50 protein-coding genes, 7 tRNA genes and 1 pseudogene (1 of these 58 running past the window's edge) are annotated in these 57,671 nt (G+C 45.2%); 46 read left to right on the forward strand and 12 right to left on the reverse strand.

All coding sequences use genetic code 11. The features are described from left to right. Positions 1 to 572: 572 nt before the first annotated feature. The 7 genes from ACVA53_RS16205 to ACVA53_RS16235 all read left to right on the forward strand — a co-directional run bounded on the left by ACVA53_RS16205 (position 573) and on the right by ACVA53_RS16235 (position 11,286). On the forward strand, positions 573 to 1,526 hold the full coding sequence (locus ACVA53_RS16205; protein ID WP_446505660.1) for a GIY-YIG nuclease family protein: 954 nt from the start codon (positions 573 to 575) through the stop codon (positions 1,524 to 1,526). Between the two features lie 473 nt (positions 1,527 to 1,999). Then, positions 2,000 to 2,794 (forward strand): molybdopterin-dependent oxidoreductase FAD-binding subunit, encoded by a 795-nt coding sequence (ygfM, locus tag ACVA53_RS16210; RefSeq protein WP_446505661.1) that lies wholly within the window; start codon positions 2,000 to 2,002, stop codon positions 2,792 to 2,794. Between the two features lie 2 nt (positions 2,795 to 2,796). Then, complete coding sequence (locus ACVA53_RS16215; RefSeq protein ID WP_446505662.1) at positions 2,797 to 5,667, forward strand: molybdopterin-dependent oxidoreductase Mo/Fe-S-binding subunit; 2,871 nt, start codon at positions 2,797 to 2,799, stop codon at positions 5,665 to 5,667. A 246-nt stretch (positions 5,668 to 5,913) separates the two neighbouring features. Further along, positions 5,914 to 7,320: a nucleobase:cation symporter-2 family protein gene (locus tag ACVA53_RS16220; RefSeq protein WP_255041706.1), complete on the forward strand. Its 1,407-nt coding sequence runs from the start codon at positions 5,914 to 5,916 to the stop codon at positions 7,318 to 7,320. Positions 7,321 to 7,408: 88 nt separating this feature from the next. Further along, a complete protein-coding gene (gene guaD, locus ACVA53_RS16225; RefSeq protein ID WP_446505663.1) occupies positions 7,409 to 8,725 on the forward strand; it encodes a guanine deaminase in 1,317 nt (438 codons plus the stop codon). Between the two features lie 196 nt (positions 8,726 to 8,921). Next, complete coding sequence (locus tag ACVA53_RS16230; protein ID WP_255041703.1) at positions 8,922 to 10,304, forward strand: NCS2 family permease; 1,383 nt, start codon at positions 8,922 to 8,924, stop codon at positions 10,302 to 10,304. 313 nt (positions 10,305 to 10,617) lie between these two features. After that, positions 10,618 to 11,286 carry a hypothetical protein gene (locus ACVA53_RS16235; RefSeq protein ID WP_255041701.1) on the forward strand — a complete coding sequence of 223 codons (669 nt, stop codon included), beginning with the start codon at positions 10,618 to 10,620 and terminating at the stop codon, positions 11,284 to 11,286. A 104-nt stretch (positions 11,287 to 11,390) separates the two neighbouring features. Here ACVA53_RS16235 and ACVA53_RS16240 read toward each other — a convergent pair whose 3' ends face one another. Then, positions 11,391 to 11,843 (reverse strand): DUF302 domain-containing protein, encoded by a 453-nt coding sequence (locus ACVA53_RS16240; protein ID WP_255041700.1) that lies wholly within the window; start codon positions 11,841 to 11,843, stop codon positions 11,391 to 11,393. Positions 11,844 to 11,992: 149 nt separating this feature from the next. On the opposite strand from ACVA53_RS16240, the gene ACVA53_RS16245 reads away from it, so the two are divergent. Beyond that, entirely contained in the window at positions 11,993 to 12,334 is a 342-nt protein-coding gene (locus ACVA53_RS16245) for a MerR family transcriptional regulator (RefSeq protein ID WP_255041697.1), read from the forward strand. A gap of 57 nt (positions 12,335 to 12,391) precedes the next feature. Next, positions 12,392 to 12,964: an NAD(P)H-dependent oxidoreductase gene (locus ACVA53_RS16250; RefSeq protein WP_255041696.1), complete on the forward strand. Its 573-nt coding sequence runs from the start codon at positions 12,392 to 12,394 to the stop codon at positions 12,962 to 12,964. A gap of 50 nt (positions 12,965 to 13,014) precedes the next feature. Here the strand turns inward: ACVA53_RS16250 and mobB are convergent, their stop codons facing one another. Beyond that, positions 13,015 to 13,533 carry a molybdopterin-guanine dinucleotide biosynthesis protein B gene (gene mobB / locus ACVA53_RS16255; protein ID WP_255041694.1) on the reverse strand — a complete coding sequence of 173 codons (519 nt, stop codon included), beginning with the start codon at positions 13,531 to 13,533 and terminating at the stop codon, positions 13,015 to 13,017. 333 nt (positions 13,534 to 13,866) lie between these two features. Between mobB and ACVA53_RS16260 the strand changes: the two genes are divergently transcribed. The 5 genes from ACVA53_RS16260 to ACVA53_RS16280 all read left to right on the forward strand — a co-directional run bounded on the left by ACVA53_RS16260 (position 13,867) and on the right by ACVA53_RS16280 (position 18,712). Then, positions 13,867 to 14,352, forward strand: coding sequence for a hypothetical protein (locus tag ACVA53_RS16260; protein ID WP_255041693.1), 486 nt, complete (start codon positions 13,867 to 13,869; stop codon positions 14,350 to 14,352). Positions 14,353 to 14,467: 115 nt separating this feature from the next. Then, positions 14,468 to 15,613, forward strand: a complete 1,146-nt coding sequence (locus ACVA53_RS16265) for an endonuclease/exonuclease/phosphatase family protein (protein WP_446505664.1) — start codon at positions 14,468 to 14,470, stop codon at positions 15,611 to 15,613. Between the two features lie 69 nt (positions 15,614 to 15,682). Continuing rightward, the gene (gene prpC, locus ACVA53_RS16270; RefSeq protein ID WP_255041691.1) at positions 15,683 to 16,816 is read left to right on the forward strand and encodes a bifunctional 2-methylcitrate synthase/citrate synthase; all 1,134 of its coding nucleotides are present in this window, start codon (positions 15,683 to 15,685) and stop codon (positions 16,814 to 16,816) included. Next, positions 16,803 to 17,408, forward strand: a complete 606-nt coding sequence (locus tag ACVA53_RS16275; RefSeq protein ID WP_446505665.1) for an alpha-ketoglutarate-dependent dioxygenase AlkB family protein — start codon at positions 16,803 to 16,805, stop codon at positions 17,406 to 17,408. The genes prpC and ACVA53_RS16275 overlap by 14 nt, the downstream gene beginning before the upstream one ends. A gap of 143 nt (positions 17,409 to 17,551) precedes the next feature. Beyond that, complete coding sequence (locus ACVA53_RS16280; RefSeq protein WP_446505666.1) at positions 17,552 to 18,712, forward strand: DUF3541 domain-containing protein; 1,161 nt, start codon at positions 17,552 to 17,554, stop codon at positions 18,710 to 18,712. A gap of 162 nt (positions 18,713 to 18,874) precedes the next feature. Here the strand turns inward: ACVA53_RS16280 and amrA are convergent, their stop codons facing one another. Further along, positions 18,875 to 19,465: an AmmeMemoRadiSam system protein A gene (gene amrA / locus ACVA53_RS16285; protein WP_255041687.1), complete on the reverse strand. Its 591-nt coding sequence runs from the start codon at positions 19,463 to 19,465 to the stop codon at positions 18,875 to 18,877. Beyond that, positions 19,434 to 20,237: an AmmeMemoRadiSam system protein B gene (gene amrB / locus ACVA53_RS16290; RefSeq protein ID WP_255041686.1), complete on the reverse strand. Its 804-nt coding sequence runs from the start codon at positions 20,235 to 20,237 to the stop codon at positions 19,434 to 19,436. Before amrB ends, amrA begins: the two co-directional genes overlap by 32 nt. 78 nt (positions 20,238 to 20,315) lie before the next feature. Here amrB and amrS point away from each other — a divergent pair, with 78 nt between their 5' ends. The 7 genes from amrS (at position 20,316) to ACVA53_RS16325 (ending at position 27,756) form a co-directional block, all read left to right on the forward strand. Then, a complete protein-coding gene (gene amrS, locus ACVA53_RS16295; RefSeq protein ID WP_255041685.1) occupies positions 20,316 to 21,401 on the forward strand; it encodes an AmmeMemoRadiSam system radical SAM enzyme in 1,086 nt (361 codons plus the stop codon). A gap of 100 nt (positions 21,402 to 21,501) precedes the next feature. After that, positions 21,502 to 21,810: a glutaredoxin domain-containing protein gene (locus tag ACVA53_RS16300; RefSeq protein ID WP_255041683.1), complete on the forward strand. Its 309-nt coding sequence runs from the start codon at positions 21,502 to 21,504 to the stop codon at positions 21,808 to 21,810. 164 nt (positions 21,811 to 21,974) lie between these two features. Next, positions 21,975 to 22,661 (forward strand): TPR domain-containing protein, encoded by a 687-nt coding sequence (locus tag ACVA53_RS16305; RefSeq protein WP_255041682.1) that lies wholly within the window; start codon positions 21,975 to 21,977, stop codon positions 22,659 to 22,661. A 719-nt stretch (positions 22,662 to 23,380) separates the two neighbouring features. Then, positions 23,381 to 24,307, forward strand: coding sequence for an OmpA family protein (locus ACVA53_RS16310; protein WP_446505667.1), 927 nt, complete (start codon positions 23,381 to 23,383; stop codon positions 24,305 to 24,307). A 51-nt stretch (positions 24,308 to 24,358) separates the two neighbouring features. Then, positions 24,359 to 25,261 carry an OmpA family protein gene (locus ACVA53_RS16315; protein WP_446505668.1) on the forward strand — a complete coding sequence of 301 codons (903 nt, stop codon included), beginning with the start codon at positions 24,359 to 24,361 and terminating at the stop codon, positions 25,259 to 25,261. A 19-nt stretch (positions 25,262 to 25,280) separates the two neighbouring features. Next, the gene (locus ACVA53_RS16320; RefSeq protein ID WP_255041678.1) at positions 25,281 to 26,576 is read left to right on the forward strand and encodes a hypothetical protein; all 1,296 of its coding nucleotides are present in this window, start codon (positions 25,281 to 25,283) and stop codon (positions 26,574 to 26,576) included. A 4-nt stretch (positions 26,577 to 26,580) separates the two neighbouring features. Next, the gene (locus ACVA53_RS16325) at positions 26,581 to 27,756 is read left to right on the forward strand and encodes a hypothetical protein (RefSeq protein ID WP_255041677.1); all 1,176 of its coding nucleotides are present in this window, start codon (positions 26,581 to 26,583) and stop codon (positions 27,754 to 27,756) included. A gap of 307 nt (positions 27,757 to 28,063) precedes the next feature. Here the strand turns inward: ACVA53_RS16325 and nrfA are convergent, their stop codons facing one another. Then, a complete protein-coding gene (gene nrfA / locus ACVA53_RS16330) occupies positions 28,064 to 29,503 on the reverse strand; it encodes an ammonia-forming nitrite reductase cytochrome c552 subunit (RefSeq protein ID WP_255045282.1) in 1,440 nt (479 codons plus the stop codon). Between the two features lie 545 nt (positions 29,504 to 30,048). Here nrfA and nrfB point away from each other — a divergent pair. The 14 genes and pseudogenes from nrfB to ACVA53_RS16400 all read left to right on the forward strand — a co-directional run bounded on the left by nrfB (position 30,049) and on the right by ACVA53_RS16400 (position 39,325). Next, positions 30,049 to 30,654 carry a cytochrome c nitrite reductase pentaheme subunit gene (gene nrfB, locus ACVA53_RS16335; RefSeq protein WP_255045280.1) on the forward strand — a complete coding sequence of 202 codons (606 nt, stop codon included), beginning with the start codon at positions 30,049 to 30,051 and terminating at the stop codon, positions 30,652 to 30,654. 10 nt (positions 30,655 to 30,664) lie between these two features. Beyond that, a complete protein-coding gene (gene nrfC, locus ACVA53_RS16340) occupies positions 30,665 to 31,354 on the forward strand; it encodes a cytochrome c nitrite reductase Fe-S protein (RefSeq protein WP_446505669.1) in 690 nt (229 codons plus the stop codon). Further along, positions 31,351 to 32,310 (forward strand): cytochrome c nitrite reductase subunit NrfD, encoded by a 960-nt coding sequence (nrfD, locus tag ACVA53_RS16345; protein ID WP_255045278.1) that lies wholly within the window; start codon positions 31,351 to 31,353, stop codon positions 32,308 to 32,310. Before nrfC ends, nrfD begins: the two co-directional genes overlap by 4 nt. A 65-nt stretch (positions 32,311 to 32,375) precedes the next feature. Next, a complete protein-coding gene (locus tag ACVA53_RS16350; protein ID WP_446505670.1) occupies positions 32,376 to 34,349 on the forward strand; it encodes a heme lyase CcmF/NrfE family subunit in 1,974 nt (657 codons plus the stop codon). Between the two features lie 58 nt (positions 34,350 to 34,407). Beyond that, positions 34,408 to 34,968, forward strand: a complete 561-nt coding sequence (locus ACVA53_RS16355; RefSeq protein ID WP_446505671.1) for a DsbE family thiol:disulfide interchange protein — start codon at positions 34,408 to 34,410, stop codon at positions 34,966 to 34,968. Next, positions 34,961 to 35,428: a cytochrome c-type biogenesis protein gene (locus ACVA53_RS16360; RefSeq protein ID WP_255045274.1), complete on the forward strand. Its 468-nt coding sequence runs from the start codon at positions 34,961 to 34,963 to the stop codon at positions 35,426 to 35,428. Before ACVA53_RS16355 ends, ACVA53_RS16360 begins: the two co-directional genes overlap by 8 nt. A 356-nt stretch (positions 35,429 to 35,784) precedes the next feature. Beyond that, positions 35,785 to 36,405: a hypothetical protein gene (locus ACVA53_RS16365; protein ID WP_446505672.1), complete on the forward strand. Its 621-nt coding sequence runs from the start codon at positions 35,785 to 35,787 to the stop codon at positions 36,403 to 36,405. Positions 36,406 to 36,832: 427 nt separating this feature from the next. Continuing rightward, positions 36,833 to 37,219 (forward strand): annotated as a pseudogene (gene gloA2, locus ACVA53_RS16370) (SMU1112c/YaeR family gloxylase I-like metalloprotein). Between the two features lie 224 nt (positions 37,220 to 37,443). Then, positions 37,444 to 38,337, forward strand: a complete 894-nt coding sequence (locus ACVA53_RS16375; RefSeq protein WP_373689594.1) for a sugar kinase — start codon at positions 37,444 to 37,446, stop codon at positions 38,335 to 38,337. 334 nt (positions 38,338 to 38,671) lie between these two features. Further along, positions 38,672 to 38,745: transfer RNA gene (locus tag ACVA53_RS16380), tRNA-Cys, on the forward strand. 71 nt (positions 38,746 to 38,816) lie between these two features. After that, positions 38,817 to 38,890, forward strand: a tRNA-Cys gene (locus ACVA53_RS16385). A 71-nt stretch (positions 38,891 to 38,961) separates the two neighbouring features. Next, a tRNA-Cys gene (locus ACVA53_RS16390) sits at positions 38,962 to 39,035 on the forward strand. 71 nt (positions 39,036 to 39,106) lie between these two features. Further along, a tRNA-Cys gene (locus ACVA53_RS16395) sits at positions 39,107 to 39,180 on the forward strand. A 71-nt stretch (positions 39,181 to 39,251) separates the two neighbouring features. Beyond that, positions 39,252 to 39,325 (forward strand) — tRNA-Cys (locus ACVA53_RS16400). 43 nt (positions 39,326 to 39,368) lie between these two features. Here the strand turns inward: ACVA53_RS16400 and ACVA53_RS16405 are convergent. The 3 genes from ACVA53_RS16405 to ACVA53_RS16415 all read right to left on the reverse strand — a co-directional run bounded on the left by ACVA53_RS16405 (position 39,369) and on the right by ACVA53_RS16415 (position 42,273). Beyond that, complete coding sequence (locus tag ACVA53_RS16405) at positions 39,369 to 39,608, reverse strand: hypothetical protein (RefSeq protein WP_446505673.1); 240 nt, start codon at positions 39,606 to 39,608, stop codon at positions 39,369 to 39,371. A 202-nt stretch (positions 39,609 to 39,810) separates the two neighbouring features. Next, positions 39,811 to 39,954: a hypothetical protein gene (locus tag ACVA53_RS16410; RefSeq protein ID WP_446505674.1), complete on the reverse strand. Its 144-nt coding sequence runs from the start codon at positions 39,952 to 39,954 to the stop codon at positions 39,811 to 39,813. A 75-nt stretch (positions 39,955 to 40,029) separates the two neighbouring features. Continuing rightward, positions 40,030 to 42,273 (reverse strand): acetyl-CoA hydrolase/transferase C-terminal domain-containing protein, encoded by a 2,244-nt coding sequence (locus ACVA53_RS16415; protein ID WP_446505675.1) that lies wholly within the window; start codon positions 42,271 to 42,273, stop codon positions 40,030 to 40,032. A 346-nt stretch (positions 42,274 to 42,619) separates the two neighbouring features. Here ACVA53_RS16415 and ACVA53_RS16420 point away from each other — a divergent pair, with 346 nt between their 5' ends. Then, positions 42,620 to 42,979, forward strand: coding sequence for a phasin-related domain-containing protein (locus ACVA53_RS16420; RefSeq protein WP_274137221.1), 360 nt, complete (start codon positions 42,620 to 42,622; stop codon positions 42,977 to 42,979). 131 nt (positions 42,980 to 43,110) lie between these two features. Then, positions 43,111 to 44,805, forward strand: a complete 1,695-nt coding sequence (locus ACVA53_RS16425; protein WP_446505676.1) for a wax ester/triacylglycerol synthase family O-acyltransferase — start codon at positions 43,111 to 43,113, stop codon at positions 44,803 to 44,805. A 230-nt stretch (positions 44,806 to 45,035) separates the two neighbouring features. On the opposite strand, the gene ACVA53_RS16430 is transcribed toward ACVA53_RS16425, so the two are convergent. Beyond that, a complete protein-coding gene (locus tag ACVA53_RS16430; protein ID WP_446505677.1) occupies positions 45,036 to 45,302 on the reverse strand; it encodes an acyl-CoA-binding protein in 267 nt (88 codons plus the stop codon). Between the two features lie 369 nt (positions 45,303 to 45,671). Here ACVA53_RS16430 and ACVA53_RS16435 point away from each other — a divergent pair, with 369 nt between their 5' ends. The 8 genes from ACVA53_RS16435 to ACVA53_RS16470 all read left to right on the forward strand — a co-directional run bounded on the left by ACVA53_RS16435 (position 45,672) and on the right by ACVA53_RS16470 (position 53,157). Beyond that, a complete protein-coding gene (locus ACVA53_RS16435; protein ID WP_446505678.1) occupies positions 45,672 to 47,309 on the forward strand; it encodes a GMC family oxidoreductase in 1,638 nt (545 codons plus the stop codon). Between the two features lie 251 nt (positions 47,310 to 47,560). Then, on the forward strand, positions 47,561 to 48,658 hold the full coding sequence (locus ACVA53_RS16440; RefSeq protein ID WP_446505679.1) for a PGAP1-like alpha/beta domain-containing protein: 1,098 nt from the start codon (positions 47,561 to 47,563) through the stop codon (positions 48,656 to 48,658). Between the two features lie 97 nt (positions 48,659 to 48,755). After that, positions 48,756 to 49,517 (forward strand): metalloregulator ArsR/SmtB family transcription factor, encoded by a 762-nt coding sequence (locus ACVA53_RS16445; RefSeq protein WP_255044872.1) that lies wholly within the window; start codon positions 48,756 to 48,758, stop codon positions 49,515 to 49,517. A 111-nt stretch (positions 49,518 to 49,628) separates the two neighbouring features. Beyond that, complete coding sequence (locus tag ACVA53_RS16450) at positions 49,629 to 50,123, forward strand: phosphatase domain-containing putative toxin (RefSeq protein ID WP_255044873.1); 495 nt, start codon at positions 49,629 to 49,631, stop codon at positions 50,121 to 50,123. A 259-nt stretch (positions 50,124 to 50,382) separates the two neighbouring features. Beyond that, positions 50,383 to 51,384: an ArsJ-associated glyceraldehyde-3-phosphate dehydrogenase gene (locus ACVA53_RS16455; RefSeq protein ID WP_255044874.1), complete on the forward strand. Its 1,002-nt coding sequence runs from the start codon at positions 50,383 to 50,385 to the stop codon at positions 51,382 to 51,384. An 84-nt stretch (positions 51,385 to 51,468) separates the two neighbouring features. Then, positions 51,469 to 52,695, forward strand: coding sequence for an organoarsenical effux MFS transporter ArsJ (gene arsJ, locus ACVA53_RS16460; protein WP_255044875.1), 1,227 nt, complete (start codon positions 51,469 to 51,471; stop codon positions 52,693 to 52,695). A 221-nt stretch (positions 52,696 to 52,916) separates the two neighbouring features. Beyond that, positions 52,917 to 52,992: transfer RNA gene (locus ACVA53_RS16465), tRNA-Gly, on the forward strand. 78 nt (positions 52,993 to 53,070) lie between these two features. Then, a tRNA-Leu gene (locus ACVA53_RS16470) sits at positions 53,071 to 53,157 on the forward strand. Positions 53,158 to 54,030: 873 nt separating this feature from the next. Here the strand turns inward: ACVA53_RS16470 and ACVA53_RS16475 are convergent. The 3 genes from ACVA53_RS16475 to ACVA53_RS16485 are packed head-to-tail and all read right to left on the reverse strand — an operon-like array spanning position 54,031 to position 56,905. Beyond that, on the reverse strand, positions 54,031 to 54,762 hold the full coding sequence (locus tag ACVA53_RS16475) for a GntR family transcriptional regulator (protein WP_446505680.1): 732 nt from the start codon (positions 54,760 to 54,762) through the stop codon (positions 54,031 to 54,033). An 8-nt stretch (positions 54,763 to 54,770) separates the two neighbouring features. Continuing rightward, entirely contained in the window at positions 54,771 to 55,487 is a 717-nt protein-coding gene (locus ACVA53_RS16480) for a sugar isomerase domain-containing protein (RefSeq protein ID WP_446505681.1), read from the reverse strand. A 26-nt stretch (positions 55,488 to 55,513) separates the two neighbouring features. Then, positions 55,514 to 56,905 carry a sugar phosphate nucleotidyltransferase gene (locus tag ACVA53_RS16485; RefSeq protein WP_446505682.1) on the reverse strand — a complete coding sequence of 464 codons (1,392 nt, stop codon included), beginning with the start codon at positions 56,903 to 56,905 and terminating at the stop codon, positions 55,514 to 55,516. A 477-nt stretch (positions 56,906 to 57,382) separates the two neighbouring features. Between ACVA53_RS16485 and ACVA53_RS16490 the strand changes: the two genes are divergently transcribed. Further along, positions 57,383 to 57,671, forward strand: the beginning of a protein-coding gene (locus tag ACVA53_RS16490) for a DUF7916 family protein (RefSeq protein ID WP_446505683.1). The gene runs 653 nt beyond the window's last position; only the first 289 of its 942 coding nucleotides appear in the window; the start codon lies at positions 57,383 to 57,385; its stop codon lies beyond the right edge, outside the window.

Here is a 57,671-nt window from a genome sequence, read left to right on the forward strand (position 1 = left end):
CGATACATGGATGTGACTGAAGAACTTAACGAAAACAGGATGTTAAGTCTTCAGCAACAGTTAAAAGGAACATAGCGTTTACTTTAATTTACCCCTTGCTAAATTTATGACTAATTAGAATGCTGAACCTGTCACATACAAGCCTATGACTTCAGAAGACCTTTTGATAAAGAAGATGATGTCATGTTGATTGTTTCAACATGATATACAGCACTTATACTAAAAAACCTTTATATTCAGTTAACTATACAGTGATGCTTTGATAAAGTTTGTGTGATAAACGGAAAATTTTTTATATAACAGTGAGGTGATGTCGGGTGACGTACATTGTCATTATTCTAATCTCTCTGGAGAGAAACCTGTGCAACAGTGCCTTGGCAAACATATGCTTGTTTTGCTAGAACAATAACAAGGACCATACCCATATCACCCCTGAATATATAAAGATTCATAATGCGATTTTAATGAGCTAGGTCTATAAAAAAGCACGAATGCGCCTTGCGAGCGCTCAAGACGATTAAGTATCATACAGGCTTATTTCGACTACTCAGCACTAAACCACTTGGCTTGTAATGAACAAAAGCAAAGCGCAACACCGCGGTAAGCAAGAGCGAACCATATACATTGGAATGGATTCGGAACATCCTGAAGAAGCAAAAATTGGGATCACGAGCCGGGCGGCAAATGTCCGCGAAAGCGACACAACCAACCACCGATATAAGTTTGCCAAGGTTTACACCATTTGCGTTACTCTACGAGAATTGCAAAGAGCCGAGCAAAGTATCTATAGTACCTTAAAGCACAAGTATGGCCGATTGAAGCACGCTTCGTCGGGCAAAGAGTCTGAGTGGTTTAAGTGCACACCAATTGAAGCTGAAATTGAGGTTGAGGAATACCTAGATAAGCTGGAAGAGTCCAAGAAAAGCAAGGGTTCCTCTATATGGTCAATGGAAAGGGCTAAGCGTAGCTCTTCCGGTCAGCCAAAGGCCTTTCCTAAAGCTCATAAAGAGGAATTAATCGCCAAGACAAGCGTACCTCCCACCCCTCTTACTCAACACGCCATCGAGTCTCAAGTGATCAAGGATTGTGTGCAGCGACGGAATAGCAAGCAGCTTAAAGAGTACAACTACGGTGCCCTTTACTTCCGTTGTCCCGATTGTCATAAAGTAACGAAGCAGATTAGCGGCAACCACAATCTCTGCCACTCCTGTGGCTTTGATATTACTTTATCCTTTGGTATCTTTGGCGTTCAGAGTCTATACCAGCAATTCATTGCGCTAGAATCCATGAACTCCAAGCAAGCGGCATTGTTCGACATTCACAACACGATTTACTTCGAAAACGTTAAGCGAACCACGAAGGTCGTAGAAAGGCGGACACAGCCGTTCCACAATACAAAGAGTAAGCCCGAGGCCATTCACAAGCCTCATATTGCTAAGAAAAATGTTGAGAGCAGTTCTTCTGTATTTGGTATGGTTGTTTTTTTGCTTTTGTTGGCATCTTTTGGCTACGGCATCATGAATTAATGCCTTTTCGTAGCGTGCGTTAAAGGGATATTCAATAAGAAAAGGAGCTAATGGCTCCTTTCTCTGTTTGCTTATTGGTAACTTGAGCAGGTTGGACTGTCTGCTCTCAAGACGAGTGATAAACAAGCCTCCCAACCTAACAGTTACACCGCTATCACCCCCACTCATATCATATTGATAGCCTCAGGTATTATTTTGATATCCCTTCTTCGTTCAGTGACAATAGTCATTAACACCTTGATAACCTAAGGAAACGCTCGGCGTGAAAAAGGTGACCCGCAACCCGACGCCGATCCCACTTTTGTTCAAAATCCAGACTTCGCTCACGAATCTTTGTCTTCCCCCGCTGGTTCAAGCAGTTTGGCGTGTTTGTTGCCTTTTAGATATTCAAGACATCAATAACGTTCCGTAAAAGCCATTAGGCCGAACGCATGATGCAGGAATAACAATGAGAATGCGAAAAGGCAAATAACATGATTGAACAATATCTAACGCCTGATACCCCTGCTCAGGCACTTGAGTTAAAGCGACAGCATGGCAGTGAAGCCATCTGGTTTGCAGGCGGATCCAAAATCAATGCAGCGCCAACTAAAACCGATAAAACTGTTGCTATCTCTTTGGGCAAACTTAACTTCTCTTATATTGAGCAGCAAGGAGATAGCTTGCATATCGGTGCAATGTGCCATATTCAGCAATTGATTGATCACGAACTGGTGCCTGTAGCGTTGAAACAATCTGCGGCCTTTATTTATTCCCGCCATATCCGTAACCAGGCCACCTTGGGGGGTGAAATTGCCGCACGCCAGCCAGAAGCTTTGCTGGTCCCAAGCTTGATTGCCCTGAGAACCAAATTGAAGCTGGCTAACGGGCAGGAAATGGATGTTGAAGATTATATTAATAGTGAAGAACGTGAGCTCATCGCTACCGTCATTATTCCAGATAGAAACCTGACTTGTATCGGTTACAACATTGCCCGTTCAGCGGCGGGTTTAGCCATTGTGACCGCAGCGGTATCTATTGATAAGCAAGGAAACAAGGTGATAGCGCTTGATGGCGTTTCGCCTCTGCATCAAGGTGCGGCCCGTCCAGTCCGTCTGCGCGATGTAGAAGCGCAAGATTTAAAAGGGGAGCTGCTGGAGCAAGCAGTTGCCGATGCCATTTACCCTGAAGCCGATATCCGCGGCAGTGTGGAGTATAAGCGATATATCGCAGGCGTTGTAATCACGGATTTGATGGCTGAATGTCAGCACTTGGTAGAGGAAGCATAATCATGACGATTCAATTTACCTTAAATGGCCGCCCTCAATCTTTGGATTGCCGTCTTGGTGAAAATGTTCAGACATTGCTTCACTCCATGGGCTTTCACTCGGTTCGCAACAGTGATGATGGCTGGGGTTATGCCGGATCAGATGTGATCTTGTTCAATGGTGAACTGATCAATGCCTCTTTGTTGATTGCTGCCCAGCTTGAAGGTGCAGAAGTAAAAACGGCAGAGTCTCTAGGTGAGTGGAACCAATTGAGTTTGGTTCAGCAGGCGATGATCGATGTTGGTATAGTGCAATCAGGCTATAACGATCCAGCATTGGCGTTGATCTTAACTGACATGCTGGAACGTATTCCGCAACCAACCCGCGCGGAGATTGATGATGCTTTATCAGGGCTATTTAGCCGTGATGCTGGCTATCAGCAGTTTTACGAAGTGGTCGAATTGGCCGTGAAACGCCTTGGCGACCCTGCCTATACCCAGCAATTTGCCCCTGAATTCCGTGATGACTTGGTGGTGGTCGGTAAGAACTGTCCGAAGATTGATTCGGCGAAAATGGTGCAGGCTAAGCCTTGTTATGTTGAAGACCGAATCCCTGCCAACGCTTGTGTTATCAAGATGCTAAGAAGCCCGCATGCTCATGCATGGATCAAGCATTTGGATGTCTCCAAAGCAGAAGCTCTTGCGGGTGTGGTATCGGTTATCACCTATAAGAACTGTCCAGATATTCCGTACACACCAGGTGGTCAGAGCGCCCCTGAACCATCACCGCTCGACCGCCGTATGTTTGGCCAGAAACTGCGCCATGTGGGTGATCGCATTGCCGCTGTAGTGGCTGAGTCGGTGGAAATTGCCGAGCAGGCACTGACGCTTATCGACGTTGAATTCGATGTGCTTGAGCCAGTGATGAGCATTGATGAGGCGATGGCCGCCAATGCCCCGATCATTCACAACGAGCCTATCGAGTACGGTGTTGGTGCGCCAGATGATTTGGAAGAGCAGAATCGCAACGCCGATCCGCGTGAAGGCAAGTTGATTGTGAACTTCCCTATTGGTTGTTTCCCGCGCAAGAACATTGCCGCCAGTGTCCGTGGTCATATCGGTGATCTTAACAAGGGCTTTGCTGAAGCGGATATGATTATCGAGCGTACTTATGAGTCGAAACAGGTTCAGCAACTACCGGTTGAAACCCATATCTGTTACAGCTATATGGATGGCGATCGCATCGTGATGCACGATTCGACTCAGGTGCCTTGGCATGTCCGCCGTCAGGTAGCCAAAATCCTTGGTGTGAAGCAAAACAAAGTACATATCGTTAAAGAACGTGTGGGTGGTGGATACGGTTCGAAGCAAGATATCTTGCTGGAAGATGTGTGTGCATGGGCAACCTGGACCACAGGCCGTCCGGTATATTTCCATCATACACGCGAAGAAGAATTTATTTGTAACTCAACCCGCCATGTTGCCAAAGTGACGGTGAAACTCGGTGCCAAGAAAGACGGTACGCTAACCGCCATTGATATGGACTTCCGTGCCAACACCGGCCCTTACGGAAACCACGCGCTGACCGTGCCATCAAACGGTCCCGCCTTGTCGCTACCTCTTTACCCTTGTGACAATGTGGACTTCAGGGTAACAACCTATTACTCCAACATCTGTCCGACCGGGGCTTATCAGGGTTACGGTGCGCCGAAAGGTAACTATGCATTGACCATGGCGATGGCCGAAATGGCTGATGAACTGGGTATCGACCATCTTGATATGGTTGAGAAGAACCGTGTGGTTGAAGGTCAAGAGCTGAAGATCCTAGCAGCTATCGGTGAAGGTAAAATGCCGACCAGTGCGCCGAAAGTTCACAGCTGTGCACTTGAGCCTATTTTGCGTGAAGGCCGCAAGCTGATTGAATGGGACAGCCCAAAACAGGATGACAGCGAATGGAAAGTGGGCCGTGGTGTGGCGATTATCCAGCAGAAATCCGGTATTCCAGATATCGATCAGGCTAACTGTCAGATCAAGATGGCATCAGACGGTACCTTCATTGTTCATTCAGGTGCCGCTGATATCGGTACTGGCCTTGATACTGTGATCAGTAAACTGACCGCCGAAGTGCTGTGCTGCCCGATGGATGAAATCACTATTCACTCCGGTGATACCGACCACGCACCGTTTGATAAGGGGGCCTACGCCTCATCAGGAACATGCTTCTCTGGTAATGCGGCCAAGCGTGCTGCCGAAGCGATGCGTGAGAAAATCCTTAAGTGTGGCGCTGAAATGCTGGATGAACTCGTGGAAGATGTCGCTATTGTGGCACCGGGCATGGTGAAAGGTAAGCAAGGTGAAGTGAGCTACTTCGATATTGCCCACAAAGCAGAAAGTGGAACAGGGTGGGGACAATTATTGGCTTCAGGTTGCTTCACCACACCAGAATTTGCTTTTCCCTACGGCGCGAACTTCGCCGAGGTGGCAGTTAACACCCGTACTGGCGAAATCCGTCTTGATAAGTTCCATGCCTTGCTCGACTGCGGTACCCCGGTTAACCCAGATTTGGCTTTAGGCCAGATTTACGGTGCCAGCATGCGAGCCATCGGCCACAGCTTATATGAAGAGCTGGTTTACGATGAGCATGGTGTGCCCGTGACCCGAGACCTGAAAAGCTATGGCGCGCCGATGATTGGCGATATACCTCGCGACTTTAAAGCGGTATTGGTACCAAGTGACGATCCGGTTGGCCCTTACGGTGCGAAGTCGATCTCTGAAATTGGTGTTAACGGTGCAGCCCCGGCCATTGCCAGTGCGATTCATGATGCATGTGGTGTGTGGATGCGGGATTGGCACTTCACACCTGAAAAGGTTCTACAAGGTCTGAATAAGCTTTAATCAATGTACAAGCGGCTGTTTCCAGGGGATGGGAAATGGCCGTTTTGTTTTTCGGCTCCGGTTTACCGGGCTGGTGTTATGGCTATTACGCCGTCATGACTTAGCGAGTATCGACTGTTTCTCATGAACTGGGGGATGGTCAGGATATAAGCGGGTAGGCAGGCACAGGCTCTGGTTGAGCTTGTTGTAAAGGGCCCAGGAGTTTCTGGCTAGGTTATCGAATCATAGATTACGGATGGAACTGAAATGAAACTGCTTTATAACGTGGAAGACAGGCCTCCTATGGGTGCCGCGATCCTCCTTGCTCTTCAACATATGCTTGCCGCGATGGGGGCTATCATTGCCGTCCCTTTGGTGGTCGGTAGTGCGATTGGCCTACCGACAGATCAAATGGTGATTTTGGTCAATGCAGCCCTGATGGTATCGGGCGTGGTAACTATCATCCAGTGCAAAGGAGTAGGTCCTGTTGGGATCCGGCTTCCGGTGGTAATGGGTACTAGCTTCACCTTTGTTGCCATCTCGATTTCGATTGGTATGGACTCGGGCATTTCTGGGGTATTTGGTGCATCGCTGATCGGCTCGTTGGTAATGATCATTGGTAGCCGTTTTATGCCGCAAATCAGAAAGCTCTTTCCACCCGTGGTATCCGGCACCGTGGTGGTTTTAATTGGTCTGACAATTTTACCTGTATCTGTTGACTGGTTCGCAGGTGGTTTTGTTGGGCAAGAGAATTACGGTCAAATCAATAATCTGATGCTGGGGCTGTTGGTGTTGGTTGTAGTGATTGTGCTGTCTCAACTTGGCAAAGGGCTGATCTCTGCTGCTGCTATCGTGATTGGTATGATGGTTGGTTATATTGTGGCGATCTTCATGGGGGTGGTTGATTTTACGCCGGTAAAAGAAGCCAAGTTCTTCTCCTTGCCAGAACTATTACCATTTGGATTGAGCTTTACCGTCAGTGGTGTTATCGGGATGTCTATCGCTTACCTGGTCACTATTATGGAGTCGACCGGTGACTTCTTAGCCTTGAGTGATGCAACCCATACCAAATTGACTGGGAAGAAGCTGTCTAAAGGGATTTTATGTGACGGTGTCGGTAGTGCCCTTGCCTCGGTATTTGGTGCAACCCCATTTTCATCTTTCAGTCAGAATGTCGGTATTGTATCGATTACCGGTGTTGCCAGCCGCCATGTGGTTGCAGTGACTGGTGTGATCATGCTGATCGCCGGTATGTTCCCGAAACTGGGCGGCATTGTGGTTACTATCCCTTCGCCGGTGCTTGGGGGAGCTGGACTTGTTATGTTCGCTATGATCATCTCGGCCGGTATTGGCATCCTGTCACGCATTAATTTTACCAAACGCAATATGCTTATCATCGCTGTCGGTGTGGCCTCGGGCATGGCGGTCACCGTTCGTCCTGAAATCCTGACTTACATGCCCGATTCAATGCGCGTCATTCTAGGCTCGGGTATTACTACGGGCTCACTAGTGGCACTGGGTCTCAATATTGTTTTGGGTATTAACCGTGCCGATGAAGCAGAAAGTGCGAATGAAAAACGCGAAGCGTTGAAAGAGCAAATCAAAGAGTGTGAAGAGTGTGAGAAAGCACTGGCCGAGGAAGAGGCTGTGCAGTCACGCGAGCAACAAATTTAAGCCCTACAATAGAAATAATTCAATAAAAGAAGTGCACGAAATCACGGTGTCCCTATCACTATCCTGCACCGAAAGATAAGAGGTAATTATGGAATATACCCAATCTATTAAAGCAATTAGAGCATCTATCTTGGATATTGCTAAGGTTGTCGACAAGCCTGAAGACATCGAGCAGAACATCCGTTTTATTGAAGACGGTTTAATGTTAGTTGAGAACGGGCGTATCGAATGGGTCGGCGAATGGGAGAAGGGGAAAGATAAAATCCCATCGACCGTTCGTATTCGAAACTATCCAGGCAAGATTGTGATGCCTGGCTTTGTCGATACCCATATTCACTATCCACAGGCCGAAATGGTGGGTGCCTATGGTGAACAACTGTTGGAATGGCTGAACAATTACACCTTTCCAACTGAAGCTCGCTATAAAGATAAAGACTACTCCCGCGAAATGTCGGCGTTCTTTATCAAGCAGTTGCTGAGAAACGGTACCACAACCGCCTTGGTTTTTGGCACCGTTCATCCTGAATCGGTTGATGCGCTGTTTGAAGAAGCCGAGAAGATCAATATGCGGATGATTGCCGGTAAGGTAATGATGGATCGCAATGCGCCGGAATACCTGCTGGATACGCCGGAAATCGGTTACAACCAAACCAAAGAATTGATAGAGCGTTGGCATAAACGTGGTCGTTTGCTCTATGCCATTACACCGCGTTTTGCGCCAACGTCTTCTCCTGAGCAGCTCGCAATGGCTGGACGACTCAAGGAAGAATACCCGGATACTTACGTGCACACCCATTTGTGCGAAAACAAGAATGAAATCGCGTGGGTGAAAGAGCTCTACCCTGAGCAAGACGGTTATCTGGATGTTTATCATCACCATGGTTTGACGGGGTCAAAGAGTGTATTTGCCCACTGCATCCATCTTGAAGACGAAGAATGGGACTGCTTACAAGACACCGACTCCGCCGTTGCCTTTTGCCCAACCTCAAATCTCTATCTTGGCAGTGGCTTGTTCAAGCTGCAGGAGGCGTGGAAGCGCAGGGTGAAAGTCGGTATGGGGACCGATATCGGCGCTGGAACCACCTTCAATATGATGCAAACCCTCAACGAAGCTTACAAGGTCATGCAGTTGCAAGATTACCGTTTGTCGGCATTCGAGGCGTTTTATCTGGCGACACTCGGTGGGGCTAAATCACTCTCACTGGATCACCTGATCGGTAACTTCGAAGTGGGCAAAGAAGCGGATTTCGTCATTATCGATCCATGTTCGACGCCACTTCAGCAACTTCGCTACGACAGCTCGAAAGATTTGCCTGAGAAATTGTTCATGCTAATGACTTTGGGCGATGACCGTAGCATCTACCGAACCTATGTTGATGGCCGATTAGTGTACGAAAGAGGTTAATTTTTACGTAAACGGTTTCAGTAGCAAATACCATTTTGACAATGCAAGGTGAGTAAAGCGTATAATCGCTGTCAACTTACCTTGCCCAGCCCCAAAAAAAGCAATCGATTGCGACGGGGCGGGTTGAGAGGAAGCTCAACGTTTTTCAAGGTGATCAGGCCAAAGCCTGGCACTAATTCTTACAAGGAATTACATCATGTCTGAAAATAGTTCGATTCATCATGAACCTACAGTAGTGGCAGAAGACACCCCCCGAAAAAGCGGCTTGGATGGGTATTTTAAGATTTCCCAGCGCGGTAGTAGTGTAAAGCAAGAAGTTGTTGCCGGTTTGACGACCTTCCTGGCAATGGTTTACTCAGTCATTGTTGTACCGAGCATGCTTGGTGCTGCTGGTTTTAACCAAGGAGCGGTATTTATCGCTACCTGTTTGGTCGCGGCGTTTGGTTCGCTGTTAATGGGGCTTTGGGCAAACCTGCCGATGGCTATTGGTTGTGCGATCTCCCTCACCGCGTTTACCGCATTTAGCTTGGTGCTGGGGCAGGGGATCAGCATCCCGGTTGCTTTGGGGGCCGTATTTTTGATGGGGGTGGTGTTTACCGCTATTACCGTCACCGGTGTACGCCAGTGGATCTTGACTAACCTGCCGTCTGGTATTGCGCACGGAACGGGGATCGGTATTGGTTTGTTCTTGCTATTGATTGCCGCCAATGGTGTTGGTTTGGTGGTACAGAACCCACACGAAGGCCTACCTGTCGCATTGGGCGAGTTCACATCATTACCTGTCATCATGTCGATTGTGGGTCTGGCCGCGATTTTCGGTCTTGAGAAGCGCCAGGTTCCCGGTGGCATTCTGCTGGTGATTGTGGCTATTTCAATCTTCGGCCTAGTTTTCGATCCTAACGTGACCTATCAAGGCCTGTTTGCGATGCCATCGTTTGGCACGGAAGGTGAGTCGCTATTGGGCACCATGGATATTATGGGGGCATTGAACCCAATTGTGATCCCAAGTGTATTGGCCTTGGTGATGACCGCGATTTTCGATGCTACCGGTACTATCCGTGCGGTTGCTGGTCAGGCGAACCTACTGGATAAAGATGATCAAATCATTGATGGTGGTAAGGCTCTGACTTCTGACTCAGTGAGTAGTATTTTTGCTGGTTTTGTAGGTGGTGCGCCAGCGGCGGTGTATATCGAGTCTGCTGCAGGTACGGCAGCTGGTGGTAAAACGGGTTTGACCGCAACGGTTGTTGGTGGTCTGTTCATATTGCTACTGTTCTTGTCGCCTATTAGCTACTTGGTACCAGCTTACGCTACAGCGCCAGCGCTGATGTATGTGGGTCTGTTGATGATGAGCAACGTGAGTAAGTTGGATATGGCTGATTCGGTTGATGCGCTATCCGGTTTAATGTGTGCGGTGTTCATCGTTCTGACCGGTAATATTGTCACCGGCATCATGCTGGGCTTTGGCTCATTGGTGATTGGCCGTGTTATTTCTGGTGAAGCGAAACGACTGAACGCAGGTACCGTGATTATCGCCATTGTGCTAGTGGCCTTCTACGCGGGTGGCTGGGCGATTTAAGTCTCGCCACATCGCATCACGTTTTAGTGAGATATAAGTCGCGCTCCTCATTGAAAAATGAGGGGCGTTTTTGTTATTGCACTCGCAATATCTTCAAACGAATTAATCAGCAGCAATAAAGACCATTTTATTGGCTATCATCCAAGTTATTCGCATTGAACCAAATACCTTGAAGATTGGTGATTTCATGTGGTTGACTAACTATTTTGGCTCAATATCACGTTTTTCATGTTTTACCTTAAATACTTGACTCCCTCCGTCGTTTTTGAACATTAGTCATCTCATTATTAAAGTAGTCGACGGGAAGGTTTTTATGGTGTTGGAGAAAGTGTGGTTATGGCTTGGCATAGTCATCCTGTTGTTTGGCACGTCAGTAGTGTTTGCGCATGAATCTGAAAATGAAATCTTAGAGTTATTCGTCGTTCCTTATCACGTTCAACTTAATGATGGTGAAATACGAAAAATGTCAGCCAATGCATTTTATGTGGATGGGACCTATGTTCGAGACGTGCAAGGTGTAACGTGGCGCAGTAGTGATCCAGAAAGTGTATCGATTGCCCAGAATGGGACAATTTTAGCGGTGAAGCCGGGAGTGGTAAGCATTTATGCAAGTCTGAATGGTTTTGAATCGGCACAGCCCGGAACGGTAATTGTCGGTGACTCGGTAGTCGAAGAGCTAAACATCGAGATAGATAATACAGATGTCACTGTCGGTCAGACCGTTAATGTTAAAGTTACCGCTACTTTTAGTGATGGGGAAACAGAAGATATCACGGGTGCCGTCAATTGGGAACGAGTTACGAATGACGATGCATTTGAAGTGGATGGACGCCAACTGACAGGTTTGAATGAAGGTTATGGTTATTTGATTGCGCATTTTGATGAAAGCAAATCAGAATCGCTACGTATTGATGTCAATGATTCAGGGTATTTGGGCTTGATGGTTAATCTTGAAGCTAAAGATGCAAGCGAATACCTATAAACGTTGAATAATCATTGAGCTCTATGAGTCCAAAACGTGCTAAACATTGAGCCTTTGTATTTATTACCATCCATTCCTTTCCAGCTAAACCAAGTACCTTGCAGTTATTTGGGTACCATTGCGTTAAGTGCTTTGCTGACTTTTTCGATGACAGAACGACACTTCTCACTGTCCATGTTAATACCATGGCGGGCTGCTAGATAGATCGGGCTGTTGTACGTCACCCAGACATCTTTGTTTTCATCTTCAGTCACTAAAAATTTTTGCGGTAAGTCGATAGCTACCGATTGCTGGCAGGACATAATGACAGAACCAATTTTGGGATTACCGAAGATCAACAGTTCGGTTGGTCGTAAATCAACGCCCGCCTCTTTTGCTGATTCACTGTGTTTTACGTGGGCGAAGAGGGTCATGCCCTTATCTTTCAAAACCTGCTTTAGTTTTGCGGTGGTCTCTGGAACGGTATAAGGGCTTTGGGTTGAAACTAGCCCATTATCTGCCAATGCGGGGTAGCTAACATTAATGAAAAATAAAAAGAGTAACAGTTTGATTTTCATTTGTTTATTCTCCATTAATACACTTGTCCTTGTTCGTATAGAACGTAATGAATATAGACCTAAGTGACTTGTTTATAGTCATGAAGGTCGGATTTAGCAAGCAGGCTAAGTAAAGAACAACTGAACCATAGACTAGGAAAGGGAAAGCCATGTACATAGGCGAAGCTGCGAAAAAATCCGGTGCTTCGGAGCGGGCAATTCGGTTGTATGAGTCGATGGGATTGCTGAGGGTATCGAGGGCAGGCAAATATCGTGTTTTCTCTGAAGCTGATATTGAGTTTATTCGCCTTATTAAAGAGGGCCAATCTCTCGGGCTCCATCTTTCAGAGTTGAAAGAGTTGGTCGATGGTGAGCAGGATTTCAATTGGACCAAAGTGTTACAGCTTCTTGAAGAGAAGCAACAGAGCATAGCATCCCAGATAAAAATGCTTGAAGTGCAATATTTACGCATTGGTGAATACCGGCAAGCGATTGATCAGTGTAACTATTGACTCTGACCCTAGGGTCAAGGTTTAAGATGCCTCTAGCACGAATAAGGAGGTACGGTGATGAAAAAAGTCTTGGTTATCAATGCAAACCCAAAGCAAGAAAGCCTTTGCCAGTCATTGGCGGAGCACTATGCCAGCATTGCAGGCAAAAAACACGACATCAAACAAGTAAACCTTGCTGATATGTCGTTTGAGATGGATCTTCAGCAAGGCTATGACAAGGAAACCCCGCTGGAAGATGATTTGAAAGGTTTTCAGCAACACGTGACTTGGGCGGAGCATATCGTCATTGTCAGCCCAGTTTGGTGGGGCACGATACCAGCTAAATTTAAAGGGGTGATTGATCGGACGTTCCTTCCCGGCTTCGCGTTTAAATATCAAGAAGGGAAATCGATACCACAAAAGTTGTTGAGCGGGCGTACATCGGAATTGATCATTACCCTCGATACACCGCCATTTTGGTATAAGTATGTTCAGGGAAACCCGATCTATAAACAATTGAAGCACACGATTTTGAGTTTCACTGGCATCAAAAATCAGACATCGATCTATTTGGGACCGGTGCTAACCGCAACAGAACAACGCCGTCAATCGTGGTTTGATAAGATCTCCAAGCGGGCGGCACAGCTTTAGTCTTATTTAGTCCTAGCTCTTATTTACTCTTAGTTATTAGCCATTGGTTATTAGTCACGGACTTTTAACCATCGGAAAATAAAATCAGCGATGTTTTGAGGGGTGTTCAAATCCAAGTAAGGGAGTTGGCATCCTTCAGGAGCAGGTTGATCGCTGGCAAAAGCAATAATGTTTTCATCGTTAGGGTAGAAAAGCGGTTTGCCGTAACTTGGGCGGTGTACTTCAATTTTTGCGATAGGCTGGTCGCGAAATCCTTCAACTAATATCAGGTCAAGTTGGCTGTGATCCAGTTGTGACAGGCACTCATCAAGTTGAGGCTCCTCTCGCTCAGGTTCTGGGTATTCGAAATACAGCATGTGTCTTTCTTTTGTCGCAAGCAGTGTTTGACTGCAACCTGCATGGCGTAAACGGTAGCTATCTTTACCGGGTTTGTCCGGGTCAATACTGTGATGGCTATGTTTGACTAAGCCAATGCGAAGGCCATTAGATTTCAGCAGCGGAATGAGTTTTTCTAGAAGGGTTGTTTTGCCTGAGCCACTATAGCCGGCAAAGCCAATAATTGGTGCCATGTTGAGTCTGTATCGCCTATAAATAATCTCCTGAGTGTAATACTAAACTGTGTCATAGTCTGCCTATATCAGAGCTACTTCTGCCGTAAAAGCCCGACATCGATTGATGGAGAATTGAACAGCGGTGTTTCAAACGGTGTATCAAAATTAAGCTTATTGAGTTTTTTCTCCAACAACATCATGTTTCCTACTACATTTATTGAGTACACCGCAGGCATCTGCTATTACCATTAAGTAAGGTAATTAAATGCCTTCATCGCTTACCATCCAGTTTTTTGACAGGAAGTCGTAGTATTGGTGGTAAGTACTCATAATCGCATCAGGGAGAGTGCAATGTGGGCAACATTGGATTTTGAAGCATCCGGCCTTTCCGGCCAGTCCTATCCTATTGAGGTGGGGTACTCGTTGCCAGACGGTTCTGCAAACAGTCTGCTTATCAATCCACTCACAGCAGGTGATCCTTGGCAACATTGGGATGATTATGCTGAGATCGAAATTCACCAAATTTCACGTCAGAAGCTGCATAATGAAGGGCTTCAAGTCGTCGATGTTTGTCACCACCTTAACGCGGTGTTAGGAAAATATGAGCGTGTATTTTGTGATAGCCAATGGGACCTGTTTTGGCTCGGTCGGTTATATCATGCGGCTCATATGAGGCCCTCGTTTACCCTGACTGAAGTGGGTTTGTGGTTGTTGCAGGAAAATGGTATCGATCGGGCACATTTTCAACAAACCATGGCTGAGCTTGGCCCGGTATCGCACCGTGCTGAATCGGATGCTAAACAGATCCGTATGGCGATCACGCAGTTGACCGAATAAGCCTTTTTACTCAGTAAGATATTTAAGTTTTTAAACACTGACAATCCCATTTCTGATGTTTGAACAATCAGAAGTGGGTATACTGATTACCAATGTTCAGTTCTGAGTGAATCGCTTGCAGACCTCATCCTTTCATCAAGTATCACCGAGTACCTTACCGCCATCTGTTCGTGCAGCTGTGTTTAATATTTCGATGTCAGCCCCTGGTGCTGGCGAAATTCTTGGGCAGTTAGCGAAGCCTAACAACGAGCGCTTTTCCAAACTTGCCGCCATTATTCAGCATGTCTGCCCGGATGTGTTGATGTTGTGTGAATTTGACCACCCTGGAGAGGGGGGAGATGATGGGGCGCTAGAGAGATTTTGTCAGCATTACTTGGCCTCTTCCCAACATGCTCAGCAAGCCGTGTCTTATCCTTATCGGTATTGCCCACCATCGAACACTGGGTTGGCAATGGTGAATGATCTTGATGGCGATGGAAAAATTACGTTACCCAATGATGCTCATGGGTTTGGTGAACATCATGGCCATTTCAGCTTTGTGATCCTATCGAGATATCCCATTGTTGACGCTGAAATAAACAGTTGGCAAACCCTTATTTGGCAAAATTTACCCGGTCATCAAATGCCCGAAGGCTACTATTCTGAAGCAGCAAGCACAGAGTTACGCTTGTCTTCCAAGAATCATGTTATGGTGCCGGTGGATGTTGATGGTAAGACGCTTCATCTACTTGCTTGCCACCCAACTCCGCCGGTGTTTGACGGCCATGAGAAACGCAATGCTCGCCGTAATCATGACGAGTTGGTACTGCTCAAAGATATTATTAGTGGGGCAGATCACCTCATTGATGATAATGGCCTTCCGGGAGGTCTTTCACCGGATAGCCGCTTTGTGGTGCTGGGTGATTTGAATGCAGATATGGCCGATGGTGATGGTATGAAGAAGGCTATCCGTGATTTGCTACTGCACCCGAAAATCCACCGCACAGTCTCATCAGGTAGAATGACGCCGAAAAGCTTGGGAGGGCGTTTTCATCGACCTTGGCAGCAGCGCCGGGGACGGTCAAGTGAATGGACCCATATTTCAGGGCTACGTCTTGATTATGCATTGCCTTCGGCTAATTTGGAGGTTTTGCAAAGCGGGGTCTTTTGGCCAGACAAGAAAGATCCGCTGCGGCATTTGATTACTGATGAACGTGGCCGCGAGCACCCGCAGGCTGGCTCAGATCACCGTTTGGTGTGGGTGGATATCGCTTTGAAATAGTTACTTGGGTATATGATGCTTCTTGACCTAGGCTTTTGAATAAAGGTTGATTCAACAGGGAGATGCACCATGCCTGATTCACTCAAGCCGCTGGGCGGTGAAGGTTTACGCGGACAAACTGCCGGTAGCACAGCACTGTGTACGGTGGGTAAAACCGGTACTGGCTTAACCTATCGTGGCTATGATATTTCTGACTTGGCAATGCATGCCGAGTTCGAAGAAGTGGCTTATCTTCTCCTGAAAGGAAAACTGCCAACCCGCACTGAGCTGGCGGCATACAAAACCAAGCTCATTTCTTACCGTGGTTTACCGCTGGCCTTGAAGTTGGTGCTGGAACAAATACCTGCCGATGCCCATCCGATGGATGTCATGCGAACAGGCTGCTCTATGCTGGGCAACCTTGAACAGGAGCATGGTTTTACCGAAGAGTATGATAAAGCCGATAGGCTACTTGCTTTGCTGCCAGCCATCATTTGCTACTGGTACCGTTATAGTCATCACGGGGTGAAAATAGAAACCTACTGTGATCAAGACAGTATTGCCGGATATTTCTTGAAAATGTTGACCGGTGAAACGCCCCCCGATTTACACACGCAGGTGATGCACTGCTCATTGATCTTATACGCTGAACATGAGTTTAATGCCTCGACCTTTGCGGCGCGGGTTTGTGCCTCGACGTTGTCTGATATTTACTCTTGTGTGTGTGCCGCTATCGGAACCTTGAGAGGGCCCTTGCATGGTGGTGCCAATGAGGCGGCGATGGCAATGATTGAACAATGGCAGAGCTCGGATGACGCGGAGGCTGGGATCTTGGCGATGCTGGCAAACAAAGACAAGATCATGGGCTTTGGTCATGCCATTTACCGGGAATCAGATCCACGTAATGCATTGATTAAGTTATGGGCTGAAAAATTGTCCCAAGATGCCAGTGACCCTGTGCTTTATGATATTTCAGTCAGAGTGGAAGCGGTGATGAAGCGCGAGAAGAACCTGTTCTGTAATGCCGACTTCTTTCACGCTTCCGCGTACCATTTCATGGGGATACCAACCAAGTTGTTCACGCCGATCTTTGTAATGAGTAGGGTAACGGGTTGGGCGGCCCATGTCTTTGAACAGCGGGCTCATAACCGGATCATTCGTCCTAGCGCTGACTATATAGGTCCGGAGCATCAAGACTGGCTACCGATTGATGAGCGTCACTAATTTGAATTATTCCCACCATGGTTATTGGCAAGACTTGCCCCAAGGAAGGGTCTATTGGCAACCGAACTTTCTGGCGTCCAGTTTGGCGGTTCAATGCTATCGCCAACTTGACAGTGAGTTGAATTGGCAGCAACAGAAAATCAGAATGTTCGGTAGGGAAATACTGCAACCACGACTGCAAGCTTGGTGCGGTGAGGCGGAGTATACCTATTCAGGCTTAACCATGCAGCCCGATCCTTGGACACCTACACTGCAGGCTATTCGTCAGCAGTTATCTGCGCTGTTGGGGCAAAACTTCAACTCGGTGTTGGCCAATCAGTATCGCAATGGTGACGATTATATGGGGTGGCATCAGGACAATGAGCCTGAACTGGGTGAAGAGCCTGTTATCGCCTCCATCAGTTTAGGGGCAACACGACGTTTTGTATTGCGGCACCGCCAAAGTAAAGAGAAGAAAGAGTATTTGCTGACGAATGGCTCGTTGCTCGTGATGGCGGGTGAGCTACAAAGTTTCTGGCAACATACGGTTCCGAAAACCAAGCGGCCAACTGAGCCTCGTATCAATCTAACGTTCCGTCAGATAACGCGCTAATTAACAGCTTAGGTATTGTCTACGCAGCTATTGTTATCGCAATCATAGATGAAAGCATTAATTGACAGTTGTCTGACGTAATGGATTCAAGGCTTTGCTAGCGTTCTGGCTAAATGATTACCGCAATGAGCAGGGAGTATTCAATGGGATGGGTTAGCAGTCGATTACATCGGGCAGTGGTTTCTTCGCTGGTTGCAGGGGCAGTGGTTACCTCACCTTTGCTTTGGGCAGATGTTCAATCTGCTGCAGAGCAAGGATTGAACCTCAGTGCTGGCGGTGTCAATGCTACTTCTAGTGCCGATACAGCAAGCTTTTTGCAAGATGCCGAGCGTATTCGCCAAACCTATGAAAGTCAGCTTTTTACCCTCCCTGCTTTTAAGATGGGCCACTATGGCTTGCGGATGTATCGCCAGACACAAGACCCTAAATACCAAGCGGCAATTTGGTCTGATATGGCACGTGTCGCCAGTCGGCTGAACTTCTTCGCAACAGAAGTGTATACCTCTGAGCAAATTGACACTTACTCTGCAGAGCGGATTGCTCGCTATGACCGCAAAGAAGATGCCCGAAGTGACTTGCGCTATGAAACAACTAAAGACAAACCGGAATATTACTACCTCGGTGTTGATCTGCTTGGATCAATGGCCCGTGCCAACGAGTATGGTTTGAAGCATCGCGAAGATGCAAAGCTCAGAGAGGTGATTCGTCGTTATGATTTTAAAGAGTACGCGACTGACCCTGAGATGATCAGAGCTTGGGCGGCACAGTTGGCCAATCAGGTGTACTGGCTGCGTCAGTTAGGGGAGCAGGATGTGGTTGATGATTTTACTGCGGCCTTCAAAGAAACCTATCCCGACAGTCTAGATGGTAAGTTGACGGATCAGCAATTTATGAACAAGGTCTATGGCCTAACCCATATCATTTTTGCTGCGACCGAGTACTACCAGCATTCGGTAAAAGAATCTGACTACCAATGGATCTATGATTACTACCGCGACAATATCGATACTATTATTGCGCGCGCGAAAGAAGATGTGATTGCTGAGGTCGGTATTAACTTCCTATTGGCCGGATTGAAGGATGATCCTGTCGTGGACAAGACTCGAAAGGCAATCCAGCACTCTTTGAATCGACAAGCGGGCATTATCCCGGCAATTAACGGTAGTACCAGTTTGCTAGATGGTGAACACCGTAATGTACTGGCGATTATGTTGTTGGATTGGCGAGGAACCAATGCCGTGCCAACGATTCAGAAACAGCCGGAAATTTTCACAAACAAGCCATATGGCTTGATTACTAAGTAATACCTAGCGGAATAGACAATGGATTCGAAATACAGCGCCCCTAAAGAGGGGCGTTTGTTATTAACATGGACGTTGAAATCTCAAATAGCCAATAGCTTATACCAACCTACATAAATATTTTTCCAGTGCAAATACTTGATCAACGACTTATCCAGATTGGTATTAGTAATGATATTTACCGCTAATGCTGTTGACGTTGAAAATCTGCACCTTCATTGACGGTGACCAGTAAACACTGCTCCAACCAGCCTTGAGCTTCAGTTGACGAATGAAATCTTCGGGTTTGGGCAGTTTTTCCCATACTTGTGGCAAGAACAAGGCTTGCTGGTGCTGATCAGACAGGATCACGCCGACTTTGTTATTTTCTAAGTAATCAATTAGCGCTTGTTCTGAGTCTATGGCCAGATCTTCCGGTTGGGTCAGTACAGATACTTCTACGACCAAATTATCAAGTTGTTCTTCGACCAGCGGCATAAACCGACGGTCTTGGTAAGCACTCGCTCTGGCTTTGTTGTGAACTTCCATCACCAGCGGTGAATGAGCCATGGTTGTACCTAGGCAGCCTTGAAGCTGTCCATCGACAGTAAGAGTAACAAAGCAAGCGCCGGGGTTGAGTAGCTTCTTGCTGTATAAATCTAATCGAGGAGGTTGGGGAATATTATCCGAAAAGTGGTCACGAATAGCATCGCGAGCCACATCCAAAAGCTGTGTTAATTCACCTTTATTGAGGTTCTGAAACGAGATAGCTGACATATCCTACGACTCTCTCCTTATCTCCGGCGTCGGTGTCGCCAGAGTTTATTAATGCTTTACGTATAAGTGTGTATCCCCTTCGTTTGGCTAACAAAAGCAATGTATTGATACCTGTTGAGCCACAAGCTTGTTCCGGAACGATTGTTGGCTCATAGTTATCGATCATGGTGCAGGTTTGGCGGTCTATGCGCTGTGCTTCCGAATATGAGTGGAAGTGGCTTAGATCACTACTAACAACAAGCAGGCAGTCGTCACCTTGCCAGAGGGAATCGATCAGCTTGGCGACAATAGCCGGATGTACATTACTGGTCAAAAGCGGTAACAGGGTAAAGTCATGTAAACATGACTGCAGGAAAGGTAATTGCACTTCGAGGCTGTGCTCAAGGGCATGAACCTGATCCGATACTTCAATATCATCTATTTCCTTCAGCTTTTCAACAAATTGTGTATCAATTTTTATTTTACCTAACGGCGTTTCAAAATGATCCGCAGCAGGGATGGCACAGCCTTGGAAATAGTAGCGGTGACTGGGCCCAATCAGGATCACACGGCGTATGCGCTTTGCCTCTGGAATTAGATATCGGTAGGCATCTGCGGCGACATTGCCTGAAAACATATAGCCAGCGTGCGGCACAATGAGTGCACGGATTGGGAGGGTGTGGTTGGATGCCGTATGATGGGGTGTCCTAAGCCATTCAACCATTTGGCTTTTCAGGGCTGCAGCAGAATGGGAATAAAACTTGCCTGCTACCGCTGGTGGACGTGTACTCATAGGTCACCTATTCATATGTAGTCTAATAAACTGGACTAACCTTAAGTATAGGAACAAATACTCAATCAGGTGACTATCATGTCTCAACCTCCTGAATTTTATCCAACAAAATATTGGCATCGGCTTGATGACGGTAGGGTGGTATGTGATCTTTGCCCGCGACAATGTCGATTGAGAGAGGGTAAGCGAGGTGCTTGCTTTGTTAGGCAGGCTCATGAAGGTGAAATAGTTTTGACCAGTTATGGTCGCTCTAGTGGTTTTTGTATCGACCCCATCGAGAAAAAACCACTTAATCACTTTTACCCAGGAAGCTCTGTTCTGTCCTTTGGTACCGCTGGGTGTAATCTTGGCTGTAAGTTCTGCCAAAACTGGAATATCAGTAAATCCCGTCAGATAGACACCTTAGGTTCATCGGCGATGCCTGAACAGTTGGCATTGGCCGCGCAGCGTTATGGCTGTGACAGCATTGCCTTTACCTATAACGATCCGGTGATTTTCATGGAGTACGCCGTGGACGCCGCGCAGGCATGCCGGGAATTAGGTATCCATAGCGTTGCGGTGAGTGCGGGGTATATCTGCGATAAACCACGGGTTGATTTTTATCGCCATATGGACGCAGCCAATATTGACTTGAAAGCGTTTACTGAGCGTTTCTACCATAAAATATGTAGCGGTCATCTTGCGCCTGTACTCGATACTTTGCTGTATCTGCGACATGAAACCGATGTGTGGTTTGAAATTACTACCTTGTTGATCCCTGATGAAAATGACAGCCCACAAGAAATAGATGCCTTGACCCGCTGGGTGTACGACAACCTAGGTCCAGATATTCCGATCCATTTCAGTGCCTTTCATCCGGATTTCAAGATGCTGGATAAAGAGCGTACGCCGCCTGAAACGGTGAAAAGAGCACGGGAGATCGCTGTGGCAAATGGCTTGCATTATGCCTATGTGGGGAATATTTTCGACCAAGCGGGTGACAGTACCTATTGTCCTGGTTGTGGCAAGAATGTACTTTCTCGTAACTGGTATCAATTGGGGGATTGCCACCTGACCAGTCAGGGACAGTGCCATTACTGTGGCTATCAGTTAGCCGGGCGCTTTAAGCCGATTGAGAAAGCATTTGGACGACGTCGGATCCCTGTGCAAATTGCCAGCGGATAATGATTGATCTTCGTATAACAGATGGTCTGGACTTGTCAGCAGTATAAGCAATCCGATATCTTACAGACCTAATGACAAACACCCGAATGAGAAAGTAAACATGTCTGATATGACGATGGAGCAACTTGCGAGCTACCAGAACCTTGTGATCACCCAGCCTAACTGCCCGTTTTGTGTTAAAGCCAAAGCGATTTTGGATGAACGTGGCACCGAATATACAACATTGGTATTGGGAACAGATCTTGCCAAAACCATGATGGTTGATTTTATCGAGCAGCAAACGGGCAATGTTGTGCGCACTGTTCCGCAAATCATTTTGGCTGGTCAATACATCGGTGGTCACGATGACTTGGTTGCTTTCGTCGAGCGTCAGGTAGAAAACGACGCATTTGGTGGTTTTGAGCTGTAAGCTCTGGGGATATTTACCTTATCACCAACGGCAATTAATGGGGCAGTGCAGTAGCGCTGCTTTTTTTTGGCTTGATCTAGGCTAAATATCCTACATTCTTTTCAGGCTCTACAGCGTGGCTCTGGTAGACTGGTATCTTAATTACGCTATATGGATTTTCGGTGATGCTTAGTTATCAGGGACTGTTTTTCCTGCTGTTGTTAGTGATGGCATCCGCATTGGTTATTGGTCATTCGTTTCGATACAACCGCAAAGTAACGCCTGTTTCCTTGATGGTTATTGGTGTGTTATCAGTGATCTCAGTGACGACTTACGCCTTTTTAGGCCATGAGCCAAGCAATGCTATCAAGCAGCTACAGGCCTCTTCAACGTTATCCGAAGAGCAATCGCTCCCAGCAGAAATGCTGATGGGGGCGGCAGAGCTAAATCAAAAGCGTATTGAAGAAATACAAGACAAGCTTCGAGAAGATACCCAGAATGGCGAGTTGTGGTATGCGCTAGGAAATGCCTATATGTACAGCAGTGAGTTTGAGAGCGCAGGCACAGCATTTCTTTATGCATTACGGCTGGCACCTGAGCCCCAATCTAATATCTATTCGGCAATGGCTACGGCCAGTTATTACCAAGAGAAGCAGTATTTCACCACACAAAGTAAGGCATGGCTTGATCGGGCTTTAGAGTTGGATGAAAATAATATACCAGCGTTGATGCTGTTGGCTTCTGATTATTTTCTTAATGCCCGTTATCAAAAAGCGATTGATACTTGGCAGCAGCTATTGGATACCGAACGCACGGACTTGGACAGGGTCGAAGTTATTAATGCTATCAATCGTGCTAAGAGTTTTCTTTAATATAAATACCGGTGAACTATCGTTACTTAATAACTATAGGGCTTAAAATATACAATAATTATCAGTATAACTATAAAGGAAAGTACGTAACAATGGCTAAAAATTAATGTACAACGAATGCATTTCTACTTGTGGCACGCGCTTTATGTCATTCCTGTGGTTTTTAAAATAAGTCAATAAAAAATCGTGATAGACATAAATGAAAAGTGTGTCATTGGTTCAAATTTGAACGATTTGTACTTTTCTGTAAGCAGCGCCAGAAATAAAAGTATTAATAGGTTACTGGCAGAAAAATACGATTGATATTGTTTATTTCTCTTGATTTTCAATTTTCATAATAATTCACTATGAGCTAGTGGCGTAAATATGCTGTCACGATGTTTGGTTAAAGCTTTATGTGAAATATGGGTTCGATTATATTTTATTGATTAATATGACTTTTTATTCATAATGCGCTTAATTGGTTGAAAAATTGACACTTAAGTGTGGGGCATTAGTCAAAAATTAGACACTTCTTACATTTATGGCTTAATATCAATAAAAGCGATAAATTTTCGTTGAAAAACAATTGCACACATTCTGTTACATTCTAGGTGGCGGAGACGTTTGATATTTTGACTATTTTTATACACCATAATCAAATGTCAGAGCACTGTTAAATATAGCGCTTTTTCACCTTTGATTTTCATTGAAAAAAAGCCATGCGCCGTGAATGAAATATGAATATAAAAATAATTTTTTCAGCATTAACTATGTCAGTTCTTGCTGGTTGTATGACTACACAACAACCATTAGAATATAAAAACGAAGTCAATGATATTGAAGTTGAAAATACTCGTAATGATTCCATTGAGTATATTACGAAAGAAGAGATAGTTTTTGTTGAGGAAAGCTTTGTTACAACAGAAATTATCGATCAGCATTTAGATTTAATTGAACCTGGTCGTTACTTTTCTAAAGAGAGTGAAAATCGGTCTTACATGATATTTGACTCTCAAGAGACGAATAAAAGGACTGTAGATGACTATCAAGGGCTTGTCGCTTCTTATAATTCGGTCAACTCATCTGGTTTTGCTGTCAATAGCGCAACATTAAGTACTAAGATAAAATTACACCTTGATAGCATAAAAAATGCTTATGAAAACTACCGTAAATTCGAGGGTGGTAAAACATTCATTATCATAACTGGCCACACTGACTCTTCAGGAAGCTGGAATTACAATAAGCAGCTTTCTAGGAGCCGCTCAGACTCTGCTGCTCGATATTTAATGGAAGCCGGTGTTCCGAATGATTCTATATTGCGAATAGCGGCTGGAGAGGACTTTCCGATAGCCCCCAATGACAGTAAAGCCAATATGGCAAAAAATCGCCGTGTTGAGTTCTTTATTACTCAGGATACCAGTTTTGTAAATGAGTTTTACCGTTCAGCTCCTTGTTATACGGAACGCTGCCAAACAAGGACGATTCAGGCGGTTGCATATACTCGAGAAGGCCGAGTTGTGACAGAAGCTCGTCATATTCCTAAAGAGCTTCAGGAAAAAAGAGCTTTGGATAGTAGTGAATTGAAAGAAACGAGAGAATTACCAAAGAAGGAAATAAGGTATCGTAAAATGGTATTACCGACGTCAAATCGAAAAATGCCATAGTCTTGATTTTATTTCAAATTTTTAACACTTAACAATAGCATTTTTGATAGCATGAAAATTAAATGTTTACTCCTTACTCTTACATCATTGCTAATGTTTGGGTGTGCAAGTGCACCAGAAGAAAGTGAAGACGCATCAATATCAGAGTACCAACAGACAAAACTGATGACGGAACAGGTGAAAGAAACATCTTCTGAGATGGAGAAAGATTTTGGTTGGCTCTCATTTGTCGATGCTAGTGAAAAATATATTCCAGTAGAAAAAGCCGATGGTTATCTGCATTTTTACCCTAGCGATAGTCAGTCTGAAATATCACAACTTGATGGGTTTGCCGTCTTACGTAATTTATCTGCAAGCGCTGGTTTTAAAGTTAATAGCGATAAGCTAAACAACGAAATGAAGGATCAGCTCGATAAGGTTGCAGAAACTTATTTTAAGCGAAGTAAGTCGCATGATAAGCAGTTGCTAGTTGTAACTGGGCATACTGATGCCTCGGGTGATTGGAACTACAATATTAATCTCTCATTGAGAAGGGCGATTTCTGCGGCAAAGTACCTTGATAAATTAGGCGTACCAGCAGACTCAATTGTCTTAATTGCTGGTGGACCTGATTATCCTTTAGTTGATAACTCATCAAGAGAAAATAAAGCAAAAAATCGTCGAGTTGAAATTTTAATTACTGCAGACGAATCATTCGTTACTCATTTATACCGTAACTATCATTGTGGTGGTCAGTTGTGTCAAGCTCGCTCGATGGAAATTTGGGCATATAGTCGAACACATAATATAAGCAGTGATTTGCGTCACCTGCCAAGCCTTATGGGTTTCAGAGAAGAACTGATGTCTACTCCTCCACAAAGGAACGGAATACAAGTAAGGCGTAAATTTAGAAAAGCGCCTTATGCTTCATATATATATAGAAAGTTTGATATTACACAATATATTAGCGAGTAAAAGGTTGAAATAGCACGTTATGCAAGAAATGAAAGCTGACATTGATAAGTTTATGGCCCAGAGACCTCTTGAAGGTGCAATTTTATCTAAGGATATTAGCCAGGATATTCAGCGCAAGGTGCGTGAAGAGGTGGATTCAGCTGAACAATCAAGTCTAGTAGTAACTGATCATAATGATCATACGAATGGGATGCTGTCAGTTATTCGCGACCCAATTGAGCACATGGGCCGTTGGGTTGCTGAGCTAAATGGGCTGCAGGCTCGTTTGCGTAAGCATATGGATGAATCGTCATTAACTGCCAAGGATACAGAGCACCAACAAGTCTGTAATACTAAGGCTGGCGAACTTTCCAAGAAAGAACTTGCTTATATCCAAGAAAATGGTTATCAAGATGCCAAAGATGAGCTGGAAAAAAGCAAAAAACTTTACGATAAAATGTTCAATGCCGCTGGAGGTAAGCCGCCCAAGAAAGTAAACGCTGCAGTTTACGCTATGGGTCTATTAGTGCCGAGTGTACCTGAATTTTGGATGAACTACGAAACATTGGGTACCTTGTTAAACATTCCTCTATTTGCATTGGCATTGGCATTTGTTAGTGCGACTGTTACAGCTGCCGCAGCCCATTTCCATGGCAAGTTTCTTAAGCAACGGCTTGAATTATTAGGCCCAGATATTGAGCCTCGCGAAAAGCGCCAGCATTATCGTGTCCAGTTTTTTGCTTGGATAGCTTTTATCTCGATTACAGTTGGAATCTTGGCTGTTCGTTATCAAGCGATTGCCCGTGAGTTAGCTGAAACTGTTATTTGGGATACCGGTGCACCTGCAGAATCAGCATTTACCATTCTTTTCCCATTTATTATTTTCGCGATAGCACCATGGTTTATTAGTATGTTTTGTGCTTATGCACTAAATGATGCAAAACCATCATATCAAGAAGCCCAGAAAAACTTCCATCAAGCACGTGCTCACTTTAATCGCCTTGATAAAGGTATGCAGAAAGAATTGCAGCAGGTTGAGCGAAAGTATGCACGTCAAATTGAAGAGCTAGCCAACGCCCAAGAAGCAGAACGAAATGAGATGCAAAAAATTGAGCGCTTGCAAGATATTCTGGCGACTCATGCTGATGGGGTAATGGTTCAAGCACAAAAAGAAATTAACCGTAATCTTCAAACATACCATAATAATTTGGTGATGCAGTTAAGAGCCAAGAATATGGAAGACGTGAAGATCGGTGCTGAAATGCTTGATCTGCAAACTTATTACAAACGCGATATTAAAATTAGTAAAGAACAACTATTGGGCATGGTAGCTTAACAATATGAAGATGAAAACGATTGCAGCATCTATGGCGCTGGCATTGACGTCACCTGTGTTCGCATCAAATATGATCAATACTGGTGGTTTCGATGTAACGAAGTATTGTTTAGAAGATGGCTCACCACGACAAACTTATCTCGTTATTGATAGTTCGGTAATTGCCAAGCAAGATCGTAATTGGGCAAATGATATTCTACAAACATTGCCACCATCGTACCTTCCAAGTGAAGAAGTGGGTGTTTACTATATTTCTGAAAGAGGGAATGTTTCTCACGTCTTTACGTCGTGTTACCCAAATGAAGATGCCTTGCCTGAAGGTGGCCTGTTAACAGCTAGGCCTGACAGGGTTGTAAGAGATGATTTGCCTCGCTTTACTCGTCTAGTTCAAACTGGGTTGGCTGAAGCGATGAAAGCGAGTACTCATGATGTGCCACCTACATTTGCTGACAACGTTCCAAATAAAGATCTGGCACGTAGTTTGTTCCAAGTCAGTAATGATATCCGACTAAATGGTACACCAATTCGTCTTGTGGTTTACTCAGATGGTGTTCAGAATTCAACAGATACACCATTGTCATCACTGACTGACACGGATTCAGCGCAGAAGGCCGCGGTTGAACTAGCACGTAAACATCATGCTAATTTCAATAATGCTACAGTTTACTTCCACGGTATTAATTCTACTGGGGTAAGCAATGCTCACATGGAAGATTTCTGGGAGAGTTACTTGCAGGCAAGTGCTGGTCACTTGAAGAGTTATGCGGCTGGCTTACCAGGGATGAATCGTCCAGAGTACAATATGCCTTCTATTTCTGAGAGTTTCTCGGGGACGTTAACCTCGCAAGGGATCGAGACTCTATTCAGCCTTCGTGTCGAGCGACCAAAAGGGCAGAGCCGTGGTGAAATTAATCAGGCATTCGCGAGCTTGAATGGTCACGGTATGCTCTTGAAAGGAACGTTTGATTCAAACGGCAAGGATATTGAGTATAAACTTGAGATCGTTCAGCATCATCCAGATATACACTTTGAAGCGGGTGATAGCCTTGTGATCAAAGACAATGGTAAAGTTGCTTCTGGCTTTATTGGTGATTTAAACCCATCAACAATGCTTGATGAAACAAATTCACGCTTTCAATTTGATGTTGAGCTGACTAAAGATAGCTTTATTCGTTTCTGATAAACTGTCTAGTTATTTCATAGTAAGACAAGGCCTCCAATAACTGGTGGCCTTTTTATTTGGCAAAATAATTTTTTAGAGTTAAAGCATATACCAATCTGGATAAGTCGTTGATCTATAGGTTGCGCAGGAAAAATAGTTGTTATCAAGGCAGATATTGCAGTAACTAGTGGCTCTAATTACAAAATATCTAACGCAGAGAACAGCGATTTTAACCTGCAAGACTGATCAAATATTTATGTAGGTTGGTATTAAAAAAGCGCCCCGACTTGTCGGGGCGTTGCTTATTGATTTAAGCCTTTAAATATTATTGGTCATAGCTCGCTTCACGAGCTTTGGCTTCCTCATCCCATTTAGGCACAACGGTCTTCAAGAAGTCTTCCTTCTCTTGGTTCATTGCATCCATATCCATGCCTAGTGCTTGCTGAGCTTTTAGCTTGGTAGAGATGTCTGGGATTTCAACTGGATCGGTAATGCCTTTGGTTGCTAGTAGGCGGACCACATTAGCACGGGCGTCAGCAGCTTTATCTAGCGCAGTACCGAGAACGCGTAGGGCAACTTCTGGTGCATGCATGTGAACACCGTGAGAGGCAATTGCGTAGTCCCAGCGCCATTGCGCGTGGCGAATATCGGCTAGAATTGGCTTCATTTCTTCCTCAGTAGCCCCTGCATCCCATGCTGCTTTTGCTTCGAAGTGAGCGGCAACAATTTGCTTCTCGGCACGAAGTTTCATTTCTAGCACTTGTGCTTTACGAGTAGAAACGATGCCTTGCAGTGTTGCTTTGTCTTGAGTATGACAGTTGGCACAAGTATCTTCGAAACGGTCAAACGGGTTGCCGATCTTGTGATCGGTAAAGACGACGCCGTCTTCGTTCTGTACCTTCGGCATGTGACAGTCGATACACGTTACGTTGTTCTTGCCGTGAATGCCGTCGCGCCATGTTTCATACTCTGGGTGCTGCGCTTTGATCATTGGAGCTTTAGAAAGGCCATGCGTCCAGTCGCTAAAGCCAATATTATCGAAGTACACCTCCATCTCATCAACGCCGGTTCCCATATCCCATGGGAATTTCACTGCGTTCTTGCTTTCTTTTTGGAAGTAGTATTCAACGTGACACTGGCCACATACCTGCGCTTGCTGGTCAAGGCGAGAGCCATCTTCAAATTTCTTGCCAATCGCTTCCATCGCACGGGCGGCGTATGGACGTGACAAGGCGAGGGCTGGCTTACCTTGCTTGAAGTCTTCGCTATTAGTATTGTGGCAGTCTGCACAGCCAATGGCGTTGTTGATCTCTGAACCTAAACGGGCCCATTTACCGTCGAAATAGCCATCTTCACCGCGCTCGTCAATGACTCGGGCAACGTCAGGGCTCTTACAGCTCCAACAGGCCATTGGCATTGGGCCAGAGTTTTCGTCTTGTGGGCCGCCGGTACGTAGGGTTTGGCGAACGTCCGTTACTGCATAGAAGTGGCCACGGGCTTTGTTGTAGTCTTTGGCAAAGCCATAGCCAGCCCAAAGGATGACCATATTAGGGTCGCCTTCAAGGGCATCTTCGATCTGTTCGCTTTCTTTGGTTGTTTCCCAGGTTTTGTATTGGTCTGCATGGGCAGCGGCAAAAGCTTCGTTGCGTGCTTCAATTCTTTCTTTTTCAGCGGGTTGCTCAGTAGCAAACGCATTGCCAGAAAGAAATATTGCAGACAGTAATGCTGCAACAGCGGCAGTATTTCTCGTCCATTTATTACTCACGATGTGCACTCCATAATTCTTGTTGTAAGTAGAGCCAAGCGTTGTGAGAGCGGCTTTCGATGCAAACAGAATTAGAGTTCTAAATAAGAATATCAGAAAGGGGAAATAACGAGATAAAAGAGATTTATTTTTTGTTTTGGATCAAAAGTTAAAAATAAATAACGCGAAGTAGATTAACAATTTACGCATATAACCCTAAAGGGGTATTTACATAACCCTTTGTGATTACATCGGGTTTTGTTCTTAATGTTATTTTAAAACAACACCTTAGCATGACTTTGAGATTGATCTAAATCAGGAAATAACCATATTCAATGCTACTTTTGGTGTATTTGTTATTTGTCGCATATTTTCACACCTTGAAATATAGTTTAATAAGTTTGTTGAGCGTTGTGGCTTAAAGTTGATGCAAATAAGAATTGATTTCAAATGCAATGGATTATTAATTGCGGAAATCAAACGGGCACTATTGTGCCTAATTTGTAATATCAGCACCGGTTACTTTTTGAAATTAAAAGTAATTGTGGACGATTAAAAGGTGAAAAATGGGCAATCATAAAGTAGCCCTGAATAGCATGTTGACGTTGTTTGTCGCTATGTGTATTTGGGGTTTCTCAATCAATGTTGCCGCAGACTCCCAGAGCACAGAAGCCACAGCAGCCAACCCTTCTGTTACTACTTCGGAGTCCGGCAGGCATGTCGTCGAATTCAACCGGGACAGGGATTACGCATGTACCCAGTGTCATAAAGATGAACAAGACGTTCTTAAAGGTGCGCACAGCACCGCTATTAATCCGCACACAAATCGTGATGTGACTTGCGTCGATTGCCACAGCAATGTGGGTAACGATCACCGTAATGGCGCATCAGAGGTAACGAAATTTGCACCAGCACAATCTGTAGCTGGTAGTGAAAAGCCGGCGGCTGATGTTGCTTGGATCACTCAGCAAAACGAAACCTGTGTGAATTGTCATGAGCCAGAGAATCTGCGTGAAGTGAATTGGACACATGATGTTCATGCGCTCGATCTCTCGTGTGCTTCTTGCCATAACATCCACCCAACGTCTGATCCAATGAAAGGTATCGAGAGAAAGCCAAGAATCAAGCTTTGTGTCGATTGCCACTCTGATCAGATAAAAGAAAAAGAGTAGGGGAGAGATTATGACGTGTTCAAGACGTAACTTCCTGGCTGGTGCCGGGGCTGTCATCTTCACTACTGGGGTGGGAGCCTCAAACTTAGTGGGCCGTAAATCTTTGGCGGCTACTATGGAAGATGGTGTGAAGCGTTACGGTATGGTCCATGACGAAACCTTGTGTATTGGTTGTACGGCATGTACTGATGCCTGCCGTGAAGTTAATAATGTGCCTGAAGGAGTCTCGCGACTGGAGATCGTCCGCAGTGAGCCACAGGGTGAATACCCGAATGTTGACTATCAGTTTACCCGTTTCTCTTGTCAGCATTGTGATAACGCTCCATGTGTTCATGTCTGCCCAACTGGAGCGGCCTATAAGGATGACGAAACGGGCATTGTTGCCGTGGATAACTTTAAGTGTGTCGGCTGTGGCTATTGCCTAGCCGCTTGTCCGTATCAGGTGCGCTTTTTCCATCCGGAAACCAAGTCGGCAGATAAGTGTGACTTCTGTCGTGAAACCAACCTTAAGGAAGGCAAGCAGCCAGCTTGTGTGGAGTCGTGCCCAACCAAGGCACTGACATTTGGTGACTTGAATGATCCAACGAGTGAAATCAGTCAGATGATCACACAGAAGCCGGTTTACCGACAAAAAGTCGAGCTCGGCACCCAGCCTAAGCTGTACAAGGTGCCACATGGAAAAGGGGAGATAAAAGGATGAGTACAACATTTGCAGATGCCTTTTATTTTGACTCGCTGGTCTGGGACTGGATCATTGCGGTCTACCTGTTCCTCGCTGGGATGTCAGCCGGTGCCGTCATGATTGCCATCTACCTAAAACGTAAGGTGATCGAAGGGTATCCGGCGAGCAATGGTATTATCAAGGCAACAGCGATTCTGGCTCCATTTGGGATCATTGTCGGCTTGTTGATTCTGGTTTTTCACCTGACCAAGCCGTGGTCGTTCTGGAAGATAATGATCTTCTATAACCCAATGTCAGTGATGTCGATGGGTGTGGTGCTATTCCAAGTATATATGGTTGTATTGTTTGCTTGGATTGCCATTATCTACAAGAACGAACTGCTGGCATTGCTGGGTGATAGATTGCCGATTGTCGGTAAGGTCATGAAGGTATTGGGGCGCTTTGAAAACAGTATTGAGCTGTTCTTGGGCTTCTTGGCATTGTTACTGGCAGCCTACACCGGCTTCCTGCTATCAGCGCTACAAACCTACCCGATGCTGAATAACCCTGTATTGCCTATATTGTTCCTGTTCTCGAGCTTGTCTTCCGGTGCGGCCGCTTGTTTGTTGTTTGGCGTAGTGTTCTTCAAAGAGTCGGCGAAGAGTGCGAGTGTCAGCTGGGTTCACAAGTTTGAGCGTCCGGTGGTGATGTTTGAGTTGTTCGTTATCTTTGCTTTCTTCTCCGGTTTGTACTTCGGTGGAGGGCAAAGCCAGGTAGCAGCACTGTCGGCGATCGGTGGCGGTTTCTGGGCCAGTTGGTTCTGGTACGGAGTGATCGGCATGGGGATGCTGGTGCCATTGGGACTGAATGCGGTTAGTCCTGCCGGTATCAAGCACAACAAAGCCTTCATTATGCTGGTGACCACACTAAGTTTGATCGGTGTACTGATGCTACGTACGTTTGTGCTGTATGCTGGGCAAATGACAACCTTATAGGTTGTGTAACAAAGAATAGAATCGCCACAGTTAACGCTGTGGCGATTTAGTAACAAGGAATATAGATGCTCCCTGAAGTTGGACATTTTTCGTTAATTCTCGGTATGGTGTTTGCCTTGCTTGGTGCCACTGTTCCTGCAGTAGGATTAGTTAGAAAGGATTCATACCTTACTCGCTACGCTTGGCCATTAAGTTATGGCGCCTTTGGTTTTATTGGCCTATCGATTGTCTTGTTGGGCGTGAGTTTTGCGCTGGATGACTTTTCAATCGCTTATGTTGCTCATCACTCCAATACCCAACTACCGATTTTCTTCAAATTAGCTGCTGTATGGGGGGGGCATGAAGGGTCATTCCTGTTTTGGTTATTTTCCCTTACCTTGTGGGCAGCCTGTGTTGCCAGAGCATGCCGGAAATTGGATGAAGCCTTTATTGCAAGGGTACTCATAACCCTATCTGGCCTGATCCTCCTGTTTAGTCTGTTTGTTTTGCTTACCTCAAACCCGTTCGAGCGGTTGTTCCCGACCCCGCTTGAAGGGCGTGATTTAAATCCGATGCTGCAAGATGTCGGGCTGATCTTCCACCCGCCAATGCTCTACTTGGGTTATGTCGGTTTCGCGGTCAGTTTTGCTTTTGCTATTGCGGCGTTAACGGGCGATCACGGTAAAGGTGAGTGGGCGAAATGGAGCCGACCATGGACGCTGGCTGCTTGGGTATTTTTGACTGGCGGTATTGCACTGGGCTCTTGGTGGGCATATTACGAGCTAGGTTGGGGAGGCTGGTGGTTTTGGGACCCGGTAGAAAACGCCTCTTTGATGCCATGGCTGACCGGGACAGCGTTGATCCATTCTTTGATGATCACTGAATACCGCAAGGCATTATCAGGCTGGAGTTTATTGCTGTCCATCGCGACCTTTTCCCTCAGCTTGCTCGGCACCTTTATTGTTCGATCCGGTGTATTGACGTCGGTTCACGCTTTTGCTGTTGACCCAACTCGCGGTGTGACCTTGCTGGCCATGCTGGCATTAATCCTTATTGTGGCCTTGTCACTGTTTGCCATTCGATCGGGTCGTTACTTTGTTGCCGTCAAGTTTGGGTTCTTTACCAAAGAAGCCATGTTTATGGTGGGTAATAGCTTATTTGTGGTCGCGATGTTAACCGTGTTGCTGGGAACATTTTATCCATTGATATTCCAAGCATTAGGCTTGGGCAATATTTCGGTCGGCGCACCGTATTTCAACTCGATGTTTGTCCCGATGAGCTTTATCTTGTTCCTGTTTATGGGGTTAGGTGTCGTCGTACGTTGGCATAAGGTTGGGTTGGATGATGTGATCACCCGTTCGTTGGCACCAATGTCGGTATCCATTGTATTGGGGGTGGCTCTTTCGGTGATGTTTGAGCGAGGGGTGAACATCACCGTGTGTTTGGCATTCATGACTGCGATTTGGATTACCTCAAGCGCCGTCCAGGCGATGTATATTCGAATCCATGCAAGACGTGCGAAAGGTATGAAGGGGGTTGTATGGAAGCAGGCGGCGATGGTCGTTGCCCATACGGGGGTTGCGGCAACAATCATCGGGGCGACCTTGGTCAGCTTCTATGATCAGGAAATCAGCAGCAAAATGGGGCCGGGAGACAGCGTCACCCTCGATCAGTACCATTTTACCTATCAACAGACAGACTTGTTGGTTGGGCCGAACTATACGGCAGAGCAAGCGAATATCATTGTGACCAAAGAGGATGCGTTGATTGCGACTATCCGTCCTGAGCGTCGCCACTACACCGTGCGTACTATGAATATGAGCGAACCGGGTATTGCTTGGTTTTGGCATGGTGATATCTATATTACGCTGGGCGAAAAGCTCAACCGTACTGACTATGCGGTTCGAATCCAATATAAACCCTATGTACGTTGGCTTTGGTTGGGCAGTATTTTAATGATGATAGGTGGGGTCATGGCGGTGTTTAGCCTCGCGAGTCAACGAGTGTCGCACAAACAGCTGCAGCCTAAAATAATTGAAACGATAGTGCTTTGGAAGTAATGCTTTGGAAGTCATGGTAAGGAACGAGTGGTAGGCAAGAACCAATGGTGTACATGAAATGAAAGGGATTAGCCGTTATCTTCCGCTAGTTGTTGTGGTGGTGATGCTTGTGATCATCAGTTTGGCAATGACATTCAGTCAAGAAGGGCATGCTCCCAAGCTTGAAGAAAAACCGATGCCAGCTTTTAGCTTGCAGCAGTTGGATTCCTCCGTTGCCGCTGATGAAACACTATTTATCGGAAAATTGCAGTTATTGAATGTTTGGGCTTCTTGGTGTGCTGTTTGTAAAAGTGAACACGGGTTCCTCATGAAGTTAGCACAACAAGATGAGATGTCGATTGTGGGGCTTAATTATCGCGATAACCGTCAGTCGGCATTGCGTGAGCTTACTCAGAGCGGCAACCCCTATCAAGCGGTGCTGTATGATCCTAAAGGTTCACTCGCATTAGATTTGGGTGTATATGGAACGCCGGAAAGTTATTTGATCGACAGCCGTGGCATGATCCGGTACCGCTATCTGGGTGCATTGGATGAAGGCGTATGGTTGCGGGAATTCGTACCTGTGATCGAGCTTTTGCAACAGGAAGAAGTGCAACAGGAAAAGAGAACGAATGGGTAAGGAAGTGATTTGTCGAGTGAAGTTATTGCTGGTGGTTATCAGCATGTATTTATTGGTCGCGAGCGTACCAGCAGTTGCAAAAACAGACCAAATTTTTGTAGCCGCAGATGCGGAGTTGGTCGAGTCTGTCGAGACTTTCCAGTTTCGCTCCCGTGCTGAACAACGGCGGGCTATAGAACTATCACGTCGCTTGCGTTGTCCTCAGTGCCAGAACCAGAATCTGATCGAGTCTAATTCGCCGGTGGCGAAAGACCTGAGGCTCAAGGTCTATCATATGGTCAATGCTGGAGAGAGTGACGACGATGTGATTGAATATATGACCTCGCGATTCGGCGACTTTGTGCTGTACAAACCACGTTTAAACCCGCAAACCTACCTGTTGTGGGGAGGCCCCTTCTTATTGCTTGGTTTATTTGGCTCAATTATTTGGGTGACCATTCGTCGCCAAAAACGCAATTAATATAAATGATAAATTTTTGTTAATTGCTTGAAAGGGGAATAAACGATTTCATCAGGCTGTCATTTATATTATTAATAAGTGTGTGCCTTCGATCTATAGATAAAAATATAAGTTTTACTTTTTCGTTAAATGCTAAGTGTATCTTTCAGTTTTTCTTAAGTTACAAATGATAACACTCTGTTGGGTATTGGTATTTTTTGCTACCTCCTTGTTGTTGTATTGTTCTTGAATCGATCTGCGTTTGTATATACTCATTAAAAGTTACATTTATTTACAGTGAGCGTACTGATAAGATAAAGATGGATAGATAGTGTCTCTGGATTAATGTTTTTCTTTATCAAATAAATCGGACGAATATGTCTATATCAGTTTACGAAACAAGCAAGATGCATGTTTCTATAGGCGAAAAGGAAGTTATTAAGACCTTTAAAAAAAGGCCTGGTTATAAAAAGCGCTTTAAGCGAGAAAAAAAGGCTCTTCAGCGATTAAAAGGGGTCGATGGCTTTCCTCAACTTATTAGCCATCGCAATAGTACCGTTGTTATGTCCCGTGTTGCTGGCGGTAACCAAGACCAACTTTCCACTCAAAGTCTCAAAGAACTAAGGAAGCTGGTAGATAATATGTTGGAAGCAGGTGTTGCGCGTCATGCAATTCCTGAACGTGACCTTCTGATTGATAATCACAAAGTGTCTATGGTCGATTTTGAGCGAGTAACATTACGTCGTCACCGTTTATCACCAGGCTGGCTACTCGCAAAAAAAGTCACTAAGTTTCATTTGTTTAGATTAATATCTAATCATAACAGAGAGTTACTCTCTGAAAGTGAAAAGAAAGAGTTAGACACATTCACAAACGTTAGAAGTAAACTGCAAAAACTGAAGAAAGTACGCACTTCTGTTCGTAAAGTGGTGAGGTCGAAAAGTAAGGCTGGAAACTATACGAAAAAGTTCGAGAGTGGCAACTCAAGTAAAGACTAGACAGTTATGATGGCAGGAAAAATACTGTAGTCAGGGGAATAGCAGCTTATTTTTATTATCCTTTGATAGTTATTCTGATTTAGTCAATATAAATAGCAAGGGGGACTTAATGAGTTCCCCTTTTTTGATCATTTATCCGTGTTATACCAATCTTGATAAGTCGTTGATCTATAGGTTGCGCAGGAAAATTCGCTGTTATTAAGGCGGAGGTTGCAGTAACTAGAGGCTCTAATTACAAAATATCTAACGCAGAGAACAGCGATTTTAACCAGCAAGACTGATCAAATATTTATGTAGATTGGAATAAATAGTATTTGATTATTACGGGCAGCCCGCACAACATATAAGCATTATTTTGATGTAAATGCCTTTTGTGAGATGCTTAATAATTACATTGTATGTGGCTGAAGTATATAAGGAGGAAAAAGTGCTAAAGGCTATTCATCATGCTGCAATTATCTGTTCTGACTATAGCCGGTCCAGAGCATTCTACGTTGATACTCTTGGCTTAACCGTGCTGGCCGAGCATTACCGTGAGGCGAGGGACTCATGGTAATTGGATCTACAACTGCCAGATAAAAGCCAGATTGAGCTGTTTTCGTTTCCTAACCCGCCACAAAGACCCAGCTTCCCAGAAGCGAGGGGGCTGCGCCATTTAGCATTCGTGGTGGACTCGGTTGAGCAAGTCGTTGGTTATCTTGAATCGAGAGGAGTAGAGGTCGAGCCAATCCGGATTGATGAATATACAGGAAAAGCATATACGTTCTTTCAAGACCCGGATGGGTTACCGCTAGAGCTTTACCAACCTACATAAATACTTGATCAACTACTTATCCAGATTATTACTGTTGCCACGGTAAAGAAGGAGCCGCCTGCCAAGTATCAACGCTGAACCAGCGACTGCAAAATAATCTTCTAAAACTTGTCAAAATGCAGGCCTTTGTTGTGATGTAAGGGCTGCATCTTCAATTACGCTTTAATAACAGTTCGAATAAATATAAAGGTGGCAGTGTGAAAATTGCTTTTTTTGGTGAGTGTATGGTTGAGCTTAGTGGCCAACCACTACAACGGACGTTTGGCGGCGATACGCTTAATACAGCGCTGTACTTGTCACGTTTGGGCACGAGCCGTGATATCGCTGTCAGTTACGCTACGGCCTTGGGTGTTGATAATATCAGTCAGGACATGTTGAATGCTTGGCAGCATGAAAATATCGAAACGTCGATGGTATGCAAATTGAAAAATAAGCTACCGGGTCTGTACTTAGTTGAAACCGAGCCGAGCGGTGAGCGTCATTTCCACTATTGGCGCAACGATAGCGCCGCTAAATTTTATTTTGCCAGTGATATATCACCGCTTGAGAAAGCTATCGAAAATCATGAATTCGATGCCTTATATATCAGTGGGATCAGCTTGGCGATTTTGGCTGATGATGCTAAAGCGACCTTGATAACCTTGCTGGAAAAACACAAAGATAAAGGTGGAAAAGTCTTATTTGACAATAATTTCCGTCCTCAATTGTGGACCACAAAACAAGCCCAGTATTGGTATTCACAAGTTCTGCCGTTTGTCGATATTGCATTGATCACTGAAGACGATGCTCACTTAGTTTGGGGACAGGTTGATATTATTGATTGTTGCCAATCCTTCGGATGTCAGGAAGTGGTGATCAAACGAGGTAGCGAACCTTGTCTGGTCGTTAGCCAACTGCAATCTGCCGATCCGCATGAGTCTTACATCGCGGCCAACAAAGTGGATAAAGTCATTGATACCTGCGCGGCCGGGGACTCCTTTGCTGCTGGGTATTTGGCTGGTCGCTTAAGTGGTGGCAGTGAATCGGCATCTGCAGAATTAGGGCATCAATTAGCTTCAATTGTTATTCAGCATCACGGTGCAATTATCCCGGCAGATGCAATGAACGATTTAATGTAAAAGATTTTAGGAAGAAGTGGGCGAATTAGTGAGTGAATAACTGGGGTATCTCGCCTCGAAATTGTATCTGTCAGTTGCCCACCTGTGTTGGCCTTTTTGCTTGCAGCGCATATAGCAAAGTGATCGGCTTCTGCTGCTATCAATTTTTCTAATTCAAACCAGCAATTGATGGTATTCCATACGGAAGAGGTCGTTTTTTGGCTTGATGTGTTGGAAATTGTTCAGTTGACGCAAGTTATTGCATTTTTGTTTGACTCATCCCTGAAAATCAGTAAATTACACCTCCGTACCGCAACGGCATTGGCCGAAATCAAGTGGTAAGAAGAAAATTGATGGCGCGTTGGCAGAGTGGCTATGCAGCGGATTGCAAATCCGTGGACCTCGGTTCGACTCCGGGACGCGCCTCCATATTCAGGTTTTATTGCCTTGTTGGTGGTAGCAACCGAACAAACTGCCGAATAGGTGAGTTTGCATAATTTGGCGCGTTGGCAGAGTGGCTATGCAGCGGATTGCAAATCCGTGGACCTCGGTTCGACTCCGGGACGCGCCTCCATACTCAGGTTCTGTTGTCTTGTTGGTGGCAGCAACCGAACAAACCGCCGAATAGGTGAGTTTGCACAATTTGGCGCGTTGGCAGAGTGGCTATGCAGCGGATTGCAAATCCGTGGACCTCGGTTCGACTCCGGGACGCGCCTCCATATTCAGGTTCTGTTGCCTTGTTGGTGGTAGCAACCGAACAAACCGCCGTATAGGTGAGTTTGCATAATTTGGCGCGTTGGCAGAGTGGCTATGCAGCGGATTGCAAATCCGTGGACCTCGGTTCGACTCCGGGACGCGCCTCCATATTCAGGTTCTGTTGCCTTGTTGGTGGTAGCAACCGAACAAACCGCCGTATAGGTGAGTTTGCATAATTTGGCGCGTTGGCAGAGTGGCTATGCAGCGGATTGCAAATCCGTGGACCTCGGTTCGACTCCGGGACGCGCCTCCATCATTGAAGGCCTAGCGGTAACGCTAGGCCTTTTTGTATGTACTCATCCAGCTAACTCGATAAAGTTATTGACCCCAAACAGGCAAATAAGCAACCCGCCTAGTAATTGTAGATAGAAAGGAAAGGTGATGCTGTCATCATCCTTGAAGGCAAAGCCAGAAAGGGCAAGCAGGCACTGAACGATTAAGCTGCCCAAAAAGATGGCGCCAGCTAATTGCATGGCAAAGATTAAATCGACTTGCTCGGTAGAATGACCTTCATCATTTCCATAGCTTCCCCTCACTGATACCCACCACCTCAATGGTTGTGTTATGGGTGGTTTTATTTTAAATATAGTCACTGATGTAAATGATGTGCTAGAAGAAACAACATGATATTTAGCAGTTTATAATCGATGAGATAGTAATAGTGAGAGAGTACGCGAGACAGGAACTGTATGAATCCCAGATGCTGGTAGGGCAGCATCTGGGAGATAGAATTGCGGTTTACTTGTTTGAATCTTCCTTACGTTTTATCGGTTGGTCACCGATGGTCGTTTTTCCTGGGCAGATTTTTTTCACTGGACACTTTGGGCATCCCCATATTGCAGCATATGGACACAGTGCCATTTCTTTACTTTTCTTCGACATTGAATACCTCATTGCTTTTTATTGCGATATAAGAAAACTGGGCCGTTGAGAGCCCAGTTTTTATTAACACATTGATCACTTCACTAGTTCAGCGATCACTAACTTGCGAGTAATTTTTTCTTGAAGATTCTCAGGCTTGTCGAGGCCAACACGTTTAAGCAAAATGTCTACATCATGGCCTGCTTTCGGTGCAGACAAAGATTGAGCGATAGCTTTTAGCTTGCCTGTTGGTGTTGAACACTTAGACTTCAACGCTTTTAGCGCTTTGCCCAGTTTCAACTCTTGCTCGGTAAAGCTACAACCAAATGGGAATGGGCCGAAAATATCTTGGTCGGTGTACTTCTTGTAGAAAGCTTGAATGGCTTCTGGGGTGTTGTTGGTGAACTCTTTCGGGATTTGGTAATCCTTAGCCACTTTCCCCGCCGCTTTAGCTTCGTCTAGAAGTTGCTGTTGGAAGCGTGAGTCGGCAATTTTGATCAACTCTGTGTATACCACATGATCAGGCTTGCTTCGCAGGTTAGCAATACCGTATTCGGTTACCACAATATCCCGCAGCTGGCGTGGGATGGTGTTGTGACCATAGTTGAATAGGATGTTCGAGCGCAATTTGCCTTTGCGGAATGAGCAACTGCGGATTTTGATGATAGAGCGTGACTCGCGCATTTGCCCAGACTGGGCGACAAAGTTGTACTGTCCACCAACACCACTGACGACTTGGCCGTTTTCAAGTGCATCAGACACAACTGAGCCATCCAGTGTCACCATCATACCTGAGTTCATAAAGCGAGCATGTTGACGCTGCGCTTGTTTTAGCTGTTGGTTGCCAAGGAAGTGATCGTACAAGTCATTGACATAATTCACACTGGTCATGCAAAACTTGTCATGATCTTCCTGAGTGAAGTTATTCAGTTCTTGGTAGAAGTCTTTCGGACCAATAAAGAAAGCACCGTGCATGACCGTACCACCTTTGAGGCGTTGGCCTAGTGCGTATTTGGTGATCCATGCCAGAGCATCTTCGTCTTGGATGTTGGCTTTACTGGTTCCGTCATTGGTGACTAGCTTACCGTCAACGTACTCAACGTTGTTGTTGAAAATACCAAAGCGTTTCAGGTATACCACATCTGCAGCAGTTAACTCGGCTGAAATCGCCTCTCGCTCTAATAGTGCGAGCAATGTGATTGCAGAGACGTCATGGCTAATCAGCCCATCATTGAGGAGGCGTTGAATCGTGAGATCTTCGAATACTTCGCGCTTTAAGATCCCAGCCCGGTAAAGGTGCACAAAACCATCGACCATCAGTTCGCTACAGCCGTAAAGCCCTTTTTCGAATACGCCGGTATCTCCCACTTCTTTACAGATAGGGAATTTTTCGTAGATATTGAGCTCAGATAACATCTTGTTGTAGATGCGGTTTTTCTGGTGGCGTACCAAGGCACTATAGCTAAGTGCGCTACTGAGCGAACCAATCCCAACCTGAAGCGTACCGCCGTCTTTGATTAGAGCGCTGGAATAAAGGCCAATCATATGATCTTCAGCTGAGATGCTGGCATGAGGCGCGGCAAACAGTTGGTAGTCTTTGTGATCTGGCAGGATATTGCCATCCAAGATGAAATCAAATGTAGAGCTAGCCACTTCAGCATGATTTTGCATGAATGGCATATTGCTGTTTACCTCACCGATAATGGCGATATTTCGGCCTTGTGCATTTAGCTCTTCGATTTCAGGGATAAAATCCAACGCGAGATCTGAGTTACTGCATAAACTGTAGGTCGTTACGCCGTCGATAGTGCGGGCGGCAACCAATTGACCGATGACATTAACACCTTTATCAAGCAAGTCACGAACAGCGTGGGTGTAGTTAGTCGAGGTGTAGTTCTGCTGTTGTGGCGAGTTCATGAAGCTGCCAGCTTTGAAGAAGAACTCGCTGATGGTGACATTGCTTGGTACTTTGCCTGCACGAAGATCCATGACGTAATCGATGTCTGGCACATCAGCAAATTCACGGGCAACAAAAGGTTCTAGGAAGCCGCGCTCAATTTTACTTTTGCCAACGGGTTTCTCAAGGGTGATCCCAGTTTCGATACGAAGATTGATACTCGGGTCTTTCTTGGCTCGTTGATAAAGCGCATTAACAAAGCTTACTGGCTTGCCGATAGCAAGCGGGGCACCCAACACAATATCCTTACCCACAGTTGCAATTATCTGATCAACCATTTCATCTGGTGTGGCAACAACAGTAGCGGGAGCTTGTGTGGTGTGTACAGACGTTTCAAGGGGTGGGGTTGGGAATGATGAATCGTTGATTTCTAAAACTGACATAGTGCATTCCTTGTTCGATGTTATTCATATAAGTTCTTATTGTTGTTATCTCCCCATTGTTACCCCTGAACTTAGAGCGTTCACTCTATTTTTGGACAAAAAAGCCCCAAAATTTTCTCGTTGTCCTGTTTTGGGACTTTTGTCACGCGTATGCGCAATGAGTATTGTTAGTGTATCGGTATGCGCTGAAGTTATTGTTTTCAGAAGTGGAAAGATGTGTGAGCGACTTTCCAACTCCTTCCTTGAATTAGAAAGATTGATCTAATTTTCCTTGGTAGGGTTGAAGCATCGAGTATTCCCAAGTTATTTGGGTACTACATCTCTCTGATTTGTTGAGGATAAAATGATGATTAACCCTAAAAAACTTATTGGTAGTGTTAAATCGGCCACCCAGATGGGTGAATCTTCAGTTCGCACTGTGATTTGGGCTGGGCTTGGTGCATACAGCAAGGGTGCCGAGCAAGTCGGTATGGCGCAGCATATGATGACTAAGCAACTGCAAGATTTGGTTTCTAAAGGCAGTGAGGTGGAAACTGAAATGGTTGAGCGTATTCAAGATACGAAGCGCGGATTGTTCGGCCAGGCTGAATCGCAATTTAATCGCGGCTTTAATGCAACCTGCGGTATTGACCGTGATCGTATGAGTAACTTTGAGAAGAAAGTCGATCACCTACAAGATATTGTAGAAAAACTGGCTGCAAAGTAACGGATTGTACACATTAAGCGACAATGGCAAAGGGACAGACCTTGATTGGTGGTGTTAGCCCCACAACGTGATTAACGGGCAGTTAACGTTATCAATCAGACCATGCCAAAACGCAAAAAAGGAAAAGATTTATGCCGAGTTTGTCTCTGCTGGATTTCAGCTTCATTGCCTTTGAAACGGCAAAAACCCCTATGCATGTTACTGGCTTGGTTATTCTTGACCCACCCAAAGATCATGCAGGGACTTACGCCCAAGAACTTTACGCCAGTTTTTTGCAGCAGCCAGAAATGGTCCCGCCATTTAACTGGAAGCTCAACTGGTCACTGACGGGCCGTCCAAGTTGGAGTACGGTCAATAACGTAAACTTGGAAGATCACCTTCGCATCACCATGCTTCCTTCCCCCGGCAACGAACAGCAGTTGCAGCAGGTTGTTGGTCGCTTACATAGCCAAGTACTGGATCGTAGCCGTCCAATGTGGGAAGTCTGGGTGATTGGCGGGCTAGAAAATAACCGAGTAGCGCTGGTACTGAAAGTTCACCATTCAATGGCCGACGGTGTGAAGGCCAGTAAAATATTTACGCAAAGCTGTGCAACATCGGTTGAAGAGTCATTCACTAAGCCTCTGTGGCAATGTGACTTGAGAAAAACACCGCGCCAACGCCGTGAGGAATCTCACCTAACCGATATGGTAATGAAAACGGCGGTGGCTGCCACCAAGCAGATCTCGTTGATCCCATCCATGTTCCGCTTGGGAAGTAAATTGGCACTCAAAGCAGTGAATCTCGCTGATTGTGATTTGAAGGTGCCATTCACTGCACCTAAAACACCGTTTAATCTGAGCCCTAAGCGTAGCCGAGCAGTTAGCCTCGGTCACTTCTCCATTTCTCAGCTTAAGCACATCAGTCGGATCACTGGGGCGTCAATGAACGATATCCTGTTTACCATCAGTGATATCGCGCTTAACCGCTATCTTAATGATCGTGCTATCCCTATCCGTAAGCCATTGGTAGCTATGATGCCTATCAATCTACGTTCAGCTGGGGAAGAAGGGAAACCTGGCAATAAGATGTCGATTGGTCATGTTGAGCTAGGTAAACAGGGTTTATCACCGCTTGAACGCCTGGAGTCTATTCAGCATGCAACCACGGATCTGAAAAATGAAGCGCTGAATATTTCACCGGATGCGTACATCAATTACTCGTTATTGGTAAATGGTGTTTCTCTGTTCAGTGGTAAGTTCGGTCTGAATAATTTTATTCCACCTGCTAGTAACCTGTTGATCTCCAATGTTCCTGGGGCCAAAGAAGAGCTTTATTTCATGGGGGCCAAGGTGTGCGAGCAGTACCCAGTATCATTGCTGATGCCGGGGCAGACGCTGAATATCACCTTCTTCAGTAACGCTGGCATGATGTACTTTTCGCTGGTGGCGTGTAACCAATCGCTACCGGGCTTTGAGGTGATCACGGACTACATGTGTGATGCGTTTGCTGAAATCGAGCAAGAAGTGATGGAAACGGCTGCGCAGGCAGTTGCCGAGCAGTTGGGTTACCAGCATGATGAGTCATTAGCGGTCGAGCTTGCTGTTGAAGCGGCCCAGGAATCTCTAACTCCAGAAGATGATGAGTTTGAGCAGCTTTATCAGCAAAAACAGCGTAAAGTTGAAGAGCTCGAAAAACAACTGGCAAAATTGACTGAAATGCTATCAGCAACGGTTGAGATTAATCCGGAAACGCCGGCTAAAAATCAAGATGAGCTGAACAATGCTCCGAAAGCCACAACGCAAAAGCGAGTGGTTAAGGTTAGAAAAACCAAGAGCGCTAGCTAGTTCCGTACTGCTGTAAGATGAAAACTGAAAGCTAGGCCAGTGTAAATTGGCCTAGCTTTTTTCTATCTATGGGGACCAGCGAGGAACGTTAGCAACCTGATATTTATACCAACCTACATAAATATTTGATCAGCTTTGCAGGTGAAAATACTTGATCAACGACTTATCTAGATTGGTATAAGGTAACAAAAAAGGCCGCATAGCGGCCTTTTTTGTCAGGGAGAAGCGACTTAAGCGTAAGCTGCAGCCAGTTCGCCAACTTTGTCTACATACTGCTGCATTGCAGTATCTGCGTCCATACCTTTTAGTTTTTCCCAAGCGTCGTATTTTGCGCCGCCCTTGAAATCAAACATACCTGGACGCTTGCCTTTAACGTCACCGTCAGTGGCTTGCTTGAACAGAGAGTAGAGTGCGAGTAGCTCGTCGTTAGATGGGCGTTTAGTCAGTGCTTTTACGTCAACTTGAGCTTGTTCAAAACTCGCTTTTAAATCTGCCATGATGTGTTCCTTTACTTGTTCCTAGCCAGCACGAAATAGTGTGCCGAGATAATTGATGAAAACTCTAATTATCCAGTCAATGGATTAGAGTAAACCATTAGGTTTATGAATTAAGAGAACGCTAGTAATAGCTTTATTCCTTTAACATATACATATTCACACTGGTCTGAGCTCTTGTCTTGCATTAAATGCAAAAAGTTTAATATGGATCACTTTTTATTTTCACCAAAAAAATAAATGCTAACTTGTACTGTATTTGTCTACAAAGAAATAAACTACACTATGATTAAATAACACTTAAAATTAGATGACAAAGACTGGGTTAAATAATTGGCTGGCTGATAAAGGATATTGCATTGAGGGAATGTTATGTATGACTTCATTATTGTAGGGGCCGGCTCGGCAGGATGCGTGCTTGCAAATCGATTATCATCCGATCCGTCTATAAAAGTCTGCCTTATTGAGGCTGGCCCAAAAGATAGTAGTCCGGTGGTTCATGTCCCTCTGGGTCTTATAGGGATGATGCACTCGAAGAAAATGAACTGGCGCTTTTATACCGACCAAGAACCAAACTTGAAAAGCCGCCAGTTGTTCTGGCCGCGAGGCAAGACGTTGGGAGGCAGTTCATCCTCAAATGCCATGTGTTATATCCGCGGCCATGCCAGTGATTATGATGAGTGGGCGTCGCTTGGTAATCGAGGTTGGAGTTTCGCTGACGTGTTGCCTTTCTTCAGGAAGTCCGAAACTCAAGAGCGTGGTGGAGATGATTATCATGGGGCTGATGGGCCTTTGCATGTCTCTGATCTTAGGATAAATAATCCGTTGTCGGATGCCTTTATCAACGCTGCTGAGCAGGCTGGCCATCGGGTTTCAACAGACTTCAACGGTGAAGAACAAGAAGGGGTGGGCTACTATCAGGTCACTCAAAGAAATGGTCAGCGCTGTAGTTCGGCAGTGGCGTATTTAAGACCGGCAGAACAGCGCCCGAACCTGACGATTATTACCGATGCAACAACCACTAAGGTACTGATTAAAGAGGGTAAAGCGTTTGGTGTTGAGTACCAAAAAGAGGGTGAGCTGCAACAGATCACGGCAAAGAGAGAAGTCATATTAAGTGGGGGGGCGATTAACAGTCCTCAGTTACTGATGCTATCTGGTGTCGGTGATCGTCAAGAACTGGAAGCACACGGTATTGAAGTAAAACATCACTTGCCGGGAGTCGGTAAGAACCTTCAAGATCACCTTGATGTACTGGTGGTGACTCGTGAGCGCACCTTTCATTCGGTCGGTTTTTCGCCTGTTGCGTTAACCCGTTCAATCAAAGGTCTTTTTGATTATCTATTGTTTAGAAAGGGGAACTTCACTACCAATATTGCTGAGGCGGGTGGTTTTGCTAAGACCTCTCCCGAGCTTGATAAGCCAGATGTCCAGTTTCATTTCTCCCCTTGTTATCTAGATAACCATGGCTTGAACCTCTGGCAAACCATCAAGCATGGTTACTCGCTACATGCTTGTAATCTGCGCCCGAAAAGTCGTGGTAGCTTGGGGTTGAACAGTGCCGACCCGTTGGCGCCGCCACGTATTACAGCCAATTACTTAAGTCACCCAGAAGACATGGACGTGATGCTTAAAGCCATCAAGTTGTCACGACAAATCTTAAAGCAAGATGGCTTTAACCATTACCGTGGCAAAGAGGTATTCCCTGGAAAGGACGTACAGACGGATGAAGAACTGGCGGAGTTTATCAGACAAAAGGCCGAGTCAATTTATCACCCTGTTGGCACTTGTAAAATGGGGCATGATGCGCAGGCGGTGGTCGATGAGCGACTTCGCGTTCATGGGGTTCAAGGTTTACGGGTTGTCGACGCTTCGATTATGCCCACTCTAGTGGGGGGCAATACCAACGCCCCAACAATTATGATTGGAGAAAAAGCCGCTGATATGATCTTAAATGATATTTCAATTAAGAAATCAATCAAAGAAACAGTTAAAGGCTGTGTTGCTTAAGTAGGTAATGATAATAAATTGATTGGCACGGTGAAATTATTTTCATTGTGCCTTTTTATATATTATAAACATTAGTATGAATATTCTAATTTTATATTCTATTATAATATGTTGTTAAATTTCATTACCCCTCCTCTGTGTGCTTTTTTTAAACTGGATATACCAGTATCTATACCTGCTAAAATCGGTTGTTAATTCTAACCCATATGCTTAATATCAAACGATATAGAAGGAATGTATTTGAGGTAGTAATGATTTCTAAAAATGAATGGAGCGACAAGCTCAAAAGCCTCAAGGACGATATTTCTAGCAAAGTGATAGAAAATTCGGAGTTTGCCAAACAGCGTGTTGTCGATTTGCTTGAGCATGGATTACCGCCAGCACAGAGTGATGCGCTATTAGCAAGCTTCAATGGAATAGTTGGAGACCATTTGCTCCAAAGGAATAGCCGGTTTGCCATCCCTATGGTGTTTACTGACCATACCCAGCATCTAAGTGATGAACCCGAAGAACTGGAAGCTCAATTGCCAGAGGCGTCGAGTCGTATTGTGTTGTGTGTCCATGGTTGGTGTATGGCTGATAAAGGTTGGATCAGGAAAGGGCATGATCACGGTAAGCAATTTATTAATGCTGGCTATTCAGCAATTTACTTGTGGTACAACACAGGTAATCACATCTCCTTAAATGGTGAAGAGTTTGCCTATCGGTTAGAAAAATTGCTGCAGGCTTGGCCGTGCGAAGTCAAAGAGTTGGTGATTATTGGTCACAGCATGGGGGGACTGGTAACCCGCAGTGCTTGTTACTATGCAGGGCTCAACCAGTTACAGTGGCTGAACGTACTACGTACATTTATCACCCTAGGGACACCGCACAATGGTGCACCGTTGGCCAAGGTCGCCTGTTGGATCGACGAACAAGTCTCAGGTACACCGCAACTGAAGTTTCTCAAAAAATTGGGTGAGATCCGCAGTAGCGGTAGTAAAGATCTCAGTCGAGGCTATATTGTTCATGAAGACTGGCAAGTTCCTGATATCCCGGTGAAGCAACCTGATCAAGACAAGGCCGTGGGTACCGCGCTTATCCAGCGTCCTACGCTACCGGATAGTGTCCAGTGCTACGCGATTGCGTCTTGCCTTGGAAAGAATATCGAGGATGAGAATAATCGCCGCCTCGGTGATGGACTCGTCCCTGTAGCAAGTGCATTGGCTAATAGCTCGAAAGGTGTACTGGCTCTGAATTACCCTGATGATCATAAGTGGGTTGTTGGAGGAGTGGACCATCTCGATTTGCTCAACCACCCTGCCGTGGCAGCAAAAGTGAGTGAGTGGGTACTCAAGCATACTGTTTAACGTTATTGAATTACTGCCATTCATTCATCAAGGGATTTACATATAAGGTAAAGCATATATAATGCTTTCCATATGTAATTCACTTGCCGCGAGTCACATGAAACGTATTTTATTTTTATGTACCGGAAACTCAGCCCGCTCTCAATTAGCCGAAGCCACAATGAGGCACATGGCGGGCGAGCATTACGACGTTGTTAGTGCAGGGATGGCGCCAGAGGAAGTAGACCCTCGTGTATACCGTGTATTGGCTGAGCGCGGCATTAATAGCGATAATTTGAAAAGCTGTTCTGCAGTAGATCTTGAAGGACAGCATTTCGATACGGTTATTACGCTTTGTGATAAAGCCAGTAATGAATGTGCTCTGTTTCCGGATTCAGACGCACTTCTTCATTGGGACTTCAAAGATCCCAAACCTCAAAGCGGTGATCAACCTTTCCGCGATACACTTGATGGCTTAGAAGGTCGGATTACTTTGTTCTTGATGCTTAATGGGCAAGATCAGGACTCGGTAATTGGTCCCGTTGAGCTGTTTAAAATTCTTAGTGATCCACTTCGCCTCCGTATTCTGATGTTAATTGAAGATGAACAGGCGCTCACTGTTGGTGACTTGGTCGACGTGCTTGATGTTAGTCAACCGAAGGTCTCTCGCCACCTTGCTTTGCTGCGCGATGGCGGTGTATTGGAAACCCAGCGGGAAGGGCAGTGGATCTTCTATTATTTAGCCAAAGAGCTTCCGATCTGGATCCGCCATATACTTGCAACAGTGAGAAATGGTAATTCCGGTATGATCAATGGCGAGAAGATAAAGCTCAGCCAGCGTAGTGAGCGAAAAAAGCCGGGCTTTAGCAAATTGAGCTAGGCATCTAGCATTCGATGATTATACAAACGCTCGGTCGTATGACTTAGGTTGGTGTGACCGAGCGGTTGATGAGATTAATTAGAACTAAGTTACTTATTTATAGGTGCAAATATGTCAAATACACACCCGTTCTGGACGCTGCCTTTAGAAGATAGCGGCACACTGCTACTAACCCCATGTCCAGGCACAAAAGAAGTATCACTGCATGATTCTCTTGTGCAATTGAAAGAAGCCGGCGCAACCGCAGTATTGACGGCATTGGAGCCTGAAGATCTCCCTGAGGGGGGCTTGGAGGCTTTGGCTGAAGAATGCCGTGGCCTAGGTATGCGTTGGTTCCATCTTCCAATTGAAGATGACTGCGCACCGGAGGCGCAATTTGATGCTAACTTCCCTGAAGCCAATAAAGCAGCTCAGGCTATTTTAGATAACGGTGATGCGGTTGCTGTTCACTGCATGGGTGGTTCAGGCCGTACCGGTTTGATTGCAGCACGTATCATGCTATCTCGCGGTGCAGAATTAACCTCTACGATTGAGAAGATCCAAGCGCTGCGCCCTGGAGCTTTCCAGCGTCAACCTCATATTGACTACATCCAGCAATACAAGTAAACCCGATAGTCATAATACATCTAATTTAATGCCCTGCAATGCAGGGCATTTTTATATCTGTGGTATAGCTTCAGGTGCCTAGACGCGGCGCGGCTATAATCTGCTTCGTGATGTTGGTTAAATCGATGAATCACACCAGCGATGCGATAAATAATCTGAAAAAGATCTGGAAAAGTAGCTCTGAACTGGCTAGTATATCCGATATACCATATATACGAATTATCATATATTAAAGTTTACGGTTTAAGGAAAATGGATTATGGCTATCAAAGTAGGTATTAACGGTTTTGGTCGTATTGGTCGTTTGGCGTTGCGTGCAGCGTTTGATTGGGACGAGGTTGAGTTTGTCCAGATCAATGACGTAGCGGGCGATGCAAAAACATTGGCTCACCTGTTAGAGTTTGATTCAGTCCAAGGCCGTTGGCATCATGCTGTTACTTCTGACGGACAATCCATGCAGATCGGCGATGCTGTGATCAGCTGTACCCAAGAGCGTGACATCGATGCGGTAGATTGGTCTGGCTGTGACGTTGTACTGGAAGCAACCGGTGTTCACCGTCAGATGGAAAACCTAAACAAGTACTTGGCACAGGGTGTTAAGCGTGTTGTTGTTTCAGCCCCTGTTAAAGATGACAGCGTTCTGAACGTTGTTGTTGGTGTGAATGATTACCTGTTTGATGCCGATAAGCACCAGATTGTGACAGCTGCATCTTGTACGACTAACTGTATTGCACCTGTTGTTAAGGTTATCCACGAGAAATTTGGTATTGAGCAATCGTCGTTCACGACTATTCACGATCTGACCAACACTCAGACTATTCTTGATGCGCCGCATAAAGATCTACGCCGTGCTCGCGCTTGTGGCATGAGCCTTATCCCAACGACAACCGGTTCAGCCAAGGCTATCGTGGATATCTTCCCAGAGCTAGAAGGTAAGATTAACGGCCACGCTGTTCGCGTACCGCTGGCGAATGCTTCTCTGACCGATATCATTTTTGACTTGAGCCGTGACGTTACTGCTGAAGAAGTGAATGCCGCGCTTAAAGAAGCGTCTGAAAATGAGCTAGCCGGTATCCTTGGTTTCGAAGACCGTCCACTAGTGTCTATTGACTACAAAGGCGACCAGCGCTCGACTATCGTTGACGCGCTATCAACGATGGTTGTTAACGACCGCATGGTAAAAATCTACGCTTGGTATGACAACGAAATGGGTTACGCAACACGTACTTCTGAGCTGATCCGTAAGGTTGGCTTGGCATAAGTTAAAGCGTTCTCCAATGGGCCAGTCCACGCTAAACACATCGTGGACTGGCCTTAGCAACAAACAGTAGAAGTGAGTTATTGCATGATTTCGGCTATTGCCAACCTCTCCAAAGACGTTCGCCAGTATATGTTGGTGACATTCAATTACTGGAACTTCACCATTACCGACGGCGCATTGCGCATGTTGGTGGTGCTGCATTTCCACCAGTTAGGCTACTCTTCTCTTCAAATCGCCTCTCTCTTCTTGTTCTATGAATTCTTTGGAGTGGTGACCAACTTAATTGGTGGCTGGTTAGGGGCTAAGCTGGGCTTGAACCGTACCATGAATATTGGTTTGGCGATGCAGGTTGGTGCGTTGGTTATGCTTGCAGTTCCATCAGCATATTTAACTGTTCCTTGGGTCATGTTGGCGCAGGCCTTATCGGGTATAGCCAAAGATCTGAATAAAATGAGTGCCAAGAGCGCAATCAAAACGCTGGTACCCGGCGATCAACAGGGTGCTTTGTATAAGTGGATTGCGATCCTTACCGGCTCGAAAAATGCCCTCAAAGGAGCTGGCTTTTTCATCGGCGGTCTGCTTTTAGCCGTGATTGGATTCAAAGGTGCAGTGCTGGCAATGGCAGTTGTACTAACATTAGTGCTTATCTTAAGCCTTGTGTCACTTGAAAAAGACATGGGTAAGGCTAAAAATAAGATCAAGTTCAAGCAGATTTTCTCGAAAAGCTCGAGCATCAATATTCTCTCTGCTGCCCGCATGTTCCTATTCGGGGCGAGGGATGTCTGGTTTGTTGTCGCACTGCCGATCTACTTGAGTCAGGTTTTTGATTGGGACCACACCATGGTGGGTGGCTTTCTGGCACTGTGGGTAATTGCTTACGGTTTTGTTCAGGGTATTGCCCCTAAAATTACCGGTAAAGCCAAAGGGACGGTTCCGGATGGCCGCGCCGCGATGGGGTGGGCTGGGTTGCTAAGTATTATTACCATTGCAGTAGCACTGGGTGTGCAGCTCAACTGGCAGCCGGAATTAACCATCGTTGTTGGTTTGTTGATCTTTGGTGCGGTCTTTGCCATTAACTCTTCACTGCATTCTTATCTGATTGTCAGTTACGCCAAAGATGACGGGGTGTCGTTGGATGTCGGCTTCTATTACATGGCCAATGCCATGGGTCGACTGATTGGTACCATACTCTCTGGTTTGATATATCAAATGGCAGGTCTAGCTGCGTGCTTGTGGGTATCCGTCGCTTTCTTGCTCGTGACAACGATTATCTCCATTCGCTTGCCTGCTCATCCAGAAGCAAAAGCGTAATCTGATAAAAAATGTTGCAGCCCAGCCTACACCGCCGGGCTGCTTTTTTACGATGAAGAAAGAGAGTCACTTAGAAATTTCTGGTTGAAAAATGTGACATATCACAGGGTGTTGATCGAGTTTTATCCAGTTGAATCAAAAGACTAAAAAAACGTATTGACTCATTTCTGTAATCGGTTAAAGTACATCTCGTCTTCAGGGCAAAGCCTAGAAAGACTACTGCGACACTAGCTCAGCTGGTAGAGCGCAACCTTGCCAAGGTTGAGGTCACGAGTTCGAACCTCGTGTGTCGCTCCAAACATAATTCTTACGGCAACAGCGGTAAGGTAAAGATGGTGTTTAACTTTTCAGTTAGCGCATCGCAATGAATTGCGTGCCCTGGTGGTGGAATTGGTAGACACAAGGGATTTAAAATCCCTCGACGTTCGCGTTGTGCCGGTTCAAGTCCGGCCCGGGGCACCATCAAATCAAAGGCTTACAAGCTTAGCTTGTAAGCCTTTTTTCTTTTCCGAATATCATAAATCAAACACTACAGAAGTTGAGTCGTCGGGTGGCTTTGATATCTTTCTTGTTCTTTAACTCTGAAGCCTATGTGTAAGATTATTCTGATTAGTTGCGTTCATCTAAATCCATTTGTAGAAAAGGCCTACTGTTTCCAGTAGGCCTTGGTGATGTATTTGATCAGAGTGTATCAATTTGAATTGTTCTTGGGCTTCACTCCCTATGATTGGCTTTGCGTAATAGTTTTAACAACTCGAGTCTTTCGGTCGTAAGTACCAACTTGACGTTCAGTTTTGAGCCCAGAAAATTCTTGTTTTTCTTTTGTGGAGCCATCGTAATCTGATATCCCCTTAGCTTTTAGGTCGTGAAAGGTAAAGTTCAGTGCTAGACCTGTTGCTTCACGTGCTTTTGACCGCGCTTTGCTCCATCTGTAGTTGAAGATGCACAAACTGTTGAGTTGATGCATTGAATACCAATATAGTTATTCTTCACCTGCTTCACGTTGGCTTTGCAATCAAATGTAAAAGTCCAATTTATATCTGTCATATAGGTATTATCACATCACTCATTTTATTTAATGATGGAAACTGTTGGATAGCAGAGGATAGAGAAATGATTGTTTTTGAGAACTGTGAGGATCTACAAATGCAAGAATGAAAACTGCATATTTGTTGGGATTTGAGACAACGATTGTGTAACCAACTTTTTTGATGAAAAAACAAAAAGATGCCCCCATCGACGGTAAAGTATCACACCGACCTGTGCCCTTGAGTCGTCGTTGCTGACTTCAATCGCACATTTAGAACCTCCCTTCAGGGAGGTGAGCAGTAAATCTTAAAGGTTTAGGTTTTTTTCATTGAATATATCCATCTTGACATCATCAAGCTCATACTGATAACAGAAATGGTCAGCTAATGTATAAGATATTGTATATTCAATTAGACGATCTTTTTCAAATGTCGATCGGATAACTTTGACAGCACAATTTGTGGCAGATGTTTCCAGCTTTTCGGCGGTATCTAGTAGGATAAATCCGGCTGTGAGTTTTTCATAACCCCGATCAAATTTTACACTATATACGCAGGACAGTAATTCATATAAAGACGGATGCTGTCTAATTTTGACTTCCACGTCGGGTAACCTATCCAGGCATAAATAGTTTATTTCTTGTATTACCTTAACATCAGAGATACTTCTTATCCGCTCAATGCGAGCAATTTTATTCCCGGTAAATACACTCATGTCACCTGTTGCCGGTTTATTGATAATCGAAGTAGAAATAATGTCTGTGGTTACTTTTTTTCCAATAGACTTCAAATCTTGAGTTAAGCTGCCAAATTTTTGTGATTGGATTAACTCCTCACCTTTTACATAAATGCCAGAGCCTTGCTTTACGTCGATGAGATTGTTTTCTTTGAGTAATGCTAAGGCTTTCCTGATCGTTGTTCTACTTACTGAGTATTGCTCTGCTAAACTTCTTTCATCAGGCAGCTTTTTCATGTCATTTTCATTTAAGATAGACATCTTTATTGACTCATACACCTGCTGATATCTGTGAACTGACATAAATTAACCTACATTGCTTTTAATCGACCACGAAAATGATTATAAACATCATCGTTGTTATAACCATCAATATTTTGGCTTGTGAAAACCAATGGTGTATGACCTATTGATACCGCTTTCTTTTGCGCTTCGGTGATGATCGTATTCATTAATATGATACCTGATATGGATGAGAAGGCACCGGTTACATGATGGTTGACAAGACAGAGTCCGTCGCCACAGGGGACACAGTTATCGAGCACGATGTCTGCGATATCCATCAACTTCAACCCTGACTGGTCAAGGCTTGGGTAAGCACTGGATTGTTCTACCGACGTAATGGCAATGACTTGATGTCCGGCAGATTTAGCAATTTGAGCAAATTCTATGGGGACCGTATTTCGCCCAGAATTAGAAATGACGACGATAATATCACCGCTAACAACGTTTTGCTCTTGCCAAAGAATATGCGCGAGGCCCGGTAATTTTTCTAGCCTTGAACTTCGCAATGCTCCGTCACTCGTGGTGAGTGTAGAATCAAGGATCGCATTAATGTTGCCGATCCCTCCAGCTCGAATAAATCCTTCTAGGCCAACCATATGTGAATGGCCCGTACCTAGGATATGAATCATTTTGTCTTCGATGATAGCATTGGCGAATGCCTCTGTTGCCTCCGCAATAGTGGAAGAGTTGGTATTCACCAATGTTTCTATTCGATCAACGACTTTGTCGACATATTCAAACATAGCTGTCCTTATCCTGTAAAGGATGATTAATCTCGGGGAGAAAAACCGTAATATTCAGAGCCCCAGGGGGCAATGTTGTGCTCTTGATGGATCTGTATAATGCAGTTGCTGCTAAGATCTTTTTTTAACACCACTCCAGCACCAACGATAGAACGGCAGCCGACTTTGGTGCCCGGCATGATAGCGGCGTTGACGCCAGTTCTAGACATGTCACCAATAAAAATGGCGTTTCCATGCTGAGAGGGAGTGAGTTGCTTGCGGTTGATCTGGTGTTGCGTTTTCCTATCATCGAAACGCAATGTGCCGAAAGTCGTTCCAGCACCAATATCGACGCTGTTGCCCAATACACCATAAACCTCACAGTAATGATAAAGATAGGTGTTGTGAAACATGACACCCTCGAACTCTGCACAGTGTCCTACAATTGATTGGCTACCAATTGTCGAATGGCTGGAGATTTTACAATGCTCTTTTACCGTGGCCCCATCGCCGATGACCACATTATCCCCGATGATAGCCCCATCGCTGACATAGCAACCCTGACCAATAATGGCGTTACCTTGAAATATGACGTGATCGCCAATATGCGTATTCCCCCCCACGGATACATGACCACGTAATATGGCAGAATCAGCAATGGTCGCTTCCTGTGAAAAACAACTCGATTCCAGCGCAGAGCAACGCTCGGTATTTATGAATGCATTAGCTTCTAAAATATTCCATGGGTAATCAATATTAAATGATGGATATGTACACTCGATAAATTGGACTGTCGTTGTTTTCCGTAAGTCTTCAATAGATGCTTCAATGAATTTTTCAGCTGAGGGCATCATGCCCACCTGGGTGTGTTCGTAACACTCAATGGTGTAAGGGAGAATATCTGTAAAGTAATCTTGGGATAGCTTGAAGGCTATGGCTTCATGGGAATAGCTGTCACGACGAGGATGAACGAGCATGTGATAATCAAGCGCTTTGTTGTAAGCGATACGGTCGGAGCATTCTTCATCCCGCAATGACCGTGTGAGCACACAGTTTCGGTGTGTACTCTCCACCATTAAACGCTTGATATCATCCCGATGGATAATACAATCACCGTAGATCACCAGCACAGTCTCTTGTATAGGGCATGCCTCCGAATAGGTGGTCAGTAAATCGATGGCCCCTTTGCTGTGCTGGCAGGAAAAAAAAGCAACGTCTAGTGATGTATCTCCGTCAAAGGTGTCAGCCAAAAAACGTTTTATCTGTGGTTCATGACTGTCTCCAAGTACAGTCACTTTAGAAATACCGGCTTCTTTCAGGGCATGAATGGCCCAATAGAGGACAGGCTGATTGCTGATCATCAACAATGCTTTGCTGCGTATTTCGTTAAATGGCCAAATACGAGAGCCACTACCGGCTGCTAACACGATGGCTTCCACTTAAACCTCCCTGTAATAACTCTAGCCAATCCTGCGTATGACACGAGTAGAGACTAAATTGGTATCTTTTTTGATAATTGGTATCTATTTGAAGTAAGTTACTCCTTTGTGCCGTGGCGTCTACAATTCAGAGATGACAATGTGATATTCATCATCATTTCTCATCATGTCTATACCCTTAATGTGGGGTGGAAGATACGTGCCAGTAAATATTCAAAATCTATAGATTGAGAGTGCTATTAGCCTTTATGGCTTCAAGCTCTTGATTTTGTTTTGTTTTGTTTGTTGTCTTTCGTTATTTTTTTATTGCTCACTTAAAATAACCTTATTTTTTGTGTGAGTAATATCTCAGATGATATTATTTTGGTTGGACAATTTTTAATCAGTTGATACGTTGATACCAAGAGTGCAACATGGTGAGTATTAGGATACCAATTCCGCAGTTTTTTGTTTTAGGCATACCAATTTGGAGCAGTGATGAAAAGGATTTTTGAGGTTACTGTTGAAGACACGATGAAATCTTCACCTCAGTCTTTGCTGGCGCAGATCTTACACTCCGAGGGCCGCACATTGATGGCGGAAACCGTGGTGAGTTGCGATCCTTACGTAGATGGCGTCAGTAACCCAGAGCTAGCTTCTGCCTTCGGGGCAGATATGATTACGCTCAATAATTTCGATGTGCTGAACCCCTTCATCGCTGGATTGTATGATGTCTTTGATGGTGTGGAGAACTTGGCGGATGAGCTGGAACAAAAAGCCAAATTCA

Source organism: Photobacterium sp. DNB23_23_1 (assembly GCF_052873815.1).

Coding starts and splice junctions, on each gene's coding strand:
- ACVA53_RS16205 (WP_446505660.1), top strand. CDS start 573: ATGAACAAAAGCAAAGCGCAACACCGCGGTAAGCAAGAGCGAACCATA.
- ygfM (WP_446505661.1), top strand. CDS start 2,000: ATGATTGAACAATATCTAACGCCTGATACCCCTGCTCAGGCACTTGAG.
- ACVA53_RS16215 (WP_446505662.1), top strand. CDS start 2,797: ATGACGATTCAATTTACCTTAAATGGCCGCCCTCAATCTTTGGATTGC.
- ACVA53_RS16220 (WP_255041706.1), top strand. CDS start 5,914: ATGAAACTGCTTTATAACGTGGAAGACAGGCCTCCTATGGGTGCCGCG.
- guaD (WP_446505663.1), top strand. CDS start 7,409: ATGGAATATACCCAATCTATTAAAGCAATTAGAGCATCTATCTTGGAT.
- ACVA53_RS16230 (WP_255041703.1), top strand. CDS start 8,922: ATGTCTGAAAATAGTTCGATTCATCATGAACCTACAGTAGTGGCAGAA.
- ACVA53_RS16235 (WP_255041701.1), top strand. CDS start 10,618: ATGGTGTTGGAGAAAGTGTGGTTATGGCTTGGCATAGTCATCCTGTTG.
- ACVA53_RS16240 (WP_255041700.1), bottom strand. CDS start 11,843: ATGAAAATCAAACTGTTACTCTTTTTATTTTTCATTAATGTTAGCTAC.
- ACVA53_RS16245 (WP_255041697.1), top strand. CDS start 11,993: ATGTACATAGGCGAAGCTGCGAAAAAATCCGGTGCTTCGGAGCGGGCA.
- ACVA53_RS16250 (WP_255041696.1), top strand. CDS start 12,392: ATGAAAAAAGTCTTGGTTATCAATGCAAACCCAAAGCAAGAAAGCCTT.
- mobB (WP_255041694.1), bottom strand. CDS start 13,533: ATGGCACCAATTATTGGCTTTGCCGGCTATAGTGGCTCAGGCAAAACA.
- ACVA53_RS16260 (WP_255041693.1), top strand. CDS start 13,867: ATGTGGGCAACATTGGATTTTGAAGCATCCGGCCTTTCCGGCCAGTCC.
- prpC (WP_255041691.1), top strand. CDS start 15,683: ATGCCTGATTCACTCAAGCCGCTGGGCGGTGAAGGTTTACGCGGACAA.
- ACVA53_RS16275 (WP_446505665.1), top strand. CDS start 16,803: ATGAGCGTCACTAATTTGAATTATTCCCACCATGGTTATTGGCAAGAC.
- ACVA53_RS16280 (WP_446505666.1), top strand. CDS start 17,552: ATGGGATGGGTTAGCAGTCGATTACATCGGGCAGTGGTTTCTTCGCTG.
- amrA (WP_255041687.1), bottom strand. CDS start 19,465: ATGTCAGCTATCTCGTTTCAGAACCTCAATAAAGGTGAATTAACACAG.
- amrB (WP_255041686.1), bottom strand. CDS start 20,237: ATGAGTACACGTCCACCAGCGGTAGCAGGCAAGTTTTATTCCCATTCT.
- amrS (WP_255041685.1), top strand. CDS start 20,316: ATGTCTCAACCTCCTGAATTTTATCCAACAAAATATTGGCATCGGCTT.
- ACVA53_RS16300 (WP_255041683.1), top strand. CDS start 21,502: ATGTCTGATATGACGATGGAGCAACTTGCGAGCTACCAGAACCTTGTG.
- ACVA53_RS16305 (WP_255041682.1), top strand. CDS start 21,975: ATGCTTAGTTATCAGGGACTGTTTTTCCTGCTGTTGTTAGTGATGGCA.
- ACVA53_RS16310 (WP_446505667.1), top strand. CDS start 23,381: ATGAATATAAAAATAATTTTTTCAGCATTAACTATGTCAGTTCTTGCT.
- ACVA53_RS16315 (WP_446505668.1), top strand. CDS start 24,359: ATGAAAATTAAATGTTTACTCCTTACTCTTACATCATTGCTAATGTTT.
- ACVA53_RS16320 (WP_255041678.1), top strand. CDS start 25,281: ATGCAAGAAATGAAAGCTGACATTGATAAGTTTATGGCCCAGAGACCT.
- ACVA53_RS16325 (WP_255041677.1), top strand. CDS start 26,581: ATGAAGATGAAAACGATTGCAGCATCTATGGCGCTGGCATTGACGTCA.
- nrfB (WP_255045280.1), top strand. CDS start 30,049: ATGGGCAATCATAAAGTAGCCCTGAATAGCATGTTGACGTTGTTTGTC.
- nrfC (WP_446505669.1), top strand. CDS start 30,665: ATGACGTGTTCAAGACGTAACTTCCTGGCTGGTGCCGGGGCTGTCATC.
- nrfD (WP_255045278.1), top strand. CDS start 31,351: ATGAGTACAACATTTGCAGATGCCTTTTATTTTGACTCGCTGGTCTGG.
- ACVA53_RS16350 (WP_446505670.1), top strand. CDS start 32,376: ATGCTCCCTGAAGTTGGACATTTTTCGTTAATTCTCGGTATGGTGTTT.
- ACVA53_RS16355 (WP_446505671.1), top strand. CDS start 34,408: ATGAAAGGGATTAGCCGTTATCTTCCGCTAGTTGTTGTGGTGGTGATG.
- ACVA53_RS16360 (WP_255045274.1), top strand. CDS start 34,961: ATGGGTAAGGAAGTGATTTGTCGAGTGAAGTTATTGCTGGTGGTTATC.
- ACVA53_RS16365 (WP_446505672.1), top strand. CDS start 35,785: ATGTCTATATCAGTTTACGAAACAAGCAAGATGCATGTTTCTATAGGC.
- ACVA53_RS16375 (WP_373689594.1), top strand. CDS start 37,444: ATGGTTGAGCTTAGTGGCCAACCACTACAACGGACGTTTGGCGGCGAT.
- ACVA53_RS16410 (WP_446505674.1), bottom strand. CDS start 39,954: ATGTCGAAGAAAAGTAAAGAAATGGCACTGTGTCCATATGCTGCAATA.
- ACVA53_RS16415 (WP_446505675.1), bottom strand. CDS start 42,273: ATGTCAGTTTTAGAAATCAACGATTCATCATTCCCAACCCCACCCCTT.
- ACVA53_RS16420 (WP_274137221.1), top strand. CDS start 42,620: ATGATTAACCCTAAAAAACTTATTGGTAGTGTTAAATCGGCCACCCAG.
- ACVA53_RS16425 (WP_446505676.1), top strand. CDS start 43,111: ATGCCGAGTTTGTCTCTGCTGGATTTCAGCTTCATTGCCTTTGAAACG.
- ACVA53_RS16430 (WP_446505677.1), bottom strand. CDS start 45,302: ATGGCAGATTTAAAAGCGAGTTTTGAACAAGCTCAAGTTGACGTAAAA.
- ACVA53_RS16435 (WP_446505678.1), top strand. CDS start 45,672: ATGTATGACTTCATTATTGTAGGGGCCGGCTCGGCAGGATGCGTGCTT.
- ACVA53_RS16440 (WP_446505679.1), top strand. CDS start 47,561: ATGATTTCTAAAAATGAATGGAGCGACAAGCTCAAAAGCCTCAAGGAC.
- ACVA53_RS16445 (WP_255044872.1), top strand. CDS start 48,756: ATGAAACGTATTTTATTTTTATGTACCGGAAACTCAGCCCGCTCTCAA.
- ACVA53_RS16450 (WP_255044873.1), top strand. CDS start 49,629: ATGTCAAATACACACCCGTTCTGGACGCTGCCTTTAGAAGATAGCGGC.
- ACVA53_RS16455 (WP_255044874.1), top strand. CDS start 50,383: ATGGCTATCAAAGTAGGTATTAACGGTTTTGGTCGTATTGGTCGTTTG.
- arsJ (WP_255044875.1), top strand. CDS start 51,469: ATGATTTCGGCTATTGCCAACCTCTCCAAAGACGTTCGCCAGTATATG.
- ACVA53_RS16475 (WP_446505680.1), bottom strand. CDS start 54,762: ATGTCAGTTCACAGATATCAGCAGGTGTATGAGTCAATAAAGATGTCT.
- ACVA53_RS16480 (WP_446505681.1), bottom strand. CDS start 55,487: ATGTTTGAATATGTCGACAAAGTCGTTGATCGAATAGAAACATTGGTG.